Source organism: Variovorax sp. H27-G14 (assembly GCF_046156345.1).
GTDB lineage: Bacteria > Pseudomonadota > Gammaproteobacteria > Burkholderiales > Burkholderiaceae_C > Variovorax.
In genome coordinates this window covers 1-56,629 of the sequence record NZ_JAYLVN010000003.1, presented here as the reverse complement: position 1 = coordinate 56,629, position 56,629 = coordinate 1, and the positions used below count along the sequence as shown (strand labels likewise).

Genomic DNA, 56,629 nt, shown 5'->3' with positions numbered 1-56,629 from the left:
ACCGTTCCGCCTGGTGCGATCTGCAGAGCGTTCACGCCGTTGGCGCTCAGGTCCCAGCCCTTGTTGGCCGTAGCGCTCACCGTGTCGAGTTGATCGCGATTGACCGCATCGTTCGGTGCCTCGCCGGCTGCCACGTTGCCCAGCACTTGTGCGGCACCAGGCGCGGCGCCCGTGGCCCCCGGCGCCACCAGCGTCAACTGGCCCGCCTTGTTTGGCACGGCCTGCACCGGGCCCAACGTCGCATTGCGGATGCTATTGCCCAGGTTGGTGACGTTCTGGTTCGTCGTGTTGAGCTGGCCGCCGTTGACTGCATCCTTCGAGCCAGCAGCCACGTTGCCGTCCCTCACGTTGCCCAGCGTCACGCCGTCCGCGACCAGCGGCTTGCCGTCCTTGTCCAGGCCCCCAAGCGTTGCGCCGCTTGGCTGTGTCTCGCCCGTCTTCTTCGGGTCGTACTGCACCGCGTTGTTGGCCGCCTTGCCGACGTCGTTGAGCTGGCCGATGTTCGCCGCATCGGTGTCCTGCGTGCCCTTGCCCACGCGGGTGATGGTCTTAAGGCCACCGTCGATGCCTTGGGCCGTCACGCTCGGACCCGCCTTGCCGTTCAGGTCCTTGACCGTCAGGCCTGTGCCGTCCAGCGTCGTGCTGGGGCTGCCCGGCGCACCAGCGGCCCCTGGGGTGCCTGCGCTGGTGGTCACCGAGGTGAACACCGGTGTCGTCGACACGTCCACCTTGATCTGGCTGTTGCTGCGTGTGACGCTCGTGTTGCTGCCATTGATGAAGTCCACCTTGCCGCCCGGCGCGATGTTTTGCACAACCCCACCGTTGGCACTCAGGTCCCAGCCCTTGCTGGCCACCGCGTCCAACGCGCCCAGTGCACCGCCCACGTTGGCGAAAGAAGCGCCCCCAACCTTGTACGCCGGCGCCGAGACCACACCCGTCGCATTGCTGTACGTGCTGCCGCCGCCCAGGCCGGCAGCAGTCGAGGTGCCGAGCGCGTTGACGCCCGTGGCAACCGAGTTGAGCTGCGAGCCATTGATGGCGTCGGTGCTGGTCGGAGAGATGACGCCCGCCGCCACGTTCTGAATCTGCCTTTCGTTGCCCGCACTGCCGACCGACACCACGCCCGATGCCGCCTTGGCAATGCCCTGGGCCGTGCCGCCATAAAGAGCGGTGGTGCCGGTGTTGGGCGCCGCGGTTGCCGAGCGTGCGCCCAGTGCCACGTCGTTGGCATTGGACGCGGTGGCGCCGTCGCCCTGGGCGATACCGAACGCGCCATTCACCACGGCACCGCGGCCGATGGCAATGCCGGACGTCGCATCCGCGGCAACGATGGCCCGCCCCCCGATGGCGATCGCATTGGCCGACAGCCCCTCCGCCCCGGCACCGTCGTTGCCAATGGCCAGGGATGAAGACCCGGACGCAATCGCCGCGCGGCCGATGGCCACGGAAAAATCGCCACTTGCGTTGGCGCCCGAGCCAATGGCCACGCTGCGGTCTCCCTTGGCGTTCGAAACCGTGCCAAGGGCCAGGGCATTTATCCCTGACGCATTTGCGCTGTAGCCGAACGCTGCAGCGTTCCGGGCCGAAGCCTCCGCAGTCCCACCGATAGCAAGGGACGCGGGGGCCGTGGCCTTGGCGGCATTGCCGAATGCCGTCGAAGGCCCCGTCCCCTCCACACTGCCGACGGCCAGCGCGCCCGTGCCGAATGCCGCGTCGTTGGCGAAGGCCGCGTTGGCGTTGCTGCCGAACGCCAAGGCCCCCGGACCATTGGCGCGAGCGTTGGAGCCGATCGCCACGCTGTTGTCGCCGTCGACGCCGGCTTTGCTGCCGATGGCAATACCCGCAAATCCTGCGCCCTTGGCTGTTCCTGTGGCCTTGGCTGTTGCGCCGCTGCCGATGGCAATGGACGCAGGGGCCAGCGCGTTGGCATTGCTGCCCATCGCCACGGTGTCAAAGTCGGCCGCTCGGGCATTGATGCCAATGGCCGTGCTGCCCTCTCCCGACGCGCTGGTCGTGCTGTTGCCCACCTGGAAGCGATTGGCAAGAATTGTGGTGGTGGAGTTTTTGGCGAGCGCATCGCCCAGCGTGATGTTCGCGGCGTCGGCGATGTCGGCGTTGCCGACGAAATAGTTGCGAATCGGTTGGCCTGCGCCGCCGCCACGCAAGGTCAGGAATTCGCCGGCTCCGGCTCTTTCCGGATTGGCGATCAATGTCAGGCCAGCCTGGGTCGTGGGCTGGCAAGAGAACGCCGCGCCAACCGTCATGCAGCTCAAACTCTGCGCATGGGCGGCCGAGCCGAGCAAACCAAACGCACCGGCCAACGACGCTGAAAGCAAACTCCATTTCAGCAGCCGCCCGCCCGCGGCGCCCTTGCTTGCCTTGCCTTTGCTTTTTGCGAGTTCGCTGACTGCAACCCAGGCACCCAGGGCCTCGCTCCAGATGCTTCGATATGAGGTGTTCATTGCTTTCCTGTGCGGTTGAATTTTTAGATGAATGCGAGCAATTGCGAGCGCATGGAATGCACCGAATGCAGCTCACCGAACGATTCGTTCCAGATAAATCGATAACGTTTATTCATGAAACTTTGCTTTTTGCGAGAAGGCGCCTGCGCATGCTGGCGTCGACAAAGCTGGCGCCCCTTTGTCAATGCGCCGAGACTTCGGGCGGCGACAGCCGACGCACTTGCGCCCTGGCGAACTCGCGGTGCGCAAACGAGAGCGAGATGCCGATGAATTCCTCGTACACCGCCACGGCGGCGGCCGTCTTGCCCGCGTCCTCGAGCTCCAGTGCCTCGATCACGAATTGCGTCAAAACCTGGCAGGCATCGCATTCCGCGGACGACGCCTTCAGCGACTTTGGCCGCAGCTCCGGCTGCACTTCGTAGATCTGGAGCTGAACCTCGATGATCTCGAACAGCGCACGACCGATTTTTTCGATGAGCTCCGACACCGGCGCCAAGTCCGTATCACGGACATCGCTGGCCGCCTGATCAAGGAGGTGAGAGCTCACCCTGAGCAGTTGGTGAAGAGGTTTCAGGTTCATGGTGGTGCTCTTCGGCATAGAGGCGTGATGAAAGAACGCATCGAACGGTAGTTCTTTCACCCGCTCGGGGCATCCCCTCGTCTGCGGGGTTATGTCGCACTGGTATTCGTCCGCATACTGGCGACCCACGCTTGCGCCGGTCGCGTCCGTTTGCCCCACGAAAGGCCATACACATGACTTCTCTCCATCCGTTGGCCCCCCACTTGACCACCGGCCTGCTGAGCGACCTGCAGAGGGGGTTCGAGGACGCGCCGTTGCGGCTTACAGCGGCGGCATTGGCCGATGTAAGAATGCGGCCACAAACAATATTGACCAAGGGCAGGGAGAGTTACCAGATGAAGATTCTTGTCGTGGACGACCACGCACTTTTTCGCGCGGGTTTGCGGCTTCTGCTTGTGAGCATGGGCGGCAACGCTTCGATCTATGAAGCGGCCACGGCGGCCGAGGCGACCGCCGTTGTCGCCGCGCACCCCGACCTCGCGGTCTGCCTGCTGGATCTGTCGCTCGGCCCAGAACATGGGCTGGATTCGCTCAAGCGCTTCAAGGCCATTGCGCCGGATGTCGTCGTGGTGATCGTATCGGCCGCCAACGACATGGCCACCGTGCGCATGTGCATCGAGGCCGGCGCCATGAGCTTCGTGCCCAAGAGCATGCCGCCCGAGACCCTGCGGATGGCACTCGAAAAGGTGCTCACGGGCCAGATCTACTTGCCCGAGGAAGTCATGCACACCACCGCGACCGTCAACCGCCCGTCGCTCAGCCCACGGCAGATCGATGTACTGCGCGGCTTGGCCCGTGCCTTGCCCACCAAGTCGATCGCGCGCGAACTGTTTCTCTCCGAGTACACGGTGAAGGAATACATCAGCGGGCTGTTCGAGGCGCTGCAGGTGCACAACCGCACGGAGGCCGTGATCACCGCAAGCCGGCTCGGGTTGCTGAGCTTGTCGCAGTCGGTCTGAACACCCGGCCAGACCGTGAAGACCGCGCACGACCTGACCACCCAAGCCGTGTTGCGGCAGGAGATGCAGCGCGAGTTCATCGAATTGCACGCGCGCATCATGCTGCGAATGCCGTTCGCGCACTTGTTGCTGATCGGTGGCTCGGTGTTCGTGCTGCTGCCGCAGGTGCCGATGAAGATATTTCTGCTGTGGGCGGCCGCGGTCGTCTGCATCGAATTCGGGCGGGCCGCCCATGCTGTCTGGCTGCTGCGGCGGCTGACCCGCATCGATCCCTCCAAGGCACTGCTGCAGCAGTTGCTGCTGGCGATTCTGGCGGGCCTTGAAGCCGGCGTCATGGCGCCCTTGTTCACGCCTTACCTCGACGCGTTGAACCAGACCTTTCTGACATTCATGCTGGTGGCGTTTCCGGCCCTCGGGCTCGCCGTTTCGATTGCGCCGCGGTACATGGCGGGCCTCTACGGCGCGGCCATTCTCATTCCCACGAGCGCCACCTGGGTCGTGCTGCATCCACAGCATCTGCTGGCGTCGATAGTCACGACGATCGCCTACATACTGGCGCTGCTGTTCGCGACCAACGAGAGTGAAAAACTGCTGGCACGGTCGATCGCTATCCGGCGCGAGCGCGATCAGGTGGTGCGCGACCTGGAGCGCAGCAACGCGGAGGTCAACGCCGCGGCTGCGCGGGCCGAAGCCGCGGCGCTGGCCAGAACCCGCGTGCTTGCCGCAGCAAGCCACGACCTGCGCCAACCCCTGCACGCCCTGTCGATCTACAGCGCCATTCTGGTAGCCAACCCCACGCCCGCGACGCTGGGCGAGGTTGCCAACCACATCGACCAGATCGTGCGTTCGCTGGGAGCGCTGCTGCACGGGCTGCTCGACCTTTCGCAGCTCTCCTCAAGCCACTATGTGCCCAATCGGCAGCGCTTCGCGCTGGACGCGCTGCTTGCAGGCGTGTGCACCGAGTTCGAAAGCGCCGCGGCCGACAAGGGCCTGTTCCTTGTGCGCGACCTGCGCAGCACCACGCTCGACGGCGACCCGATGGCCCTGGTGCGCATTGCGCGCAACCTGATCGAAAACGCAATCAAGTACACCAGGCGGGGTGGATTGATCGTGCGCCTGCGGCACGATGGCCAGACCGCCACCCTGACGGTCGAGGACACCGGCGAGGGCATCGACGCCGAGGAGCACGAACGCATCTTCGAGGAGTTCTATCAGCTCGGAAACAAAGGGCGGGACCCCAGCCAGGGCGTTGGGCTCGGGCTGGCGATTGTCGAGCGGCTGGTGTCGTTGATCGGCGCGCGCATCTCGGTCGACTCCCGCCTGGGCGAGGGGAGCCGTTTCGAGGTGCGCGTGCCAGGTGTCAGCGCCACGCCGCCTTTGGCCGCCGCGACCGACGTGACCGACGCGCCTGCGGTGGCCTTTGCGCCCCTGGACAAGGTGGCCGCGCGGCAAAGGATCTACCTGGTCGACGACGAGTCCAGCATCGTGCGAAGCATGACCGTGCTGATGAACAGCTGGAACTTCGAGGTCCATTCCGCCGAAGACATCGCCGGCACGGCGGCGCTGTTCAGCGAGCTGGGGTGCCCGGACCTCTTGATTGCCGACCTGCGGCTTCGTGGCCACGAGCACGGCTTTGCATTGGTCGCGCGCATGCACGAGATCCACGGCAATTTTCCGGTGCTCTTCATTACCGGCGAGACTTCGTCCGATGCGCTGCACAGGGCGCGCGCCGCGGGTTGGCCGCTGCTTCACAAGCCCGTCGATGCCCAGACGCTGCATCGAACCATCCAGTCCCTGCTGACGGTGCCTGGCGCCGGGTAAGGCACACGTCCTCTCATCGTTCCGGGCTTTGCATGCGACTTGCCATTGCCCGGCCGTCAGTCCGCCTGCACCCCCGCGGCGCGAATCACCTTGCCCCACTTCTCCACCTCCGCCGCCAGGTGCGTGCGCAGGCTCTCCGGCGTCTGCTTGTCCAGCGGCACGATTTCGGAGCTGAGCTCGGCCAGGCGGGTCTTCACCATGTCGTCCTGCAGCGCCGCGCGCAGGGCCACGTTGAGCTTCTCGACCACGGCGGGCGGCGTGCCCTTGGGCGCATACACGCCGTGCCACACGCGCACGTCGAAGCCTTTCAGGCCCTGCTCGTCCAGCGTGGGAATGTTGGGCATGCTGGCCAGCCGCCTGGGCGTGGTCACGCCGAACACCTTCACGCGGTTGCCGTCCTTGATGACGGGCGCGGTCTGCGTGGTCTGGTCGCACAGCAGGTCGACCTGCCCGCCCATGAGGTCGTTCAGCGCCGGGCCCGCGCCCTTGTACGGCACGGTCGTGAGCTGCACGCCGACCTGGTTCATGAACAAGAGGCCGCACAGCTGCGACACCGCGCCCACGCCCGCATTGGCCAGCGTCACTTTGTCCTTGTTGGCCTTCACGTAGGCCAGCAGTTCCGGGTAGTTGTTGGCGGGAAAGTCCTTGCGCGACAGCAGCGTCATCGGCACGTCCAGCACCTGGCCGATGTACTCGAAGTCTTTCAGCGGGTCGTAGTTGAGCTTCTTGTAGAGCGCGGGCGCTGTGGCCATGCCCATGTGGTGAATGAGGATGGTGTAGCCGTTGGGCGCCGCGCGGGCCACGCGCGCCGGCGCAATGGTGCCGCCCGCGCCCACGGTGTTCTCCACGATCACCGTCTGCCCCAGCGACTTGCCCATGGGAATGGCCAGCATGCGCGCCACCACGTCGGTCGGGCCGCCGGCGGAATACGGCACGACCATGACGATGGGCTTGTCGGGCCACGCAGCCTGTGCGGCGGCCGGCGATTGAAAGGCGAGCAGGCAGGCGGCCGCCGAGGCCGCGAGCAAGGCCTTGAATTTCCACGATTCACGGGGCTGGGTTGAGGTCACTTCGTTGTCTCCTTTGGGGTTGTTTTTTGGGTTGGCTCAAGCGTGCGCGAGCAGGCGTTCGGCCAGCCGAACCACGGGCGCGTCGACCATGCGGCCGTCGAGGCTGACGACACCGCCGCCCGCGGCCTGCACGGCATCGACCACGCGGCGCGCCCACGTCAGCTCTTGCGCGGTGGGGCCGAGCCCGGTCTGCACCGGCGCCACCTGGTCGGGGTGGATGCACAGCTTGGCGCCGAAGCCGCCGCGCCGCGCGCGCGCCGTGTCGGCAGCCAGGCGAGCGGCGTTGCGCCAGTCGGGCGTCACACCGTCGATGGGTGCGGGCAGGCCCGCGCGGCGCGAGGCCAGCAGCAGCGCGAGCCGCACCGGCACCAGCTCGGCCTCGTCGGCGTCGCAGGCCAGGCCCAGGTCGGCCTGAAAGTCGAGGTTGCCGAACGCCAGCCGAAGCACCTGCGGCGCAGCCGCCAACTCGTTGACCGCCGCAAGGCCCGCGGCCGATTCGATCAGCGGCACCAGCACGCCTTGCGGGCCGATGGCTTGCGCGAGCCCCGACAAGTCGGCCGCGCGCTCGGCCTTGGGCAGCACCACGCCGGCGATCAGGCCCTGCGCCACCAAAGCGCCGACCTGTGCGCAATCGTCGTCATGCCACGGCGTGCCCGCGGCATTGACGCGCACCAGCAGCCGTGCCCGTTGCGCGGGCTGCAGCGCGGCGAACGAGGCCGCGAGCTGCTCGCGCGCCGCGGCCTTGCGCTCGGGCGCGACGGCGTCTTCGAGGTCGACGATCACGCCGCCCGCGCCAGTGGCCAGCGCACGCGCATGGCGCTCTGGCCGGTCGCCGGGCACGAACAGAAAGGCGCGAGCCAATGACAGGGGGACCAGCGGCGCGCCGCTCATACCGCCTTCGCCTCGCGCAGCACCGCAATGTCGGCGTCGTTGCGGCCCAGGCTGCGCAGGATGGCGTCGGTGTGCTCGCCCACCGCCGGCACCGGGTCCATGCGGTAGTCGAAGGCGCTCTGCCGACCGGCCGGCAGCAAGGCCGGAATGTCGCCGGCCGGCGAGCCCACCTGCCGCCATCGGTCGCGCGCCTGCAGTTGCGGGTGCGCCCACAGGCCGGCCATGTCGTTCATGCGGGCGTTGGCAATCTGCGCCGTGTCGAGCCGCTCAAGCACCTGGGCCGTGCTCAGCGCGCCGAAGGTCTCCACGATGAGCGCGCGCAGCGCCTCGCGGTTGTCGTTGCGCCGCGCGTTGCTGTCGAAGCGCGCGTCGCTCGCAAGCCCCGGCTGCAGCAGCACCTTGTCGCAGAACGCGCGCCATTCGCGCTCGTTCTGCAGGCCGAGCATCACCGTGCCGCCGTCGCCCGCGGGGAACGGGCCGTAGGGGTAGATGGTGGCGTGCGAGGCGGCGCTGCGCGGCGGCGGCGGCGCGCCTTCGTAGGCGTAGTACATCGGGTAGCCCATCCACTCGGCGAGCGACTCGAGCATGGACACGTCGATGTGCGAGCCCTTGCCCGTCTTGCCGCGCTGCAGCAGCGCGGCCAGGATGCCGGTGTACGCGTACATGCCGGCCGCAATGTCGGCGATGGAGTTGCCCGACTTGCATGGGTCGCTTGGCGTGCCCGTGACCGACAGAAAGCCCGCCTCGCTCTGTATCAACAGGTCGTAGGCCTTCTTGTCGCGGTAGGGGCCGTCGTCGCCGTAGCCCGAGATGTCGCACACGATGAGCCGCGGGTGCTTCGCCTGCAGCACCTCGGCGCCCAGGCCCATGCGCGCGGCGGCGCCGGGTGCGAGGTTCTGCACCAGCACGTCGGCATCGGCCAGCAGCTCTTGCAGCACGGCCAGCGCGGCGGGTTGCTTCAGGTCGAGCGTGAGGCTTTCCTTGGAGCGGTTGACCCACACGAAGTGCGAGGCCTCGCCGCCCACGCGGGCGTCATAGGCGCGCGCAAAGTCGCCCACGTCGGGGCGCTCCACCTTGATGACGCGCGCGCCCAGGTCGGCGAGCTGGCGGGTGCAGAACGGCGCGGCAATGGCGTGTTCGAGCGATATGACGGTGATGCCGTCCAGGGGTCTTGTCATGGGGGTGGTCTCCGCAATCAGGCGAGCACGGCCGTGGCCTGCATCGTGAGCCAGCCGTCGGCGTCTTCGGCCCACAGGCTGAAGGTTTTGCTGCCACCGGCGCTGCTTTCAGTCGGCTTGCCGTGCACTCGGAACGGGGCCGTGTCGAAGGTCGGGCGCACAGCGCGGAACTCGAAGCGCGCCAGCTGCGCACCGGGCACCTGTCGGCGCAGCAAATCGACCAGCAGCGTCGCGATGAGCGGGCCGTGCACGATCAAGCCTGGATAGCCCTCGACCTGCGTCACATAGCGGCGGTCGTAGTGGATGCGGTGGCCGTTGAAGGTGAGCGCGGAGTAGCGAAACAGCAGCACGTCGTCGGGTGCGACGTCGCGGCTGAAGGCGGCGTCACCAGGCATCGCAGCAGGCGCGGGGGTGGGTGGCGGTGCCTTCTCTTCGGGTGCGGCGGCAGCGCGGTAAACGATGTCGTGCTCCTCGGTCAGCGCCAGGCCGTGTTGGTTGCGCACCTCGTGCCGCACCAGCACGAACACCAGCTCGCCGGTGCGCCCGGCCTTGTGCGTCACCGACACGATGGTCGACGTGCGCGCCACCGTGTCGCCCACCCGCAGCGGGTTGCCCGCCTCCCAAGCGAGCCGCCCGCCAGCCCACATGCGGCGCGGCAACGGCACGGGTGGCAGGAAGCCGCCGCGCCTGGCGTGGCCGTCTTCGCCGATGTCCGACTGCCGGTGGTGCGGCAAAAAGTACAGCCAGTGCCACAGCGCGGGCAGGTGCGTGCCGGCCTGCGGCAGCGGGTCGTCGCGGTCGAGCGTGGCGGAGAGCGCGCGCACGGGCGCGGCGGTGATGTCGTCGGCCAGCGTTTCGCTGCGGCCTTGCCAGGCCTGCAACTGCGCGAGCGCGTCGGCGTCGATCAGGGGAACGTGAGGGGGAGTCGTGGTCGTCTGCATGGCCGCATGGTCGGCGGCCCTTGGCGCGCGCGCAATCTGCCATTTCAAAAGCCAGCCTTCTGCAATTCCGAAGGCTGGTGCTTACCCCGGCCCTACCATCGCCCGATGCTTTTCGACCTGACCGACCTGCGGCTCTTCGTTGCCGCGGCCGAACTCGGCAACCTCACGCGGGCGGCCGAGCGCCAGCACTTGTCACTGGCAGCGGCCAGTGCGCGCATCAAGGCGCTGGAGGCGCAGGCCGGCCTGCAGCTGCTGCAGCGCGAGGCCCGCGGCGTGCGGCTGCTGCCGCCGGGCGAAGCCTTTTTGCACCACGCGCGCCTGGTGCTGCGCCAGACGGAGCAGCTGCGCGCCGACCTGCTGGAGTACGGCGGCGGCCTGCGCGGCCACCTGCGGGTGTTTGCCAACACCACGGCGGTGACCGACTTCTTGCCCGAAATACTTCCGGGCTTTTTGGCGCGCAACCCGCGCATCAACGTCGACCTTCAGGAAAAACCGAACGCTCAGATTCCACGTGGTGTGCGCGACGGGCGCGCCGACATCGGCATCGTCGCGGGCCAGGTCGACACGCTGGGGCTGGAGGCGATTCACTTCAGCACCGACCGGCTGGTGCTGGTCACGGCGCGCAAGCACCGCTTTGCCAGGCGCCGCACCATCTCATTCGCCGAGACGCTGGAGGAAGACGCCATCGGCATGCAGCAAGGCAGCACGCTGCAGGCCTTTCTGGCGCAGATCACCGACAACCTGGGCAAGCGGCAGAAGCTGCGCATTCAGCTCGGCAGCTTCGACGCCATGTGCCGAATGATCGGCAGCGGCGTGGGCATTGGCGTGGTGCCGGAGTCAGCGGCGCGGCGCAACCAGCAGAGCATGCAGCTCGCGCTGATCGCGCTCAGCGACGCCTGGTGCGTGCGCGAGCGCTATCTGCTGGTGCGCGACCGCGCGGCGTTGCCGATCTATGCGCAGGCGCTGGTCGACACCTTGTGCACGCACTACAGCCCGCAAAAGGCTTCGGACAGCCCAAATGTTGACAACCCGATGTAGTCCCCATTTTCTGTGCACAACTTTGGGGGCAACTTAGGCGGAGCCTTGTAAAACCAACGCAAGTGCTTGTTTTATAAAGGGATTCCACACATTGCCTCAAATTTGAGCAGTGAACAAGTTTCAAGGCCCTGGCGCGGGTCGAATCAGGTGAAACCCTAGGTTTGGGGTATTTTTTAGGGCTTGACCTGCCCATTCGGGCTTGACAGACCGGTTTTCACCAAGCCGTCCCCATTTTCTGTGCACAACTTTGGGGACAACTGATGTGCAGCCTTGTAAAACGATTGCAAGTCGTTGTTTTATATAGGCTTTCTACACATTGCTCAAATTTTGAGCGGTGAACAAGATGCGCGGAGGGCCGTTTGCGGGCCCCTGCCACGCAAACCAACGACCTACACCATGGGCCTAGTAAGGCGGTCCCTTGCGCGCCCGCTGGGCGCGTGCCGCCTCGGTCCACCAGGCCAGGTCGTCGGCGAAGCGGCCGAACGCGTGGTCGAGCGCTTCGCCCGCGCTGCCGGTCGGCTTGCCGTCGGCATCCAGCGTCTGCGAGATGGGGCCTACGGCCAGCGTGCTCGACACCACGACCATGCCCATCTCCGACAGGATCGAATGCCACACCGTGCCCGATCGCACACCCGAGAAGCGCCCCGCTGAATAGCTGGCCACCGCCGCGGGCCGCCAGAACCACTCTTCCAGAAAGTGGTCGGTGAGGTTCTTCAGGCCCGGCTGCGGGCCCCAGTTGTATTCGCCGGTGACGAAGATGAAGGCGTCCGCCGTGCGGATCTTCTCGGCCAGCGCCTCCATGGCGGGAGGCGCGCTGCCCTTGGGGTACTCCTTGTACATGCGGTCGAGCATCGGCAGGTCGACCGCCTTGGCATCGATGAACTCCGCCGTGGCGCCGCGCGCACCCAGGCCGGCCACGATGTAGTCCGCCAGGCGCACGCCCATGCGGTCGGAACGGTACGAGCCGTAGAAGACCAGGATCTTGTCGCTCATGGGTGTCTCCGGGTGGCGGTGTCGGGGTTTCAGGCTTGGGTGTCGAGCTTGTCTTGCGTGCGCGTGTCGAAGTCGCCAGCGTCGTGCCGCTCGGGCAACTGGCTGGCCGGCTGGCCCCAGGTGCGGTTGACCATGCGCCCGCGCTGCACCGCCGGGCGCTGGGCGATCTCGTCGGTCCAGCGCAGCACGTTCTTGTACTCGCCCACCGACAGGAACTCGCCCGCCTCGTACAGCTGCCCCTTGGCGAGCGTGCCGTACCAGGGCCACACGGCCATGTCGGCGATGGTGTATTCGTTCCCGCCCAGGTAGCGGCTTTCGGCCAGGCGGCGGTCGAGCACGTCGAGCTGGCGCTTGGCCTCCATCGCGAAGCGGTCGATGGCGTATTCGATCTTGGTGGGCGCGTAGGCATAGAAGTGGCCGAAGCCGCCGCCGAGATACGGGGCACTGCCCATCTGCCAGAACAGCCACGACAGGCACTCCGCACGCGCCGCGCGCTCGGTCGGCAGGAAGGCGCCGCCGAACTTCTCGGCCAGATACTGCAGGATGGCACCCGACTCGAACACGCGCACCGGCGTGGCCTCGCTGCGGTCGAGCAGCGCCGGAATCTTGGAATTGGGGTTCACCGCCACAAAGCCGCTGCCGAACTGGTCGCCCTCGTTGATGCGAATGAGCCAGGCGTCGTACTCGGCGCAGGTGTGGCCCAGCGCCAGCAATTCTTCGAGCATGACCGTCACTTTCACGCCATTGGGCGTGGCCAGCGAATAGAGTTGCAGCGGGTGCTTGCCCACCGGCAGGTCTTTCTCCTGGGTGGCACCCGCAATCGGGCGGTTGATGTTCGCGAAGCGCCCGCCGCTGTCCTTGTTCCAGGACCAGACGGTGGGCGGCGTGTAGCCGGTCGTGCCATTCATGCAATGTGTTCCAGGAGTTGAACAGACGATGATCATTCTCTACGACTGCGCCACCGCGCCAAGCCCGCGCCGTGCGCGCATCCTGCTTGCCGAGAAGGGCATTGCCCACGACACGGTGCAGGTCGACCTGGCCCGTGGTGAGCAACTGGGCGCCGCCTACCGCGACATCAACCCGCAATGCACGGTGCCCGCGCTGCGCACAGAAGAAGGCGCGCTGCTCGCCGACAACGCCGCCATTGCGGCCTACCTGGAGGCCCGCTACCCGGAGCCCGCGCTGATGGGCCGCACGCCGCACGAAAAGGCCGAGATTGCCAGCTGGAACTGGCGCATCGAATTCGAAGGACTGCTGGCCATTGCCGAGACGCTGCGCAACGGCTCGCCGGCCATGGCCGACCGGGCGCTGCCGGGGCCCGTGAATTACGCGCAGATTCCCGAGCTGGCACAGCGCGGCCAGGCACGCGTACAGCATTTCTTCGAGACCTTGAATGCGCGGCTGGCCGGCCGCGACTTCATTGCCGCCGACCAGTTCAGCCTGGCCGACATCACCGCCGTGGTGGCGGTGGACTTTGCCCGCGTGGTGCGGGTCAAGCCCGGGGAGCAGCACCCCGAGTTGCTGCGCTGGCGCGCGGCGATGGCGCTGCGCCCGTCGATGTCGCGCTGAGCGGCGACAACCCCGGGCGCGGGCGCCCTGCTATCAACGTTCGATGGTCAGCGCCACGCCCATGCCGCCGCCGATGCACAGCGAGGCAATGCCCTTCTTGGCGTTCTGGCGTTGCATTTCATGCAGCAGCGTCACCAGAATGCGGCAGCCCGACGCGCCGATCGGGTGGCCGATGGCAATGGCGCCGCCGTTCACGTTCACCTTGTTCACGTCCCAGCCCATTTCGCGGTTCACGGCGCAAGCCTGTGCCGCAAAGGCTTCGTTGATTTCCAGCAGATCGAGGTCGGCGGCCTTCCAGCCGGCGCGCTGCAGCGCCTTGGTCGACGCGGGCACCGGGCCCATGCCCATGATGGCCGGGTCCAGCCCGGCGGTGGCGTAGCTGGCAATGCGGCCCAGCGGCTTCAGGCCGAGCGCGGCGGCCTTCTTGGCCGTCATCACCATCACGGCGGCGGCGCCGTCGTTCAGGCCCGATGCATTGCCCGCGGTCACGCCGCCGGCCTTGTCGAAAGCGGGGCGCAGGCCGGCCAGCACTTCGGCGCTGGTCTTGCGGTTGATGAACTCGTCCTGGTCGAACACGAGCGCATCGCCTTTCTTCTGCGGGATGCTCACGCCGACGATTTCGTCCTTGAACTTGCCGGCGTCCTGCGCGGCGGCGGCCTTGGTCTGGCTGCCCAGCGCCAGCTCGTCCTGCGAGGCGCGGTCAATGCCGAACTTCTTGGCCACGTTCTCGGCGGTGATGCCCATGTGGTACTGGTTGTAGACGTCCCACAGGCCGTCCACGATCATGGTGTCGACCATTTTCCAGTCGCCCATGCGCTGGCCGTTGCGCGAGTTGGGCAGCACGTGCGGCGCCATGCTCATGTTCTCCTGCCCGCCGGCAATGACGATTTCGCTGTCACCGGTGGCCACGGCCTGCGCGGCCAGCATCACGGCCTTCAGGCCGGAGCCGCACACGGCGTTGATGGTGAGCGCCGGCGTTTCCTTGGCGCCGCCGCCCTTCAGCCATGCCTGGCGCGCGGGGTTCTGCCCGGCACCGGCCGCCAGCACCTGGCCCATGATGGCCTCGCCGATCTGGTCGGCCGTGAGGTTGGCACGCGCAATCACTTCCTTGATGACGATGGCGCCCAGCTCGGTGGCCGCAATGCCGGCGAGCGCGCCGCCAAACTTGCCGACCGCCGTGCGTGCTGCCGAAACGATGACGATGTCTTCCATGAGATTCTCCGTTGAAGTAATTTGAAATCGAGGTGTTCTGGATGTCAGGCGCTCAGGCGCTCAGGCGCGGGCCTTGACGTAGCGGCCCGGTGCAGGCTCGATGGCCTTGTAAGCCTTGCCGTTGCCGTAGTCCCTGGGCGCGGCAACCTGCTTGCCCGCGTGGCCCTTGAGCCACTGGGCCCAGTCGGTCCACCAGCTGCCCGGCTGCTCCTGCGCGCCACTCAGCCATTCGGGCTGCGTCTTCGGAAACTTGCCGTCGTCGCGCACCCAGTGGCTGCGCTTTTTCTTCACCGGCGGATTGATCACGCCGGCAATGTGGCCCGACGCGCCCATCACGAAGCGCTTCTTGCCCGGCAGCAATTGCGTGGACGCATACGCGCCGCCAATCGGCACGATGTGGTCTTCGCGCGAGCCGTAGATGTAGGCCGGAATGTCGATGCGGCCCAGGTCGACCTGCGCGCCGCACACGGTGAGCGCATTGGGCTGGGCCAGCTTGTTCTCGAAGTAGGTGTTGCGCAGGTACCAGGTGTAGAACGGGCCCGGCAGGTTGGTGGCGTCGCTGTTCCAGTACAGCAGGTCGAACGGCGGCGGTGTTTCGCCCTTCAGGTAGTTGCCCACCACGTAGTTCCACACCAGGTCGTTGGGCCGCAGCATGCTGAAGGTCGAGGCCAGGTCGCCGCCGGGCAACAGGCCGCCCTTGCCGAGCTGCATTTCGCGGTAGGCCACCATCGGCTCGTCGACAAAAATGTCCAGAATGCCGGTGTCGCTGAAGTCAAGAAAGGTGGTCAGCAGCGTGACCGATGCGGCCGGCTTTTCGCCGCGCGCCGCAAGCACGGCCAGCGCGGTGCTCAGGATGGTGCCGCCCACGCAAAAGCCCAGCGTGTTGATCTGCTTGCTACCCGTGACCTCTTGCACCGTGTGGATCGCCTTGATGGCGGCGTTCTCGATGTAGTCGTCCCAGGTGGCCTTTTCCATCGAGGCGTCGGGGTTGCGCCAGCTCACCACGAACACGCGGTGGCCCTGCTCGTTCGCATAGCGAATGAGCGAGTTCTCGGGCTGCAGGTCGAGGATGTAGAACTTGTTGATGCACGGCGGCACCAGCAGGAACGGCCGCTCGTACACCTTGGCGGTGAGCGGCTTGTATTCGAGCAGCTGGAAGTAGTCGTTCTCGAACACCACGGCGCCTTCGGTGGTGGCCACGTTGCGGCCCACCTCGAACGCGCTTTCGTCGGTCATGCTGACGTGGCCCTGCTTCACGTCGTGCAGCAGGTTCTGGATGCCGCGCGCAATGCTCTCGCCCTGCGTGTCGATGGCCTTCTTCTGCGCATCGACATTGAGCGCGAGGGAGTTGCTGGGCGACGAGGCGGCCATCCATTGCTCCACCGCAAAGCGCAGCCGCGCGCGGGTCTTTTCGTCGCCGTCGACGGACTCGGCCATGCTGAGCAAGGTGCGCGCGTTCAGCAGGTAAACGGCGGCGGAAAAAGCGGATAGCGGGTTGCTGCCCCAGGCATCGCCGGCAAAGCGCTTGTCGCCTTCGGGCTTGGCGTTGAAGCCCTGGCGCCAGAGTTCGGTGGCGTTGGCCAGGTACTGCTGCTGAATGGCTTGCAGCTTCTCGGGTGCAATGGAGAACTTGGGCAGCTCGGGCATCTTCATGCCGTTGGCCATGTCAGGCATCTGCGGCATGTTCGGCATCTGTGGCATCTGCGGCATCTGCGGCATCTGCCAGAGCGGTGTGCCACCGGGACTGAAGGCCGAAGCCCCCTGCGCGGCCGACTGCTGGAACGACGCCACCGCCTTGCTCCATCCCTCGGTCAGTGCCTGCTGGAAGGGCGCGAACGCATCGGCCCCCGTGGGTTGCTTCATCATGTCTCCTGGTCCTCACCTGAATCGATACGGATGGCTGGCGTCTTTTGAGTATCCTGCATTCACAGGGCCCTCACAACGCCTTGCCCCCACCGCCCCGCCCTTTCACTTACCAACTGAAACTTCTCGTGTTTGTCCATCTCATCGTCATCGGTTGGCTGTATGTGGTCGTGATGATGGCCGTGGCCGAAGCCACCAACACCACGGGCACGGTGCTGGGCGCCATCTTCACATTTCTTTTGTACGGATTGGTGCCGATGGCACTGGTGGTTTACCTGATGGGTACCCCCGGCCGGCGCCGCGCGCTCAAGCAGCGCGAGGCCGAAGCACAAGAGGCCGCACGGCAAGCCGCCGCGCAGAAAGCGGCAGCCACGGCGCCCACATCAACTGCGGTGCCCCCTGCCTCAGACCTTCCAGATCAGCGAAGCGAAGCGCCCGCTGACGCCGTCGCGCCGGTGCGAAAAGAACCGTGACGGGTTGGCAACGGTGCACCACCCGTCGCTGCCGTCGTTGCCGTAGACCGCCCCGATGCCAGCCGCGCGCAAACGCTGGCGTGCCAGCGCGGGCAGGTCGGCCAGCCACTTGCCGGGCGCCGCCGCGGGCCGGAAGCACGCGGCAGCCTCGGCCGCATGCGCTTCGAACGCGGCCTTGACCTCGGGGCCGACCTCGAAGGCCCCGGGGCCGATGCACGGCCCTACCCACGCCATCACCTTCGCCGCGCCGCGCGCATCGAAGGCCTTGGCGGTCTGCTCCAGCACTCCGCCCGCCAGCCCCCGCCAGCCCGCATGCGCGGCGGCCACGCGGTGGCCGGCTTCGTCGGTGAAGAGCACCGGCAGGCAATCGGCCACCATGATCGTGCAGGCCAGGCCCACGGTGGTGGCGGTGCAGGCATCGGCCGCGGTGCCGTCGCGCACCGGGTCTTTCGCGTCATCGAGCACCACCACGCCGGTGCCATGCACCTGCTGCAGAAACACCGGCTGCGCGCCGATGGCCGCGTGCAAGCGCTTGCGGTTTTCGGCGACATGCGCGGGCTCGTCGCCCACATGGTCGCCGAGGTTCAGGCTTTCATAGCGCGCCAGCGACACGCCGCCGTCGCGCGTGGTGCACACGGCCCGCACGTTGGACGGCGCGGGCCAGTCGGGCACAAGCCAGCGCGCGTTCATTGCGCTCACGCTCGATCAGGCCTCGGCGTCGGGCGACTGCGAGGGCTGCGCGCGCTGGAAGGCGTCGAGCTCCATGCAGGCCTCGAAGGCGGCCATGCTGCGCGGCAGGTCGCTGAAGTCGCAGTCGAAGCGGCGGCCGTTGAAAATTTGCGGCACCAGGCAGCAGTCGGCCAGCGTGGGCGTGTCGCCATAGCAGAACCTGCCCGCGGGGTGCTGCGCCAGTTGGCGCTCGAAGGCCAGCATGCCGTCGCGCACCCAGTGGCGGTACCACGCGTTCTTGGCCTCGTCGTCGAGCTTCAACTCTTTCACCAGGTACTTGAGCACGCGCAGGTTGTTCAGCGGATGGATCTCGCAGGCAATGGACTCGGCCAGCGCGCGCACATGGGCGCGGCCCACGGGGTTGCTCGGCAGCAGCGCCGGCTCGGGGTGCGTCTCGTCGAGGTATTCCATGATGGCCAGCGACTGCGAGAAGCGCTCGCCCTCGTCTTCGAGCAGCGGCACCAGCATGTCGGCGGAGATGGCCGAGTAAGGGCCGGTGCGGTGTTCGCCGCGCGCAATGTGCACGGGGATGTACTCGTAGTCGAGGCCCTTCAGGTTCAGGGCAATGCGCACGCGGAACGAGGAGGAGGAGCGAAAGTAGTTATGCAGCTTCATGATTTTCCAAGGATAGCGCCGCCGTGCTTGCGCCGCGGCCGCGGGGGTCGGAGCGGGTTCAGCAACGGGGGGCCGCCTGCAGCACGCAGCGCAGGTCGTGCAGCGAGGCCTTCGGGGACACGTCGGCGCGCCACTCGTCGAGCACGCGCTGCACCATCGCCTCGTCGCGCGACGCGATGCCCAGGCGCCACGGGCCCAGCGCGGCGGGCGCTTCGTCGGGGCCGTGGTGGTGGCCGCCCTCGGCATGCGGGCGGCCTTCGGAGCAGGCGCGGCACAGCACCTCCATGCTGGCGGTCCAGTTCTCGGCGACGGCGTCGGCGGCCTTGAAGCGCTCGATGAGCGTGTCGATCTGCGCCTGCGTGGCGTTGTCGACCGACACCTCGTAAGTGGCGTAGTCGGAGGGCGCAATCAGCTCCAGCGCGTCGAACACGGCCACCTCGCGCTCACCGCGCAGCCGGTAGCCATTGGGTGCGCCATCGTGCAGCACGAGGTCACCGTAGCGGTGGCCGCACGCCGGTGTCGGCACGTTGCGCAAAATGGCGCGCGCGGGGTCGATGCGGTCGGCCCACACCACCTCCGTGCCCTCGTCGCCGTGCACGCGAATGGGCGTGAGGCCCACGAAGTAGTCGACCGGCCCTTCGCCGTGCGGCAAGTCGATGCCGTACTGCCGCCATGCGCGCCGCGCCGTGACCCAGTCGCCCAGCGCGGTGGCCGCAATGCCCAGGTTCCAGATGGCGCCCCGGTTGCCCGGGTCGCACGCCACGGCGCGGTCATTGGCCTGAAGCGAGGCGGCCCATTCGCCGCGGTACTTGTGAATGAGGCCGGCGTTGTACCAGGGCGAGGCCCAGTGCGGGTGCACGGCGCTGGCCTGGGCGTAGGCCACCAGGGCGCCGTCCTGGTCGCCGTCGTCGTCGCGCTGGCGGCCAAGTTCGTTGAGGGCGTTGGCTTTGCCGGCTTTGCTGATTCGGAGGGGCATGTTGGGAAACGTTGAGAGCGCGCGAGGCATCAATTCTTAACCAATGGCTCTGGCACACTGAGCGTGGCCCCCTCCCCTCAGATTTCGCTCGAAAAAGTTCACGCCCCCATGGCTTCCGCATTTGTCTTCGCCCCGCCCGCCCTCGTTTCGGTTCCCTTGACCGGCAACGTCGAGCCGATCGACGCACGGCCCGGCCGAAAAGAGCGACAGATGAACCCGGACACCGACCATCCCCGGCGCCGCTCAGGCGTGTCGAGCGTGCTGCAGCTTCTGGCGCTCGTTGCCTTGGGCGCGGCTGCCGCGCCGGCCTCCGCCGGCGGCGACTGCACCTTCTCCGGCCCGGCTCTCACGGCGGGGGTGAACTTTGGAATCGTCAACATCGCGCGCGACAAGGCTGTCCCCTCCTCCATCAGTCAGGTCTCTGCTCTCTTGAACGTCAGCTGCCCGCCTGCGAGTTCCACCACCAACGCCAACGGGCATGCCTACGAAATACATTCCTATTCCGCTCCAGGCTTGCAGGCAGATTCCAGCAGCAATCAGTACTGGGCAACGCCCATTCCGGGCGTCGCACTCTACGTTACGGTGCAAAACGTCGATGGCAGCGAGACAGGAGTATTGAGCACCCCAAATAATACCGGTTACACCATCTTACACTTCCCCACGAGCAGCGCGACCACCATGAAGACGCTGACCTTGAAATACCAGTTGATGAAGACCGCGGTGACCACAGGCAGCGGCTCGTTGACGATGGGCCCGTTGTTGAGACTCGCAAGTCATGACTTTACGGACAACGGCACTTTAGGCCCTCAGAGCATGATCGCCTCGCTCACCGCCACGATGGTCGTGCCGACCTGCTCAACCCAGAACGTCAGCGTCGACCTGAAGCCCATCTCGCCCAGTGCGCTGCCGGCGGTGGGGTCGGTGGCCGGCTCGACGCCTTTCAACATCGTTCTGCAGTGTCCGGCGGGCCCACCGGTCAACGTCGGGACCACCTTGACGGACGCGACAACGCCGGGCAACCGAACGTCGACCCTCTCGCTGGCCAACAGTTCGTCTGCCACCGGCGTGGCCGTACAAATAAGCAACACAAAAGGTCTGGTGCTTTATGGCCCCGACAGCCCGGTCGCCCGCAACCCCAACCAGTTCAAGGTGGGCACGTTGAGCGCGCAGGGTGGCGCAATCAATATTCCCCTCACGGCAGAATATGTAAGGACCGGCACGGTGACACCTGGCACGGTCGTGGCCTTGGCGACCTTCACCATGACCTATCAGTAACGGGCAATAGCTCAAAATCAGGGCGAGGCCGCAGGCCCGCCCCAACCGGCCGTCAAGGTCATCTGAAACAGGCAGTCGGCTCCATGCTTTTGCGCGTACCTATCAAGCACTGCAAGAACTGCGGCACCGCGGTGGTCTACCGCGTGCCGGACGACGGCGACACCAAGCAGCGCGCCGTCTGCCCGGCCTGCCACACCATCCACTACGAGAACCCGCTGAACGTGGTGGGCACCATTCCGGTTCTGGGCGACAAGGTGTTGCTGTGCAAGCGCAACATCGAGCCGCGCTGGGGCAAGTGGACGCTGCCGGCCGGCTTCATGGAGCTGGAAGAAAGCACCGCCCAGGGCGCGGCCCGCGAGACCGACGAGGAGGCCGGCGCCAACTACGTGATGGAGGGCCTGTTCTCCATCATCAGCGTGGTGCGCGTGGGCCAGGTGCACCTGTTCTACCGCGCCCGGCTGCTGAATGACACCTTCAACCCCGGCCACGAGACCATCGAGGCCAGGCTCTTCACAGAGGAAGAAATTCCCTGGGACGAGATTGCTTTCAGAACGGTGCGCGAAACGCTCGAGCACTATTTCGACGACCGGCGCCGCGGCAGTTTCGACCGCGTGCACACCATCGACATCGTTTGATTTCCCAGCTTCTCATGACACACCGCTCCGCCCTGCCCTGCGCCCTCCTCGGTTTCGGCCTCAGCCTTGCCATTGCCGCCTCAGCGCACGCCGAGGTGGTGGGCGACGTGGACACCGCCTTCAAGCTCATCGGCCCCGACCACAAGATCGTGGTGGAGGCCTACGACGACCCCAAGGTCACCGGCGTGACCTGCTACGTGTCGCGCGCCAAGACTGGCGGCATCAAGGGCGCGGTGGGCTTGGCCGAGGACAAGGCCGAGGCCTCCATCGCCTGCCGCCAGGTCGGCCCGGTGACGGTGACGCAGCCGCTGCCCAAGCGCGAAGAGGTGTACAGCGAGCGGCTGTCCATTCTTTTCAAGCGCCTGCGCGTGGTGCGCATGGTCGACCCCAAGCGCAACACGCTGGTGTACCTGACCTACTCCGACCTGCTGATCGACGGCTCGCCCAAGAACAGCATCACCGCGGTGGCCATCGACCGCGGCACGCCGATTCCGCTGAAGTAGGGGGCGCCCCCGGGGCCGTCGCTGCGCGAATGCCCCCTTCACAGCCGGTTGCTCTTTTGCGCGGCTTCGGCGCGGCAGTTTGCTAGCATCGCCCGCTCGGCCTCCCGGGCGAGCCACGGCCGGCCAGGGTCAGCCCCGGCTCGCCAGACAGCAGGAACCCTCCGCAACGAACCCGTTCCAACACAGCGCCATGCACCTTCAGAATCTTGTTTCCCGTAGCGCCGCCCTGGCGCTGGTTCTCGCGGGCCTCGCGGCCTGCACGACCACCGACCTCAACACGCCACGCACCGCCCCCGCAGTTGCACCCCAGGTGCAGCGACCGGCGGCGATGTTCGTGCGCCCCGCCAGCGGGGCCACCATTGCGCGCTTCGACGGCGTGCGCATCAAGGGCATCGACATTGCCGGCAACCTGGGCGACCCGGTCGTGTCGTCGGCCGACGGGCGCATCGTGTACGTGGGCGGCGAACTGCCGGCCTACGGCAACATGATCATCGTGAAGCACAACGAGACCTATCTCACCGCTTACGCGCACCTGCAGACCATTAGCGTGAAAGAAAACCAGGTAGTGCGCCAGGGCGAGAAGATCGGCGAAATGGGCAAGAGCAACACCGACCGCGTGAAGCTGCGCTTCGAGATCCGCAAGAACGGCAACGCCGTGAACCCGGAGCCCTACCTCAACGGGCTGCTGCAGCAGTAGGCCTGGCCCCCCAAGCCATTCGGTGCCCTGCGGCGCCATGCAAAAAGCCCCCTTTCGGGGGCTTTTGTTCGTGGGCTTGCACGAAGCGGTCAGGTCCGACCGCCCAGTTCCAGCCGCTCAGTTCTGATCGTGCAGCGTCAGCGCGCGCCAGTTGGCGTCGCGCGTGGCAACGAACAGGTACTTCGCATTCGTCGGGCCCTGCGAAGGCAGGTTGAAGGTCTTCGACGCGGCGCCCGCGGCCGACGGTGCCACGTCGGCCTGGTCGTTCGTGGTGGCCGAGGGGCTGGCCGTCAGCTGCAGGAAGAACTCCGCCGAAAAGCCGGGGTTCAGACCCGTGGCGCTGACGGCAAAGTCTGCATTGCCTGCGTAGTCGGCCAGCGCCGGCGTCGTGGTGAAGCTCGGGTAGCTGGCCGCCACCGCCTCGGCCAGCGTCATCGGCCGGGCGTGGAAGCTGTGCTTGTAGACGATGTCGAAGCCGCTGAACTTGGCCACCGTGGTGCCGTCGGCCTGGTACGCCGTGAAGGTGTACTCGGGCTTGGCGGGAAGCGCCGCGATGGCGGTGTCGCTCAGGCCGGCGTTGGGCAGTCCGACGCAGTTGGAGGCCAGGTAGTAGAAGTTGTTGCCCGGCGTGGATTCCAGCGACCAGATGCCGCCGCCCGAAGGACGCAGATGGCGAATGCCAGCGGTCGGCAGGCCCGGACCCGTGACCACGACCGACGCCGCGTTGCTGCTGTTGGTGGTGTTCAGGTCTTGGATGGTGAACTGCAGCGCGGTGCTCACGCAGCCCGAGTTCTTGTCCTTGCTCGCCTGGATCTGCGGGTTCAGGTCGAACACGCGCCCATCGCCGCGCAGGCGCCACACGCCGTCGGTGCCCTTCACGATCTGCATGCTCTGGTTGTTGCTGAACGCCACGCCGTTCTTGTCGCGGTGGGTGAACTCCACATAGGCGCGCGGGCTCGTGTTGTTCGCGTCGATGGTGTAGTTGATGCGGTTGATCACCACGTCGCTGAAGCTCGCGCCCACCAGGTTGGGATCGCTCGCTGCTTCGCCGGCGAACTGCGCGGCGTTGAGGTCGGACGACCTGAAACCGTAGGTTCCGGTGACAGCGTTGCCGCCGTCCGTCATCAGCGGCAGCAGTTCGCCCGACGCCGGCAGGCCGTTGGCGAACTTGCCCACGAAGTCGCTCAGCACCTTGCGGATCAGCGTGATGTCGTCCGCGGCGGTGGCCAGGCCGTCGCCGCTCAGCGGCGTGGTGCCGGCGTCTTGCGCGGCCTTCACGGCCAGGTCGTCGGTGATCTGCTGCTGCGTGACGATGTTGGTGATGGTCGCCACGTTGGTGGCCGGGTCCACGCTCACGCGCAGCACGTCGAGCGCCTTGTCCAGCGCGCTGGAAAGCGGCGTGAATGCGGTGCGCAGCAGGTCGATGCTGCTGTCCACGCCCAGCGCCAGCAGCACGGGCAGCAGCTTGGCCTTCAGCGCGTCGGACTCGGCCTTCAGGTCGTCGGGCGTGAGCGAGGCGAACTCGCCGCCGTCGAAGTACTGCGCGGCCAGCCGGCCCGCAATGTTGGCCACCACCAGGTCGGTCAGCGGCGTGATGTTGATGGTGCCGTTGGCATCGGCGGCGGTTGCGGCCGAGTGAATCACCACATGCTCCCCGCCCACGTTGCCTTCGGCGCGGAAGACGAAAGGCGCGGTCATGCCGGTCACGTCGACCGTGTAGTTGCCGCCGTTCAGCGGCACGGTCTTGGTCGCGCCCTTGGCGTCTTTCACTGTGACGCTGCCCGACAGCGGCAGGCCGGCGGCGGCCGTGCCGGAGAACGTCATCGACACCACCGGGGGTGCCGGGTCGACGGCCGGCGGCGGGGTGGTACCCCCACCCGCGGCCGGGAAGCCGGCAAACCCGCCACCTCCGCCGCCCCCACCGCCTCCGCACGCGGCCAGCGAGACCAGGAGCGCCGCGGCAAAGGCGCACCGCGTCGTCTTGAAGAACGGATGAAGAACAGCCGGGGTTGCGGAAGGTGTGGTGATGGAGGTCTGGAATTGAAGTGTCAGCAAATGAATCAACTCGTTACACGAGCGTTGCGATTCTTCTGCTTACGCCTTCGCCTCGCCATCCTCTGTTTTGAGGATGCGTGCCGCCCGCGCTTATGCCTTTGTGCTTACAGGCAGCGTGTGGTGCGGCGTGGCGCGGGGCTGTGTCAGAGCAGGCTTTCAGGCACCAGCGGCGCCAGCAGGTTCAGCCGCCAGCGCGCCCAGAAGCCGGTTTCGGGCTCCTGGTGAAGCAGGGTGTCGGCGCCGTCGCCCGCGGCCGGGCTGACCCATTCGATGGCGCCGCCCGCCCCCAGCTGCAGCTGGTAGGCACCGTCCAGCCGAATGAAGCCGATCAGGCTGGTGAGCTGCTGCGCAATCTGCGGGCTGAAGATGAAGATGCCGATCTCGGTGTTGTGCAGCATGGAGCGCGGGTCGAAGTTCATCGAGCCGATGAACACGATGCGCCGGTCTATCACCGCCGACTTGCCATGCAGCCGCCCGCTGGCCGAGCCGTACATGCCGAAGCGCTGGGTCTGCTCCACCCGCTTAGGGCTCAGCTCGTACAGCTCTATGCCCAGGCGCAGCATCTCCGCGCGGTAGCGGCGGTAGCCGATGTGCACCAGCGACTCGTCGGTGGCCGCCAGCGAGTTGGTGACGATGCTGTAACTCACGCCGTTGCCGCGCACCAGGCGAATGGTCTCCATGCCGCCGCGCCCCGGAATCAGATACGGCGTGGTCTGCAGGATCTCGTTCTCGGCGCCGCGCAGGTAGCGGCGCACGTTGTAGAGCACGCTGTCTGTGGCCTCGTCGGCCGGCGGGCCGCGCGCCGCGTCATTGGCGCCCAGGGCCTTGGCCGGTGCATCCGCATAGGCCTCCGCACGCGCCCAGGCCAGGGTCAGCACGCCCGCGTCCAGGTCCTTGGCCAGCGGGTTGTTGCCCAGCAGGTCGGTGGAATCCAGCGCCTCGGGGTGCAACTGATCGGGCCCCGTGGTCAGGCGGTCGAAACGCGCGCGCAGCTGCTGCGGGCTTTCTCCGGTGGCGGGCACCAGCGCGCCGATGGGGTACACATACGGGCTGTTCCAGTACATGTCGAACAGCGACGACAGCCGGGGCACCACCGCCCCGGCCACCAGCGTGTCGATGTCGATGAAGTTGGAGCCGCCGTCGCGCAGAAAGTACTCGTTGGCGATGTTGCGCCCGCCCATCACCGCAATGCTGTCGTCCACCACGTAGAGCTTGTTGTGCATGCGGCGGTGCACGCGGTCGAAGTCCAGAATCGACCAGGCCCAGCGCGTGCCCAGTCGGTCGCGCCCGGCCGGAAACGGGTTGAACAGCCGCACCTCCACGTTGGGGTGCGCGGCAAAGCTGGTGAACAGCGGGTCGGCGCCGGCCGTGTACAGGTCGTCCACCAGCAGCCGCACGCGCACGCCGCGGTCGGCCGCGTCGCGCAGGGCGCGCAGCAGGTAGCGGCCGGTTTCGTCGTTCTGCACCAGGTAGTACTGCACGTCGATGGAGCGCTGCGCGCGGCGCGCGAGCTCTATGCGCGCATGCAGCGAGAACTGCGGCATGGGCAGCAGCCTGAAGCCGCTGAGGGGTTCGCCGGGCGGGGCCGCGGCCTTCACGAGACGGCCCAGCGGGGTGTCCGCGCCGTTCGTGATGGCGACCGAGGGCGTGCGTTGCACGTCGGTCGGCAGGCCCGCGCAACCTGCCACGCACAAGGCAGCGATGCCGAGCAGCAGCCACGCCAGCCAGCGGGCGGGCGGTTGGTCGGTGGCCCGGTGGCGGGAATGCGGCATGGAACAGGGCGGAGGTCGGAACGTGGGGTTGGCGAACGGGGCGCGAGGCTCGCGGTTTCTACCACGGGCTTGCGTGGGCCATCTCGCAGCGTTGCCGCTTTGCCGCGTTACCGCTGTGCCGCGTTACCGCACCGGCTTCAGTGCGGCCGCGCCGGCCCCCATTGCCGCACGAAGTGGTCGGCCCGCAGCGTGGCGCGTTCCACCGCGGCGTCCCATGAAAGCTGCTGGGTGATCACCAGGGCGCAGCGCGGAATGCCGCGCAGGCTCAACTCGCAAATGCCGGCGTAGGTGCCGCTGGGCGTGCGCAACAGCTCGATCCACCCCGTCCAGCCTTCTGGAACGCTGAGGGGGAGCCGGGTGCTGTCCATGGTGAATACACCATAACCCTTTTGTTCCGCAGCTCCAAGAATCTAAACCCTAAGCACTACTCTCGACCGCGTCAGGCGAAGGCTTTCAACCAGCGGAAAAAGCCCGCATGCGAGGCTGGTCACAATGTTCCGCATGACCCTTGCCCTGTTCGACGACCCGCCCCCAGAGCCGCGCAAGGCCCGCGAAGCGCTCGGCCCCGGTGCCTGCATGCTGCCGGGTTTCGCCCTGCCCTTTGTTGACGAACTGCTGCCGGCCATCGAGGCACTGACCGCGCGCGCGCCGTTCCGCCACCTCGTCACCCCGGGCGGCTTCACCATGTCCGTGGCGCTCACCAACTGCGGCGCGCTGGGCTGGACCAGCGACCGCCACGGCTACCGCTACAGCGCCACCGACCCCGCGAGCGGCCTGCCCTGGCCGCCCATGCCGGACCCGTTCATGCGACTGGCGCGCGAGGCCGCGGCGGCGGCCGGCTTCAGCGGGGTCAGCGGCTTCGCGCCCGACGCCTGCCTGGTCAACCGCTACGCGCCCGGCGCGCGGCTGTCGTTGCACCAGGACAAGGACGAGCGCGACCACGGCGCGCCCATCGTGTCGGTGTCGCTCGGCATGCCGGCCACGTTCTTGTTCGGCGGCTTGGCGCGCACCGACAAGCCCGCGCGCGTGCCGCTGGTGCATGGCGACGTGGTCGTGTGGGGCGGGCCGGACCGGTTGCGCTTTCACGGCGTGCTGCCGCTGAAAGACCAGCCGCATCCGCTTGCCTCGCAACTGGGCGCGACGCGCATCAACCTCACCTTCCGCAAAGCGGGCTGACACACGCATGCAGACCAACCCCCCACAGACAAGCCCGACAAAGCCCTCAAACCGCTCACTCCCGGCAACGCCATTCGCCAGCTCTACGTGGCGCTGTGGCACTTCGCCGAAGGCGCGCGCGGCCAGTTGCTGGGCGCGACCGCGCTGCTGGCTTCGTCGCAGCTCATTCGCCTGGTGCTGCCCTACCTGGCCGGCCAGGCCATCAACTCGCTGCAGCGCAGCGACCTGGCCGGCGCCGGCCGCTGGATTGCAACGCTGGCCGGCGTGTACGTGGGCGCCTGGGTGCTGCACGGGCCGGGCCGCATTCTGGAGCGCAACGTGGGCATGAAGGTGCGCGAGCGGCTGGCCGACGAGCTGTACGCGCGCATCGCTTCCGCCCCGCTGGCCTGGCACGACGGCCACCACTCGGGCGAGCTGCAGCACCGGGTGCACCAGGCCAGCCGCGCGCTGTCCGACTTTGCGCAGAACCAGTTCATCTGGCTCACCAACGCTGTCAACTTCGTCGGGCCGCTGGTGGCACTGGCGCTGCTGTCGCGCACCAGCGGCGTGACCGCGCTGGCGGGCTATGTGCTGATTGGCCTGGTCATCGTGCGCATCGACCGCGCGCTGATGAAGCTGGCGCGCGCCGAGAACGACGCCGACCGCCGCTACGTGGCCGCGCTGCTCGACTTTCTGGGCAATGCGTCGACCGTGATCGGCCTGCGCCTGCAGGGCGCGTCGCGGCTGTTGCTGCGCCGTCGCATGGCGGCCATTTCCTTGCCGCTGAAGCGCACCGTGGTGCTGAACGAAGGCAAGTGGTTCGCGGTCGACCTGATGGGGCTGGCGCTGACCTGGGGCCTGGTGGTGGTCTATGTGTGGCAGGCGCGCGCGCCGGGCCAGGCGGTGATGCTGGGCGCGGTGTTCATGATTTATCAATACGCGCAGCAGGCCGCGGGCGTCGTCACTTCGGTGGCGGCCAACTTCAGTTTTTTTGCGCGCATGCACACCGACTACAGCAGCGCCGAGCCCATCTGGCAGGCGCCCTCCGGCGACGTGCTGGCCACGCCGCCCGAGCAGGTGCCCGAGCGCGAGCGCATCGTGGCCGATGCCGAGTGGCAGCAGCTTGAAATTCAGGGCCTGCAATGGCGCTATGCGGCGCGCGGCGCGGTGCCTGAAGTCGGTGCGACCGAGCCGGTGCGCAGCGGCCTGCACGACGTGGCGCTCACGCTGCGCCGCGGCATGCGCGTGGCGCTGGTCGGCCCGAGCGGTGGCGGCAAGAGCACGCTGCTGCGCGTGCTGGCGGGGCTGTATCCGCCGACCGGCGGCACCCTGCTGTTCGACGGTCAGCCGATGGACTGGACCCAACTGCGCCGCCTGGCCACGCTGATCCCGCAGGAGACCGAACTCTTCGAGGCCAGCATCCGCGAGAACCTCGCCTTCGGCCAGCCGCGCGACGACGCCCTGCTGCTGGCGGCGCTGCGCACCAGCACCTTCGACGAGGTGCTGAAAGCCAACCATGGCGACCTGGACACCGCGGTGACGGAGCGCGGCTTCAATTTGTCCGGCGGCCAGCGCCAGCGGCTGTGCCTGGCGCGCGGCGTGCTGGCGGCGCAGGGCAGCTCCTTGCTGCTGCTCGACGAGCCCACGAGTGCGCTGGACGCGGGGACGGAGGCGCGTGTGCTGGCGCGCATTGCGGAGGCTTTTCCGGACGCCTGCGTGATCGCATCGATCCACCGGCTCAGCCTGCTGGAGCGCTTCGACACCGTGGTGCTGATGGAAGCCGGCCGCGTGCTGGACCATGGGCCGCGCGATGCGGTGTTGGCGCGGCAGCCGTTGCTGCAGCGGATGACGATGCCGGGGTAGGCGGTCAGTCGGGCTGGTGAGGTGGTGGTGAGGTGGAAGCCGATGCCCTCACCCCAGCCCTCTCCCCAGGGGGAGAGGGAGCAAGACAGCGGAGCCCGTGGACATCCCGTGTTGTCCCCTCTCCCGCTTGCGGGAGAGGGCCAGGGTGAGGGCAGCGGCGTTCGCATCTCCGCGCTCATTGCCATTGCCGACACCCTCACCCCAGCCCTCTCCCCAGGGGGAGAGGGAGCAAGACCGAAACGCCGACGCGTTTGTCTTGCTCCTTCCCCTCCCGGGGGAAGGTTGGGATGGGGGCAGGTCTTCGATCAGGCGCTGCGCTTTTTCAGAGGCCGATGCCCCCACCCCAGCCCTCCCCCGGGAGGGGAGGGAGCAAGAAAAAAAACCTAAGGCAAGTTCTCCCGAAAAATCACCTGACTCCGCGTCGTCTCCACCCCACTCAACACCTCCCGCTTGTCCCGCAGATTTGTGAAGATCCGCACGCAACTCATCAGCGTCGTATGCGGGCTTTGCGTAATCACCGCGTCCATGCTCCCGTCGATCAGCAGCGCGCGCGTGTCCGGCGTCAGGCCATGCCCGATGAACACCACCTTCTGCTCGCGCCCCGCCTCCTTCAACGCACGCGCCACGCCGTCCGACGCACCGCCAATGTTGTAGATGCCGCCCAGCGCCGGGTACTGCTCCAGCAGCGCGCGCGTCTGCCGGTGGTTCTTGCCCGCGTCGTCCTGCCCTTCGCGCAGGCCCACCACTTCGAGCCGCGGAAACATCTCCTCGATGACATGCAGAAACCCCGCCTCGCGCTCCTCGTGCGCCTTGTAGCTCAGGCTCCCCGCAATCAACGCCACCTTGGCGGCACGCGCCCCAATGAAGCGCCCGATCAGGTAACCCGCCGTGCGCCCCGCCGCGCGGTTGTCCAGCCCCACGAAGGCCGCGCGCTCCGAGTTCGACAGATCGGAAATCAGCGTCACCACCGGCAGCCCACGTGCCGCCAACGCGGCCACCGCCTCGCGCACCGCGGGATGCTCCAGCGCCATCATCGCGATGCCGTCGCAGCGCTGGCCGTGGCGGCGCAACGCGTCGGCCAGCTCCTGCGGATTGAAGCTCTCGATGAACACCGTGCGGCACTGCACATTGAACGGCGCCCAGTGCTCCTGCGCGTAACCCACCATGTCGCCCAGCATGCGAATGAAGCGGTTGGTGCCGGCCGGCAACAGGAACACCAGCCGCAACGGCGGCGGCGTGAGCGCCGCATACAGCTCCGGCCCCGGCAGGTAGTCGAGCTCGCTTGCGGCCTTGAGCACGCGCTGCACCGTGGCGTCGCGCACGCCGGGGCGGCGGTTGAGCACGCGGTCGACCGTGGCGGTGGACACCTGCGCGGCGCGCGCGATGTCGACCACGCGGGCACGCCGCAAATCAGGTGCGTCGGCACGCGCCCCGGAAGGCCCCGCGACGGGCGAAGAAAGCAGTGAAGGGTTTTCCCGCATACATCAAAAACCATCAGCCAGAAGTTTGACCCGGATCATGCAGGCTTTTATCTTCGCTTTGAGTCGAATGGAATGGTGCATCAGATTGCATCATTCACATCGCCAAGTTCACAAGACGCACGGAGACAACACACACATGACCTCGCTGACCCGCCGCAGTGCCCTGCGCACGCTTTCCGCCCTCCCCGCCGCCGGCATTGTGTCGGCCGTGCCGCGCATCGCGCGCGCGGCCGAGTTCTCGTACAAGTACGGCAACAACCTGCCGCTGAGCCATCCGCTGAACGTGCGCGCGCAGGAGGCGGCCGACCGCATCGCCAAGGAATCCAAGGGCCGGGTCGAAATCAAGATCTTCCCCAACAACCAGCTCGGCGGCGACACCGACATGCTCGCGCAGGTGCGCTCCGGCGGCATCGAGTTCTTCACGCCCTCCGCGCTGGTCATTGCCACGCTGGTGCCGGTGGCCGCCATCAATGCCGTGGGCTTTGCGTTCAACGACTACGCCCAGGTGTGGGCCGCCATGGACGGCAAGGTGGGCGCGCATGTGCGCGGTGCCATTGCCAAGTCGCGCCTGTACGCCTTCGAGAAGATGTGGGACAACGGCTTTCGCCAGACCACCAGCAGCAAGGCCGCCGTGGCCAACGCCAAGGACATGGACGGCCTGAAGATCCGCGTGCCCGTGAGCCCGCTGTCGATCTCCATGTTCAAGGGCCTGGGCGCCGCGCCCGCCAGCCTGCAGTTCAGCGAGGTGTACTCCGCGCTGCAAACCAAAATTGTCGACGCGCAGGAAAACCCGCTCCCCATCATCCAGGTGGCCAAGCTGTTCGAGGTGCAGAAGTTCTGCTCGCTCACCAACCACATCTGGGACGGCTACTGGTTCGTGGCCAACGGCCGCGCGTGGGACGCATTGCCCGACGACCTGAAGACCATCGTGGCGCGTGCCATCAACGAGGCCGGCATGCAGCAGCGCGAAGACATCAAGAAGCTCAACGACTCCGTGGTGGGCGACCTGCAGGCCAAGGGCCTCACCATCAACCGCCCCACGGCCGACAGCTTCCGGGCCAAGCTGCGCGAGTCGGGCTTCTATGGCGAATGGAAGGGCCGCTTCGGCCCCGAGGCCTGGGCGCTGCTCGAAGGCGCGGTCGGCAAGCTGGCCTGATCACCCATGGCGCATGAATCCACTTTCGAGGCGGCGGGCTTCGCGGGGGCTGGAACCGGCCCCGCGGCCAACCCGCTGAGCGCACTGGCTGGGCGCGCGGACCGCCTCATCGGCGGCGCCGTGGAGGCCGTGGCCGCGCTGCTGGTGCTGGCGGAAATCTGCGTGCTGTTCGCGGGCGTGGTGTCGCGCTATGTGTTCCATGCGCCGCTGGTGTGGTCGGACGAACTCGCGTCCATTCTCTTTCTGTGGCTGTCGATGCTGGGCGCCGTGGTGGCGCTGCGCCGCGGCGAGCACATGCGCATGACCGCGCTGCTGCAGAAGGTGCAGCCCCACACCCGCGCGCTGCTCGACGCCTTTGCCATTGCCGCGTCCATCGCGTTTCTGGTGCTGATCGTGTGGCCGTCCATCGACTACGCGCATGAAGAATCCTTCATCGTCACGCCCGCGCTGGAAATCAGCAACGCATGGCGCGCCGCGGCCATTCCGGCGGGCATCGGCATCATGCTGGCGATGGCCCTGCTGCGGCTGCTGCGCGTGTGCAGCGGCCGGCAGATTGCCATTGCGGTGCTGGGCATGGCCGCGCTGGTCGGCGCCTTCTGGCTTGCGGCGCCGCTCTTTGCCACGCTGGGCAAGTTCAACCTGGTGATCTTCTTCGTGGTGGTGGTGGCGGCCACGGTGCTGTCGGGCGTGCCCATTGCGTTCTCGTTTGCGCTGGCCACCTTCGGCTACCTGGCGCTCACCACGCGCACGCCCATGCTGGTGATGGTCGGGCGGCTCGACGAAGGCATGTCGCACCTGATTCTGCTGGCGGTGCCGCTGTTCATCTTTCTGGGCGCGCTCATCGAAATGACCGGCATGGCGCGCGCCATGATCCAGTTTCTGGCCAGCCTCTTGGGCCACGTGCGCGGCGGGCTGTCGTATGTGCTCATCGGCGCCATGTACCTGGTGTCGGGCATCTCGGGCTCCAAGATTGCCGACATGGCGGCCATTGCGCCCGTGCTGTTTCCCGAGATGGTGAAGCGCGGCGCCAAGCCCGGCGACCTGGTCGCGCTGCTGTCGGCCACCGGCGCGCAGACCGAGACCATTCCGCCGTCGATCGTGCTCATCACCATCGGCTCGGTCACCGGCATTTCGATTGCCGCGCTGTTCACCGGCGGCCTGCTGCCCGCCGTGGTGCTGGGCGCCGCGCTGTGCGTGGTGGTGTGGTGGCGCTACCGCCGCGAAGACCTGAGCGGCGTGCAGCGCTACAGCAAGCGAGAAATCGGCAAGCTGCTGATGGTCGCGCTGCCCGCGGTGCTGCTGCCCTTCGTCATTCGCGCCGCGGTGGTCGAAGGCGTGGCCACGGCCACCGAGGTGTCGACCATCGGCATCGTGTACTCGGCCATCGTGGGCCTGGTGGTGTACCGGCAGTTCGACTGGAAGCGGCTCAAGCCGATGCTGATCGACACCGCTTCGCTGTCGGGCGCCATCATCTTCATCGTGGGCTGCGCCACGGCCATGGCCTGGGGGCTCACGCAGTCGGGCTTCTCTCAAGACCTGGCGCGCGCAATGGGCTCGCTGCCCGGCGGGGCCTACGGTTTTCTGGCGGTGTCGGTCGTGGCCTTCATCGTGCTGGGCAGCGTGCTGGAGGGCATTCCGGCCATCGTGCTGTTCGGGCCGCTGCTGTTTCCCATTGCCAAGGCCGCGGGCGTGCACGAGGTGCACTACGCCATCGTCGTCATCTTTTCGATGGGCATCGGCCTGTTCGCGCCGCCCTTTGGCGTGGGCTACTACGGCGCGTGCGCGGTGAGCAAGGTCAACCCCGACGAAGGCATCAAGCACATCTGGGGCTACATCGGCGCGATGCTGGTGGGCCTGGTGATCGTGGCCGCGTTTCCGTGGTTCTCGACCGGCTTCCTGAAATTCTGAACACAACAACACACTCACATCCACGGAGCCAACAGCAATGAGTCGATTCCTCGGCGAGATCCGCCAACTGGGCTATGTCGTGCACGACATCGAAGCCGCCATGGACTACTGGAGCACCAAGCTGGGCGTGGGCCCCTGGTTCTACAACCCCAAGGTGCCCATCAAGAACTACCGCTACAACGGCCAGGCGCACGAGCCGCACAACTCAGTGGCGCTGGCCAACTCGGGCTACGTGCAGGTCGAGCTCATTCAGACCCGCAACGACGTGCCCTCCATGTACCGCGACTTTCTGCAGGCCGGGCGCACCGGGCTGCAGCACGTGGCTTACTGGACCGCCGACTACGACGCCGACCTGGCACGCCTCACCAGGCAGGGCTTCAAGCCCGTGATGAGCGGCGAAGTGGGCGAGCGCGGGCGCTTCATCTACTTCGACACCGAGTACCACCCCGGCACCGTCATCGAGCTGTCCGAAGTGGCCGGCCCCAAGGGCAAGATGTTCGACCTGATTCGCAGCGCCTCCGAAGGCTGGGACGGCAGCGAGCCGGTGCGGCCCTTCCCAGACCTGAGCAAGCTGTGAGCAGCATGGCGCCCGAGCGCATTCGCGCGCGCTACCTCATCGAGACGCCGCACGACCTGGCCGCCGTGGCGGAGGTGATGGCGGGCGAACAATCGTGCGGCACCTTCACGCGCGTGGAAGGCGAAACCGATGCGCTGCGCGCACGGGCGCGCGCCACCGTGGAGGCGATCACCGAGCTGGCCCCGGCCAGCACGCCGTCGCTGCCCAATGCGCTGCTGGAGCGCAAAGGAACGCAAGGGCCATGGCGCCGCGCGCATGTAGACATCGCGTTTCCTGTAGCGAACATCGGCGCGAACCTGCCGACGCTGGCAGCCACCGTGTCGGGCAACCTGTACGACCTGGGCGAGGTGACCGGCCTGCGGCTCGAATCGCTGCACGTGCCTGCCGCTTACCGCGCGCAGTTCGAGCTGCCGCGCGTGGGCATCGAAGGCACGCGCCGCGCGACCGGCGTGGCCAGCGGCGCGCTGGTCGGCACCATCATCAAACCGAACGTCGGCCTCTCGGCGGCAGAGACCGCCGAACTGGTGGCGCGCCTGTGCGCCGCGGGCGTCGACTTCATCAAGGACGACGAGGTGTGCGCCGACCCCGCGCACGCCCCGCTGGCCGAACGCGTGCCGGCCGTGATGGCGGTCGTGCGCGCCCACCAGCAGCGCACCGGCAAGCACGTGATGGTGGCGTTCAACATCACCGACGAAACCGACGCCATGAAGCGGCACGCCGACCTGGTCGAGCGCGAAGGCGGCTCCTGCGTGATGGCCAGCCTGAACTGGTGCGGCCACTCCGGCATGCAGACGCTGCGCCGGCACACCGGGCTGGCGCTGCACGGGCACCGCAACGGCTACGGCGCGCTGTCGCGCCACCCGCTGCTGGGCATCTCGTTCCAGGCCTACCAAACGCTGTGGCGCCTTGCGGGTGTGGACCACATGCATGTGCACGGACTGCAGGGCAAGTTCTCGCAGCCCGACAGCGAAGTGATCGAGTCCGCACAAGACTGCTACACGCCGCTGACGGATGCCGTGGACGACCGCGTGATGCCGGCGTTTTCTTCAGGCCAGTGGGCCGGCACCGTGCCCGCGACATGGAAGGCCATCGGCAGCGACGACCTGCTCTTCATGGCGGGCGGCGGCATCCTCGCGCACCCCGACGGCGCGGCGGCGGGCGTCACCAGCATCCGCCAGGCCTGGTCGGCCGCGCGCGCCGGCGTGCCGCTGGCAGAAGCCGCAAGGGACCAACCCGCGCTGGCCCGCGCCCTCGCCTTCTTCGGCAAGCCATGAGCCCGCGCCCGGCGGTCGTCTACTACGGCGACGATTTCACCGGCGCCACCGACACCCTGGGCACGGCAGCACGCGCCGGCTTGCGCGCGCTGCTGTTCCTGAAAACGCCCGATGCCGCACGGCTCGAGCATGCGTGCGCCCTGGACGTGCTCGGCATCGCAGGCGCCGCGCGCGCCATGACGCCCGAGCAAATGCAGGCCGAGCTGCGCCCGGTGGCCACTCTCTTCCGTTCGCTGGGTGCGCGCGTGCTGCACTACAAGACCTGCTCCACCTTCGACAGCGCGCCGCACATCGGCTCCATCGGCGCGGCCGTGCGCGTGCTGCGCGCGGCGGTCGAGCAACCGTGGACCGCCATCGTCGGCGGCCAACCCAACCTGGGCCGCTACTGCCTGTTCGGCAACCTGTTCGCGGCGGCCGGCAGCGGCGGCGAGGTGTTTCGCATCGACCGCCACCCGACCATGAGCCGCCACCCCGTCACGCCGATGGACGAGGCCGACCTGCGGCTGCACCTGTCCAAACAGGGCCTGAAGGACGTGTGCGCCGTGCCCTTCACCGCGGCGGCCCGCGGCAGCGACGCGCTCGACACCGCGCTGCGCCAGGCCCTGAACACGCCGCCGGCGGACGCGGTGCTGTTCGACGTGGCGGACGCAGCACAGCTTGCGGCCATCGGCCATGTGCTGTGGGCGCGCGCGCGCAACGCGACCTTGCTGGCGGTGGGGCCCAGCAGCGTGGTCGATGCGCTGGCGATGGCGATGCCTGCACAGCGCGAGGAACGCGGGGGTGCCCCCACCGCACGCACCATGGCGCAGGCACGCGTCACGCCTGCGCAAGGCCCTGTGCTGGTGCTGGCAGGCAGCCTGTCACCCGTGACCGCGCGGCAGGTGGCTGCGTCGCCGTCGTTCGACATCGTGTGGCTCGACGCCGACAAACTCGCGCAGCGCGACGCGGCGGCATTGGCGAGCCACGCCGATGCGATCTCGCACAGCCTGCAACGCGGGCACAACGTGCTGGCTTGCACGCGTGAGCCGCATGTTTCGCATTCAGCCGTGCCTTCAGCTTCGCTTTCAGCCACACCCTCACCCCGCGGGCTCGATGCGCAAGCGCTGGCACGTGCGGGCGGCGATCTGCTGGCGAAGGTGCTGGCCACCACGCCGCTGAAACGCGTCGGCATCGCGGGCGGAGACACATCGAGCCACGCCGTGCAGGCGCTCGATGCGTGGGGGCTGTCCTATGTGGCCGACATGGGCGCCGGCGCGTCGCTGTGCCGCGTGCACAGCGACAACGCGACGCTCGATGGCATGGAGATCATGCTGAAGGGGGGGCAGATGGGGACGGTGGATGTATTCGAGAGGCTGGTGCATGGGGACATCGCATGAACCCGTCCCCACCCCCGTCAACAGCCGCTGGTTGCTGACGCCTTCAGCGCGCGGACAGTTCCTGCCGTGCGGCCATGTGAGCCGGAAAAACCGATGCGGCGCGCAGACGCTCGCACATTTCGGCGTCTGGAAATTGCTTGACGAGGTAGCGCGGCGGGTACGTGTCCACCTTGGCCATCAGCGTCCCGACGATGGCCTGCGCGACCTCCCATGGCACCACGGCCAGCGGCGACTGCATCAACGCGCCGCGGGCGTCGCATTCGAAGAAGAACAACTTGTCCACCTCAGGCAGCAGTGCCTCGCCGGCAGCCTGGCAATACCGGCACGCGCTGAACACGTCACCTTGCGCCGTTTCACTTGCAAGAAAAGGCTCTGTCCAGACGGGGTTGGCTTGCGTGCGCGCATGAACGCGGTCCAAGGCTTTCTTCTGGCTGTCGTACTCGCGATGAAGCACGACGTTGCGCAGGTTGACTTCGGCTTGGCGCACCGCTGAATCGGCCGACCGGAACGCCGTCCAGGCGGTGCCCTGGTGCAGCACGAGAAGGCTTCCCGCGGTCCAGCGGTTGTTCTCCTCCAGGCGAGCCCGCGCATGCTGAAGCATGGCGCGCTGAGCCACCGGGTTGTGCTCATCGGCCACGAACAGATCTTCGCGTGCAGATGCGACCGCCACCGGCCGCCCCGCAAGCCCCAGGTCCGCGAACATCTCAGGCAGCAGAAGCCGAGAGCAACCATAGGAATCTTGCCACGCTGCGCGGAAGAACCCGCCTTCCATCGGCTCCCAAGCCGGCAGGCTTGCAACGCGCAGGTTTGCCACAGCATCGGACAGCGCTCGATCGAAATCGACGCCCCACGCCTGGAGCGAACCGACACCCACGTGGGACAGCGTTTCTTCGCGGTCGAAGGCAAGGTAGATGCCTCGGTCATCGCCCAGTGGCCTGAAAGGCAAGTCGAGAACCGAAGCGGCTGCATCGCGTTCTTGCGTGCCATCGTCAGGTGCGTCATTTGGCAAGAAGGCCGCGTAGGCCCGGCTGCGAATGATCGGTCTCAGATACGGGCGGATGTTCGTCTCGTAGCCTTCCGACGGCAGCGGCGCGGCGGGCGCTACGCTCACCGTCGCCTGCCGGCGCAAGACAGCCTCCCTGTCTTCTTGCGAGGCGTGCAGGTAGTCCTTGCACAAGCTGTCGAGATACAGCGTGCCCGGCGCGTTGCCACCGATCCTGAGTGCGAAGCTTGCTGCGTCGTGATGAACGAGCAGCGTGCCATCCAGCGCGCGGATGCGCTGCATCAGTCGATCGGCAAAGTCCGCCTTGGAGATCGACTCGCCTTTGAAGAAAAATTTGAACAGGGCGTGAGGCCCGATGCATTGTTTGGAGCGCCAGAGCGCTTTCCGCGGTTCTTGAGGTTGCGCTCGATCTGGATCAGCACGGTACCAAGGCTTCAGGTGCTCGCCGCAGAACGCGATCGGCCACGGCCCACTGGAAGGACTCAGATTGTTCGCCGACCAGCAGCACCCTGTCGGTGCGAAAGCATGGCGACTCGGATTCAGGGATGCGCTGGACCGGCGCTGGTGGCGCCGCCTGCGGGCGCTGGTCAACAGTGCGTTCGTTCTGCTCGCGCAGCGCGCGTTCGCGCTCCTGCTGGCGCTGCTGCTCGATGATGGGCGACCGCCAGCAGCGGAGAGACGACAAGGGCTGCGGCCACGACCAAGCGCGTGCGCCGAGGCACGCCGATAGGACGGATCATGGTCAGCGCCTGAACTCGACCGTACGGATCGCCGACGGCTTACCGGAAAAGCCGCTCACGGTGCCGTCGGCGCCGAAGAGGATGTCTACCGGTTCGTCTTCCTGGGTCGTCCAGTACCGCCACGTGTTGGCGTTCAGGTCCTTGGTGTCGTTGCGCGACGGATAGCTGAGCGACATCAGCACTTGGGGCCGGGTCATGCCGACCGCGGCCTTGGCAGCGTACACAGCCTTCTGCACCTCGGGACCCCAGGTTGCAAGCGTCAGCCTTGGGTCCGTTGGAACAACGATCTGCCGCGTCCAGCGCAGCATGTCTTCCTTGCTCCGGGCGGTGTCGTCGCGCAGCGAAACGTAGTCACCGCCAATGGTCCCGTAGGCGTAGCGGTCGCGCTTCATGGTGTCGAGCACCACGGGCTCGCCGACAGGCACGATGGGGCCTCCCAGCAAGTTGGCGCTGGAGACCCAACCGTAGTCGGGGCGCAGGTTGCAGCAGGTGTAGCCGGTGATGGGCTGAGATAGCTTGGTGGCGCAACCAGACAGGAACACGCTGGCGATCACCGCGAGGGCAGCGGCGGTTCGTGGGAAAGGGTGTGACAGTTTCATTCTCATTTTTTCTATCGAACGTCGTGGCTTTCAGAATCGGCCACTGTCCTTGGGGTTGTGAACGATCTGGATCAGCACATCAGGCTTGTAGGCCTTGGTCCGGGATATCTCTGCCATCTCTGCGTCTGCCGCCCCGCGAAGTCCAACACGCCGCGCCCCTTGTAAGCAGGGTAGCGGGGCGAGCGCCCGGTGCTGACGTTCACGTTGACTGCGTCGCTGAATCGTAGTTCTCAAGACAAAACCTATATGACTAATTCACGTTTCGTGGCCCAGTTCAAGAATTCTCGCTACCTAACCGGCATTGCTGGTGCTGTAATTGGCCACGAGTTGTTCCAAGAACACACTACCCAGCGCTCTATTGAGCGGCAAGTCAACATCTATCACCGCTGCTGTTGCATCAGAAATAGAAAAAAACCAATTTCTATCCAATTGCCGAATAAATTTAAAAGCGTTTTTCTTTTTTAAATTCACCGCAAGAACTCCAAGTTCTACCGGACTGAATTGGACGGCAATCCATGACAAATTCTCGTCTGCCAAGATTACTCCTCCGTGGAGATTGCCTGCTTCCATTGCAGATCTCATCTTTCCAATGCCAGGCGCCCACGATGCTTGTCTTTCAATATTTGCTAAAGATGCAAAATTGGAGGCGTACAAGAAAATAACACCAGCGTCAATTTCCTGAAATGCCAATTTATAGGCACGTTCAATTTCCTCAAGAAATTCGCAATCCGAGGAGAGATCCGCGTCAAAAAAAAGAAAATCATCAAATCCATCTTCAAATATCTTGCTTGGCAAAACGAGAGAAGCGATCACTGATTTGGCGATGCGGATTTCTATTTCTCTGATGTTCAAAATTCACCTACTAATAAGCGAAGTTTGCTTAGGATGCTCTGCGCAACGCAATCCCAAGCGCTGTGCGCTCGTGAACTGACTGCGATACGAAATGACGAATGCGCTCACGGTTTTTTTGCGTTGACGCCCAGTCTGCTGCGGCCATTTACTGGCCGTTTCGGGCCATTGGCCGTGCTGCGGACGCCCCGATCATATCGGTCACCACCAATCCGGCCTGGTTCGCGCAAAGTCTTGGATTCGCACTGCAGGCCGCAATCGACATTTATGCAGCAGCAGCGATAGCAGGCCGACTACTCAACAAGTAAGCGCCCGCAGGACCGCCCACCAATGCCAGCCCAAGCCCGGCAGGAATCTTGGCGGATTCGATGTCGCATTGCTTCTGGTCCAACTGGCACATCGATGAAGCTCATCGTTATATTTCAGTTGTGACGATCTCAATATTTTTTGCGCCGGGGAAATTTTCCTGTCGATCTCAATTCATTGAGTGGGAGTTTTGCTTGCTGGCACACCAAGCTGCAAAGTCTTTGAACCAATCATTGGGTTTTAAGCTGTAACTTCGGCCTGCCGTCATTTAAAAATCCGTTTATTTGATTGCCGTATTATTTGAAGCCCACTAGGATTTCATCGGTAATCTTGTGCTGATCGACTCATGTCGAACACATATTCAGTCGCACCATTTAATACTACTTACAATATGTTGTTGTAACCATACAAATAATTCACCATCTCATTTTCAGTCCACGCGTGGCCGTTTAGCCTATCAATAACAAGGACCCCGCCCCCTTCCCCGCCAAGGTGATATTTCTCATCGTCGGTCATTAAGTCGATCACCATCGGATGAAACGTAGCTTTCGCTCTTTCCAGCACCCAAATCGAACTTTCTTGCGAAATATAGCTTTGAGCTTTTTTTAAAATTTCCTCTTCAGTCAATAATTTTCCATCCCTATATTCAACAGGAACATTAAAAGATGAAACCCCGCTCCTCCTTAGCTCTACGACCAACGCCACACCTTGCAGTCTGGGTAGCCTAAGTCCCAAAAAACCAGAGTACTCTGCATCCTTGTTAATTCTCAATTTCTTTATATCTGGAGACATACTCAAAAGCAAGAGTGCGCCCTTAATCTGATCGGGTAAAAAAATATCGCAGTATTTATTCATCGAATATCTTGAACTCACTGTTCGGAAAATAAATACACAGCTCTGCTGGACATTCTTTTTTGCAAGTCCGCCACGGAAATTGTGTAACTAGACCCTCGTCCCACAGGGGAGGGGTCACGAATAAACGCGCGGCCACCAACGATCTTGTCGACAACGATTGCATGAGAATTATCGGAGCCTGTCCATACACTGACAATCGCAGAATTTCCGTTCTTCGTCGCCAAATCAATCGATTCGACGGTGGCACCTTGCGAAACGTACGTGGCCGACCCTTTGAATCCAAAATCCTTCAAGGTTTCCGGAATCGCAGCTATTGAGACGGGTGTGCCTTGGTTCGCAGCATTCTCGGCCATTTGTGAGCGAATGAATGACTCGGGCACGTTTAGTTTTCGGGCCATCTTGCATGCTGCAGACGCACACGATGCATTTGTAAATTGTCCTGAAACTGAATCGGCCAGGTAGGGTCGCTGATCCGCCGCTTCGAGATAAATACCCTGCGCACTCCCTTTTTGGGCCGAAATTTTTGCAGGATCAGAGCCGTTGCTCAATACGTGCCGTCCATTTTTTTCGGAGGGGTCAGGATTGCTCGCGAGGTCGAAATTGCTTTCTCCCGGAATTTTTCTTAACTACAGTGTCACGCAAAATTGCCCCATATGGGAAAACGCTAACGCCTCAAGTTGTCACAATAATTTAGCCAATCCGATGTCCATCTAGGACTGCAAACAGGATTTTCCTTGATAATTCCTTTGCTTATCGCCTCTCCTAGCAGGTGCACATCCAGCCATGGATCAACCGTCATTTTCGCGACTACTTCTTCATCAAATATTTCGGGCAAATATTTCTTGAGATGCGGATATCCCGCATCCTCATCAGTCATTGATAAAATAACGCATGGCTTTTCAGCAATTTTTCCCTTCCCCTCATTTTCTGGAAAATCGACAAGAGGATATTTTCTTTCGTACCAACTATTTTTTCCAATTTCGACCCCCAGCGGATTTGCCTCTGCAAATCGGGAATACAAGAGCTTTAGATGCTCAGAATACAGGTAGGAAATTTTAAATTTTTCACCTGGCCTCAAGAGATACAGCAAAATCACTGGCCCACCAAATTGCTCGACACTCCAATCCATCCAGTCAGCACCACGCCCCTGATCTAGATGAATTAATTCCGATGTATCTCGCCCGTACAAATAATAGTCACTCGACATTATTTTCCTTGATTGGAAATGGTTGCATTGGGATCAGAATTTTCCCATTTTTTTGACACCAAGCATTGACTTCCTCGCAGTTGCAGAGGTTGAGCTGGATTCGTTCCTTCTAGAACTTGCACTGCAATAACCGGACTAGATCTCCGCGACCGCGGGTCGCCCTTTACTGCTGCTTCGCAATTATCTGCATTTGAGGCATTTTTCAGTTTAGTCAAAGTGCCAACACTGCCTTCATAAATAAGAACAGAGCCGAGCCTGCGTTGGCCGACCTGGTGGCGCCGTACGCGCCCGAAGGCGAGAAGGGCCGCCCGCCCTTCGCGGTGGAGACCATGCTGCGCGTCCATTTCATGCAGCAATGGTTCACCCTGAGCGATCCGGCAATGGAAGAAGCCTTTCATGACGTGCCCTTGTTCGGCGAGTTCGTCAGTGTGAGCTGGGATGGCTTTAAAGCCTTTGGCTTGTGCGCTGAAAGTCGCGCCAGTCAAAATATCCCATCGCTACCCCAGCAGGAACTCCAATTAAGAATATTATTCTCAAACCCAAAGCCAAAGGTCGATCAAAAAAGATGGATATTGGGAAAATTATGATAGACATAAATAGCAGTGCGGCTGCGGTGTAGCACAGCAAGAAAAAATCCATCTGTACTGAAGAGCAACGTCTTCATTCCAAAGGTTTGGGCAAAGAAAAAGCGCAACTGCGTCGAAATTAAAAATAAATCCAGGCGGATTTCCGTTTGGTTTCATTTGGATTCTAATGGGGCTTTAAAGATTTGGTATCCATGGATTGGTCATCCCGGCCGCAGCGTTCGCACTGAATTTAACGGTTGCGCCAAATGCTCCTGAAATTCCACTGATGACGCAGGTCGTTGGCTACTCCATGCTCAGTGGGACAGTTTGAGCAGTCACCACCATGCCCGTTAAGGCAGGTGCCACAAAAGCAGTTGCAATCGGAGCGCCAACGATCAGCACCACAGCTCCGACTGCGCTGCGCCCTTGTTCACCCTGCGCCTGGTTAATCGGATTGTTGGGGTTCCAATTCGCACCGTAGACCAAGCAATTCGTGTTGGCGCAGGGAACATATTGGGGATTGTCGGAGCTATAGCGTAGTGGATAGGTCATCCCGTGGTATCGAACAAATGCTTGCCTTGGTATTGTTCACGTTCGAGCCACATGGCAGCAGTGACGGTTATCTTGAGTTTGAAAGTTTTCGCTTGAACTGCCACCACGAAAGCAGCCCCATTAACGCTCGGAAGCCAGCCCCTGAAAGGAGCGCTGTCGCAAAGATCATTGCCAATGGAATAGAAACAATCAGTCCAACTGGATCTATTACTAGCGAAAAGAAAAAGATTGTCGATACGCTATAAGAAAGAATGAACAGCGCGCCACGAAACGGGACTTTTTTTGTTTCGTCCCACAGACTCGGACACAGCCAAGTAGCTACGCCATCGAAGCTAAAAGGAGTTCCAGGAGGATCGGTGTTTGGTTTCATGGAAGAACTAGCTAGAGCTGATCGGACAGCTTGCTGCTGGCATAGCCGAAGGTGTTGCCTCCGTCACCCGAGGCCCGGTATTGCGTGCGGGCGACGCAGGCGCTCAACGCGGCGGCGGCAATCAGAATGATGCGTTTGGTCAAAACAGTTTTTTATTTTAGGACCTGAAACTGGCAAAGCAATTTTTCCGAGTCATTTTCTAAAGAGACAAATGCGAAAAGCCAGGGAAAAAGATAACCTCTCACCTCAATATCATGACGCACCGACTCGCAAACAGCATCCATTCTTTACGAATTCCAAGCCCTCGCCACTAAGGTGTAGCACTGCATAGCGGCCCGACGCAGCTGACAAGCAATCTACGTCAATGGCGCGCTCACCCATTTTCTCCTCCATTTTTTCCAATTTTAAATTCACTGGCCTTGCATTCAAAGGCGTGTAGTCGGGAGTTCCTCCGCCCATGATTTCCTCGTGTGTTTGCTGCTTTATTTCATAACAGATCGTAAACGTGTCTCCCACGCAGAGATCAGTGTCGCTGTAAAAAAGATGAATTCCTAAAATTTTCCCATCTATGATTCCGTACACATAAATGTCTGGATGTTTTTTCATTTCAACCTGCATTATTTCACTCGACTTAGAAATTCTGCAATTTGCTCTGGAGTCATGCGCGGGGCAGCCGCTAGAAAATAATTTCGATCCGCTCGAGTTGAAAGAGATACAGGAAGAGGCATTCCCATATCAGCGAGTGCCTTTCGGGCGACATCTACCGAAATGCTGTTTGGAGCTCTCGCTGCGAAATCGGCTGGAGAAATGTACATGCCCACTTGAAGCTCAAGCACTCTGTAGATATTCCCCTCAACAAAGGTGCCGATTTGAGAGCGTCCGCCGAATTGCAAAACTGCTTGCCCGCCGTCCACGCTGATGCCGGCCGGGTTGGCGATGATCACTTCGGCGCGCTGGCCGCCTACTTCGATGTACCCGCGCAGCTGGCTCGGGGAGCCGCCGTTCACCTCGTTCAGGATGATTCGCGCCGGCCCGCCCGCCAGGAACGGATTGCCCTGCACGAAGCCGCCCAGCTGCGTCTGCACGTTGGTGCGGCTGTTGTTCAGGATGGCGCCGTTGGCGCCCACATTGAGCTGGTTGTAGACGTTGCGCGAAACGCCCGCGGCAGAAGGCGTTTGAATGTTCACCAGCGGCACGCCATTGGGCACCACCAGCACGGTCGGGCGCAGGTTGCCGGGCACGTTCGGCGCACCCACGATCTGCGCCTGCGCCGCGGCGGCCAGCAGCAATCCTGCGACTGTCATTGCACTCACGGCAGTCGCCCTGCTCGCTCCCTTGCCGGTGCTGGCGGCGGTCTCCTGGACCACCATGCGCACGCCCCTGGCCGCGTTGAAGACCACGCGGTGCAAATGCCGATTCATTGCTCTCAAGCTCCCTGATAGTTGTCAACTCGCGGCACATTTGTGACAAAACGCAAACCGCGGGAGCGCGGATTATGAAAGAGATGGGGCTTATTTCAAGGAATTTATTCGCACTTATTTACGGTGAATTGGGTTTGATGCGATGGTATTAATCCAAATGGGTTAATTTCTTTGCAATCGGATCGGGGGCTGGCTCTTATTGGGGCTTTGAGGTTTGGCTTCCACGGGCTATGTAGTGACCGAAAACCTCAAAATTCTTCAAAGAATAATAGGCCACGCCGTCTGCCCAATGGTGTTTTTGAAGCGATAAGCGGCGCTTTTCCTGCGTCTCTGCCGAATACTATTTGCCGCACTTCAAGACACAATAATTCAAAAGTGCAAATCCAATCGGCCTCGGCAAGGCGTGACAGATACCCGATTTCTGGCGCATTTTTCCGGTCACGCCGGTCATTCCTGTCTCGCCGGGCTTCGAGTCGAATCCGATTGGCCCCGGCACACCGCCAAAGCGGCCTCACCGCCATTGAATTGCTGGTCACGCTCGCCGTGCTGGCCATCCTGGTCGGCATTGCCGCACCGTCGATGTCGACTTTCATGGCCCGCTGGCGCGTTTCCAATGCCGCCAATGCGCTGACCGGGTCGCTGCGCATCGCACGCACCGAGGCCATTGCCCGGGGGCGGCCGGCCGTCGTGTGCCCGGTGGCGTCAGCCACGTCCACCAGCTGCCTGCCCGCGGCAAACACCGGCGCGTTCGCCGGCGGGTGGATCGTGTTCGTCAACAACGACCGCGACGCGGACTTCAGCTACGACGCGGCCGAAGACGAGCTGCTGCTGCGCCAGCAAGCACCCCCCGGCATCGCAAGCATCCGCCTGAGCAGCGCGGCGCGCTTCGCGATGCTCCCCAGCGGCCTGCTGAACGCCACGGCCACCGCCGTCGACATCGACGCCACGGGCTTTTCCAGCGCCAGCGCCACGCCGTGGGCGCGCAAGGCGCTGTGCATCACCAAGCCCGGGCGCGTGCGCGCCGTGGCGGATGCAACCGCGTGCGTCGACGGCGAGAAATGACATCGCCATGAAACTTCAACACACACAGCGCGGCGCCACCCTGATAGAGGTGATGGTGGCCATCGTCGTATTGGCCGTCGGGCTGTTCGGCATGGCGGCGCTGACCTCCTCGGCCGCGCGCTACAACCAGTTTTCTCGCATGCGGGCCGCCGGCCTGAGCCTGGTGGGCGACTACGCGGAGCGCGCGCGCGCCAACACCGCGGGGTTTGCGAGCTACGCCTACACCACGGCCTACGCGGCCAGTTCGCGTACCGCCGCCACCACGGACCCGACCACCGCGGTCGCAGATTGCGAGGTCAAACCACTGCCCAGCCGCGTCAACGACTGCGGCCCGGCCATCGCAAGCTACGACCAGTTGCAGTGGCTCACCAACGTGGCCAACCGGCTGCCGGGCGGCACGGCCTATGTCACCGCGGAGTCGATACCTGCGCCTGCGGACGTGCCCGGGCTGCCGGGCACGCGCGTGCTGAACATCTGGCTGATATGGAGCGCCATTCAGGAAGCCGATGGCTTTCAGCTGCAGAAACCCTGCCCCAAGGAAGCCAGCATTTCGACGGCTGACCTGGCCCTGGTGAACTGCATGTACTTCAGGGTCACGCTGTGAGGGCCGCACCGCGCGTGGCGCCGCGCCTGCACCGCCCGGTGCGCGGCTTCACCCTCATCGAGTTGATGATCTCCCTGGCCATAGGGCTGCTGATTCTGGCGGCCGGCATGGCCATGTATGCCGGGTCCAGCCGCGGCAGCCTGGCGTCGCAGCTGGAAACGCAGATGAACGAAGACGCCATCCTGGCCCTCAACCTGGTGCAGCAGCAGCTCAAGCAGGCGGGCTACTCGCGGCAGGTGGTTCCGGCCAACGGCGCCACGGTAATGAACAACTACGCCGGCCCCGCGGTGCGCGGTTGCGACGGCGGGTTTGTCGATGCCAGCCTTGCCTTCGACCGCCTCACGTGCACAAAAGGGGCAGGCAGCGACGCCATCGCCATCCGCTACGAGGCCACAGTGGACAACACCATGCCCACCGCAGGCACCACGCCCCTGCCGACCAACTGCGTGGGCAACGCCATCAGCCCCGTGAGCGACTCGCAAGCGTCGCCGCCGCCCACGGTGACGGCCCCGCGCTACGCACTGGCCGACAACCGCTATGCAATCACCGACGCCGGCACGCTGCCGATGCTGTCTTGCCGGGGGTCGGAGAAGAAAACCGCGGGCAACGCCATCGGTGATTCGCAGCCGCTGCTGTCCAACGTGGAGAGCATGCAGATCCTCTACGGCGTGGCCAGCCGCCCCAGCGCCGAACTGGCCGCCGCCTACGACCCGATGCGCCACCAAATCGTCAAGTACCTCACCGCCACCCAACTCGACGCGGAGCCCAGCACCGCCGTGTTGCCCGACCTCACCGAAGACCGCTGGGCGCGCGTGCTGAGCGTGCGCGTGTGCCTGGTGATGCGAAGCGACCAGCCCCTGAAAGACGCGCCCGCGGGCGGCGCTTTGTACAAAGACTGCAGCAACGTCGACCAGACCGGCACCGGCGGCTACCTGCGCCGCAGCTACGTCACCACCGTGCTGCTGAGAAACCGCGTGATCGTTCAATGAACACAGTGCCACGCGCCCTGCGCGCCCCCTTTCGCCACTCCTTGCGCCGCTCCATCCGGCAACGCGGCGTGGTGCTCCTCATCACCCTGGTGCTGATCGTGGTGATGTCGCTGCTGGGCACCTTCGCCATTCGCAATGCCACCCAGAGCGAGCGCAGCATCAACGGCGTGCGCTCGGCCGAAGTGGCACGTGAAGCGGCTGAGACCGCGCTGCGCTTCTGCGAGCAGGTCGCCATGTCCGACGCAGCCGACAAGGACTACACCGAGTTCAGCAGCACCGGCATGCGCGAAAGGATCATCGCGAGCCCCGCCGTCGCATCGGAAGCCGACACCAGCGCGGCCTGGCGCAGCGCTGGCAGCTGGAAGGGCACCAACGTCATCGAAGTGCCCGAAAGCTATTTCAGGAAAACCGGCATCAGCACGGGCGACCTCTCGCAGTTGAAGGAAGCGCCGCGCTGCCTGATCCAGAAGATCGCAAGCACCGCCATGCCGGCGCTGACCGGCTACCTGATCACCGCGCGCGGCTTTGCCAACGACGCCAATTTCAACGCCGACACCGGCAAGTCCACCCAGGGCGCGGAGGCATGGATGCAGTCCGTGCTGACGCCCGGCACCTGACCCACCCCCGCCGAATGCACACGCGAGCCACCGCCATGACACACCGCCCCTCCCATGCAGGCCACCCTGGCAGCGCAAGCCACACAAGCAGCCCCGGCCGCGGCTTCACGCTGATCGAAATGATGGTCGTCGTTGCGATCATCGCCATCCTCGCGGCGATCGCGCTGCCCAACTACCGGGAGCATGTGCGCCGCGCCAAGCGCGCCGAGGCCCAGGCCGTGCTGATGGAGGCCGCCCAGTTCATGCAGCGCTACTACTCGGCCAACGACCGCTACACCACCGCCGCGGGCACTGTGAGCGTCGAAGCCGAGCAAAAGACGAGTGGCGCCAACAGCGTGAGCATCCTGCCCGCCACGCTGCGCAAGTCGCCCAGCACGGGCACGGCCAGCAACTACACCGTGGCGGTCTTCGCGCGCGACAAGCCGCCCAGCTTCACACTGAAGGCCACGCCCGCCGGCAGCATGAGCGACGACAAGTGCGGCACGCTGGTGCTTAACAGCCTCGGCACCCGAAGCATCGCCAGCACGACCGTGGGCGTGACGGCCGCGGATTGCTGGAAGTAGCGGCAGCAGCCTGCGCAAACAGGCCCGACGAGAAGCACCGAGCCCCACACACACACCGCACCCCCAGGGAAGACCGCATGCAAGCCATCTCTCACCGTCTCGCGCTGCCCAAGCCGCGCGCGCGCGCCCACCTGCTGCACGCCTTTACCCGCCTGGCGCTGGCCTGGGGCGCCGCCCTGCTCTGCGCGGGCACCGTGCTCGCCGCCAGCACGCCCAGCCAGTCGCCGCTGTACAGCGCCGTGCCGGGCGCCAAGCCCAATTTGATGTTCGTGCTGGACAACTCGGGATCGATGGGCTTCGAATATCAGGAAGGCTATTCGGTTTCAGACAGTTGCCCGAACGGCGAATCTTGCGCAAACAACAATAAATACGGCTGGTATGCGATGCGCTCCAGCGCAATCAATACGCAGTACTACAACCCGTCGATGACCTATTTGCCAAGAATCGATGCCAATGGCAAGCCAAAAGAAAATCCGCTCACTTTTGTGGACAACCAGTCGTCGAAACCTTTTTACTATTCCGCGGACGGCACCGATTACAACATCCAAGAAGAACCCTACGCACCCAAATACACCGAGTACACAACAAACAGTGTGCCCGGCGATAAAAAATTCACCTACGTTCAATGCAAAAACAATGATTGTTCGACTTCGGCCAATAGAACAGTCGTCGATCTGAATTTTCCGGCGGGAAACGAAACAGTCGTCTTGCCTATAGGCCACACTCGCACCGATTGCGGCAAAAACGCGACGACCTGCACCAAAGCCCAGGAACTTAAAAATGTGCTGAACTGGTATGAGTGGTACCGCACTCGGGCGCGCGCCGTCGCCACCTCCGTGGGGCGTGCCATGCAGAATTACGACAACAAATTCCGGGTCGGCTATTCGCAATACAACCAAATCAAAAGCAAAGCAGACTATGGCGAGGCCAAATCGATCCAGCGCGGCGTTCGTTATTTCAGGGACGACGCCGGCGGCAACAATTGGAAAACCCAGTTCTACGACTGGCTCTACGGCGTCATTCCAATTGACGGCACACCCAGCCATTACGCACTGGCTCTGGTGGCCGACTATTACGCCGGCGCATCGACCTATGCGGACAGCCGCGCCGTCAGGGCGACCTACGGCAACCCCTGGAAAAACGACCCCACCAAAACCGACGCCGAAAACAGCGTTGACGATTTGAGCTGCAGGCGCTCGTACGCCATCGTGTTATCGGACGGTGCCTGGTCCGAAGCAAAAACAGGGGTCAGAAAATACGCGAGCCGCCAAGGCGACATCTTCGAAGGCAAGCCCGGCGGCAATGCGGCCAAACTGCGGTACGACCCCAACGGCGCAGCGGAATTCGACAGTGCAGCACTGGCCACCCGGTTGACCGCCCGCAATCTCTACATTCCCTACGGCGACGGGGGCATCAGCAGCAACGGGTTCGCCGATTTGACGGCCCATTTTTTCTGGCACAAGGACTTTTCCAGCCTGCCCAACAACGTGCCGCCCATCGGGGCTCAACACAACCCCACGTTCTGGCAGAACATGACGACGTTCGTCATTGGCTGGGGCCTGACGCCGTCGGGCGACCAAGGCGTTAACGGAGGGTTGAAGTGGGCTCAGATCAACAAATACAACAACGACTGGCTCGCGGGCGTCCCCACGTCGTCGCTCGTGAAACCCGCATGGGCGGGCAGAAGCACGAGCGTCGACCTGAACGTGAAGGATGGTGACCGCTCCCTGCGCGTGGATGACTTCATCCGTGCCGGCTTCACCGGCGGCGGCCGCGCCTACAGCGTGTATTCGGGCGACGACGTGCGCAAGGCGATGGACAACGCGCTCAGCAGCATGGTGGGCAGCGGCAACGACGCGGGCGTGGCGGTGTCGGGCAGCAGCAGCGAGTTTCAGACGCTCGACAACCAGTTCAAGTACACGACCGAATACCAGACCTCCGACAACAGCGGCGACATCAAGGCGTTTCAGTTGAACGCCAGCGGCGGCTACCTGCGCGTGGATGCCTCCGGCAAGCCGACCCCGGTGTGGTCGGCCAACGCCCGCATGCCGGCGGTGGCCGAGCGGCAGATCTTTGCGCTGTCGGGCTACGACGCCGACAAGCCCAGCGCCGCCCCGGCCCTGCGCAAGCGCCTGAGCTACAGCACCACGCTGGACAGCCTGCCGGAAGACCTGCAGAAACTGCTGAACGCCGACGCGCTGCAGCCGAAGGGCACCGAATTCGTTCGCTACCTGCTGGGCGAAGACCCGCAGACCGACAAGAACGGCACCACCTACCGCCTGCGCAAGCAGCCCGTGGGCGCCTCGGTGAACTCGTCGCCGGTGTTTGTGGGCGCGCGCGTCGACATGGGCTACGACGTGCTCGGCACGGTCGACGGGCGCACCAGCTACAAGGCCTACCGCACGGCCAAGCGGACGCTGCCGTCCACCATCTTTGCCGCCACCAACAACGGCAAGGTGCATGTGCTGAACGCGGCCAAGACCGACACGGTGCTGCCCGGGGTGGCCGCAGGCGAGGAGCTGGCCGCCTTCATGCCCAAGGGGGCCATGGCCGCGCAGATCGACATGGCGGCCTCGAGCTTTCACTTTCGCTACACGCTGGACGGGCCGCTGGTGACGCACGACGTGTACGACGCCAAGGGCCAGACGCCCGCGGGCGGCGAGGCGGCCTGGCGCCAACTGATGATGGGCACGGGCGGGCGCGGCGGTCGCTTCATGTACGGGCTGGAGTCGCCCCTGGGCACGGCCGACCGCATACCGACCAAGGACCACTTTCTCTGGGAGGTGGACACCAAGACCGCCGGCTACGCCGACATGGCCCACATCACCAACAACCCCGCGGCCGGTCAGCTGGACGACGGCACCTGGGTCATGCTGACGGGCAGCGGCCACTACGGCGGCGCGGGCAAGAAGGTGGGCCTGTACGTGGTGGAAGCGCTGACGGGCAAGCTCAAGGCGTTCATCGCGCTGCCGGAGGCGTACGGCAACGATGCCGCGGCACCCGTGGTGCCGGCGGACGGCTCAGCCACCTCGGCCACCCCCGTCGCCCCTGCCGCCGTGCCCAAGCGCAGCAACCGCGGCCTGGGCGGCGTGGTCGCGGTGCGCGACAGCACACTCAAGGTGGTGGCGGCCTATGCGGGCGATGCCAACGGCAACCTGTGGCGCTTCGACCTGCGCAGCGCGCGCCTGGCGGTGTCCTATGGCAGGCCGCTGTTCACCACCCAGGGCGGAAAGGCGCAGCCCATCTACGCCGCGCCCGCCTGGCAGGTTCACCCGGGCGACGCCAGCAGCTGCAACTACAGCACCACCTCGCAGTGCGGCGCCATGGTGGTGGTGGCCACCGGCATGCTGCTGGACGAAGACGACCTGGCCAAGCCCGCCACCGCCCAGGCCATCTACGGCATCTGGGACAAGACGCCCATCGGCGGCAACGACAAGGACGGCGCCGAGCAGGTCGGGCTGCAGGACCTGGTGGAGCAGACCATCGACCTGACGTCGAAAAAGGCGGGCAAGGGCGAAGAGGCCGGCAAACACTTCTATCAGGTCAGCTCGAATCCGGTGGACTGGAAGAAAAAGAAGGGCTGGCTGATGCAGCTGGGCACCATCGCGCAAGAGGGCGCCATGCCCCACGGCGAGCGGGTGGTGGGCGACCTGTCCAACATGGGCAGCAACGTGCAGGTGACCTCCTTTCTGCCGGAGGACAAGAACCTGAGCATCGAGTCCTGCACGCCCACGAGCAGCCTGCCCAACATCGTGTATGCGCTGGACGCGCTCACCGGAAAGAACAAGTACGCGTTCGACGTCGACGGCAACGGCACCGCCGACAGCTACTCGATCGTCGCCATTCCGTCCGGTGGCTTCACGCGCGGCAGCGTGAGCTCGCGCAACATGATCGGCCAGTCCAACGAAGGCCGGCCAGACCTGAAGCCCGAAACAGAGTGCACCGGACAGAGCGGCTTTTTGACCGGCGTGGGCGGCACGCAGAAGATAAGCGACGGCTGCGCGGCGCCCAAGGCATGGCGGCGCAGTTGGCGCCCGGTGGTGTTGCCGCCGTTCTAAGGCAGGGACGTTCCAGGCCGGTCCAGTTTCAGGTCGTTCTAGGAACCCGGGTGGTCGCGCATCCAGCGCATGGCCTGCTGCTGCGCATGGCGCAGAGCTTCGGCCTCGGTGGCGTAGGCGGCGGTTTCGGTGTCGATGGGCAACTGCACATCGGCCTGTTCCGCGGAGGCCGCGCGCAGGGTGACGACGGGGCGGTAGGTCTCGTCGTCGAGCCGCTCGGCGCGGCAGAGGAACTGGTGTCCGTCGTGGGTGAAGTCGACGGTGTGGGCGTCGAATGCGGGGGTGATAGGGGTGATAGGGGTGATGGGGGTGTTGGCTGGGGTCGTGGTTGGCATGGCGTCGGGTCCTTGGGGTGCTTGCATGGGTGCCAATGTGCGAGCGTCGACGGCCGCCGCGTGTGAGCGCAGGACGATGTTGCGCGTCGGCGATTGAGCAGGCGAACAGCGCAAGGCGTTGTGTGCGAGACGAACAGCGCGAGGCGCTGAATGCCAGCCGATCCCTGCAAGTCAATCGTCCCGAAGCTGCGGGCCGGCGTTCGACGCGCAGCGCGCTACCGGGTCACCGCCCCGCTGGTCCACCACATAGCGCAGCGCGGCCTGCAGCGCGGGCCAGCCCGCGAAGGCCAGTGCGTTGTTGAACGAATCCCACCGCGCGCCCAGCGCCCGCATGCGCTGCGACAGCTCCGGGTCGCAGCCCACCAGCGCGGGCCGCGCATGCCCGTGACGCGGCACGGCCTCCACCAGCGTGCAGCCCAGCTGGGTCGCCAGCTGGGCCGTGTCTTCGTTGCCTTGCCGGGGTCGGCGAATCATCGGGAGGCTCCTTTTGTTTTGTGCATGTGGCCTCAGGCTAGCGCGCGCGCAAGCGCAATGCGGTCGGCTTGCGGCACACGATGGCGTAGGAAAAAAGAAATGGACGCATCAGGAAGGAGGCAAGAAGGCAAGGAGGCAAGCCAGCACAGGCGATGCGCTCACGCCCGGTAACGTCTGCGCGCCCGCCATCGCCAATGGCCTATGGACAAGGCGCGCCGATGGGGCCAAGGTGCGGGCATGACCCACCCCATCGAACTGACCATTCAGGAGCCGCTGCCGGGTGCATACGTCTGGCAGCTGCTCGAAACCGACGACCAGGGTGCGCACCCGCGCGTGCTCGGCAAAGCCTACGACGCGGCGGACAGCTACGAGCTGGCGCTGTCCGCCGGGCAGCGCGCCCTGCAGAGCGCCATTCGCGACCGAGCGGCGCCCGGTCGCAAGTAAGCGAAGCGGCAAGCAAGAACCGGCGGCTGCATGGGCCGCATGGCCTTTGCTGCATGGGCTGGATTGGTCATTGCTGCGTGGGCAGCGTGGCCGTTCTTACCAGCGCACACGCACACCAGCGGTGCCCTGCACGCTGCTGCCGCCCTTCACTCGCTTGTCCGCACCCGAGGCCAGCAGCGTGCCCAGCTCGCCATAGAGGCTCGTGGTCGGGCTCAGTTGCAGCACGGCACCGACCGCGATCTCGGTCGCCGTGGCGCCGGTGCGCGTCACGATGTCGGTGGAGCCCGCCGCACTCACAAAGCGCGTCACGTCGCGGCCCTGCGGCGCGCGGTGCAGGTTGAGCCGCGCATACGGGCGCAGGCTGCCTGCGCCGGTGTCGATCTCGCCCTTCACCGTCAGCCCTGCACGCAGCCGCCAGCCGTTGTCGGTGGCCTGCTGCACCGTGGCGCCCGGAATCGTCGTTTCGCCCAGACGCTGGCTCTGGCGAACGAGCTGCAGTTGCGGCTCCAGCGTCCAGCCGCCCAACCCCAAGTCGACTGACTGCCCCACCTCCAGCGAGGCCAGCCAGCCATGGCCCTTGCCGGACAGCCCGGCGCACTGAAGGGGCGCCACCGTGTAGCTGTAACGACCCGTCTGCAGCACGGCATCGGCGTAGAAGCCGGTGCTGTTCGCGTAGGTGGCGTACAGCCCCAGGTGCTGGCTTTTCAGGTCGTTGCCGCCCACATGCAGATCGGCCACGCCGCGGGCAAAACCACTGACCTTGGCGTCGCCTTGCAACTGGCCGACGTACACGCCCGCGCGCCATTGCGAAGCGCGCCACAGATCGGTGCCGGCCTGAAAGCCGCTGAGCTGCCCGCTGCTCGTCGGGCTGACGGTGCCTTCCTGGCCGATGCGCAGGCCGGTGCGAATGACCCGACCCCATGCGCTGCGCTCGCGGCCTTGCGCTGCGGCGGCAAGGCCGGAGCCATCGGCGTCGCCGCCCGTGCGCTGGTGCACGCTGCCCAGCATCGCAAGGTCGGCCTGACGCAACTGCGCGGGCAGTGCCGCGAACAGCGGCACTTCGGCACGGTAGGTGGGGATCTGGACGGGCGGGGGGATCTGCTGTGCTGGAGGTGCGGGAGGTTCGGCAGGCGTTGAAGGTGCGGGCGTGTCTGGTGCTGCGGCTGGCGCTGCCGGTGCTGCGGCTGCTGCCGGTGCTGCTGCTGCTGCCGGTGCTGCTGCGGCTGCCGGTGCTGCTGCTGCCGGTGCTGCTGCGGCTGGCGTTGCTGCTGCTACGGCTGGCGCTGGCGTTGCTACCACGGCCGGCACTGGTCTTGCTGCCGGCGTTGCCGGTGCTACGGCTGGCGCTGGCGTTGCTACTACGGCCGGCACTGGCGTTGCCGCCGGTGCTGCTGCTGGCGTTGCTGCTGCGGCTGGCGCTGGTGTTGCTGCTGCGACTGGCGCTGGCGTTGCTGCTGCGACTGGCACTGGCGTTGCTGCTGCGACTGGCACTGGTGTTGCTGCTGCGACTGGCGCTGGAGTTGCTGCTGCGACTGCCACTGGTGTTGCTGCTGCGACTGGCGCCGGCGTTGCTGCTGCGACTGGCGCTGGCGTTGCTGCTGCGACTGGCGCTGGCGTTGCTGCTGCGACTGGCGCTGGCGTTGCTGCTGCGACTGCCACTGGTGTTGCTGCTGCGACTGGCACTGGTGTCGCTGCTGCGACTGGCGCCGGCGTTGCTGCTGCGACTGGCGCTGGCGTTGCTGCTGCGACTGGCGCTGGCGTTGCTGCTGCGACTGGCGCTGGCGTTGCTGCTGCGACTGGCGCTGCTGCTGCGACTGGCGCTGGCGTTGCCGATGCTGCCGCTGGTGTTGCTGGCACCGGCGCCGGTGTTGCTGCTGCGACTGGCGCTGGTGTTGCTGCTGGCGTTGCCGGTGCTGCT

The 56,629-nt window shown here is 65.1% G+C and carries 52 protein-coding genes and 4 pseudogenes (1 of these 56 cut by a window edge); 25 read left to right on the top strand and 31 right to left on the bottom strand.

Going from position 1 to position 56,629, the window contains the following annotated elements; translation table 11 throughout:
* Together VLK31_RS09260 and VLK31_RS09255 are read right to left on the bottom strand one after the other, a co-directional pair.
* The coding region annotated (locus VLK31_RS09260; protein ID WP_409168101.1) for an ESPR-type extended signal peptide-containing protein crosses the window boundary (this coding region is incomplete at its 3' end): on the bottom strand, positions 1–2,462 show 2,462 of its 3,456 nt. 994 nt of the annotated region lie to the left of the window's left edge.
* Positions 2,463–2,643: 181 nt separating this feature from the next.
* The gene (locus VLK31_RS09255; RefSeq protein WP_409168100.1) at positions 2,644–3,042 is read right to left on the bottom strand and encodes a hypothetical protein; all 399 of its coding nucleotides are present in this window, start codon (positions 3,040–3,042) and stop codon (positions 2,644–2,646) included.
* 335 nt (positions 3,043–3,377) lie between these two features.
* On the opposite strand from VLK31_RS09255, the gene VLK31_RS09250 reads away from it, so the two are divergent.
* Positions 3,378–4,001, top strand: coding sequence for a response regulator (locus VLK31_RS09250; RefSeq protein WP_409168099.1), 624 nt, complete (start codon positions 3,378–3,380; stop codon positions 3,999–4,001).
* A gap of 144 nt (positions 4,002–4,145) precedes the next feature.
* The gene (locus VLK31_RS09245; protein WP_409168098.1) at positions 4,146–5,822 is read left to right on the top strand and encodes a hybrid sensor histidine kinase/response regulator; all 1,677 of its coding nucleotides are present in this window, start codon (positions 4,146–4,148) and stop codon (positions 5,820–5,822) included.
* A 56-nt stretch (positions 5,823–5,878) separates the two neighbouring features.
* On the opposite strand, the gene VLK31_RS09240 is transcribed toward VLK31_RS09245, so the two are convergent.
* The 4 genes from VLK31_RS09240 to VLK31_RS09225 are packed head-to-tail and all read right to left on the bottom strand — an operon-like array spanning position 5,879 to position 9,902.
* Positions 5,879–6,892, bottom strand: coding sequence for a tripartite tricarboxylate transporter substrate-binding protein (locus VLK31_RS09240; RefSeq protein ID WP_409168097.1), 1,014 nt, complete (start codon positions 6,890–6,892; stop codon positions 5,879–5,881).
* Between the two features lie 36 nt (positions 6,893–6,928).
* Positions 6,929–7,783, bottom strand: a complete 855-nt coding sequence (locus VLK31_RS09235) for an HpcH/HpaI aldolase/citrate lyase family protein (RefSeq protein ID WP_409168096.1) — start codon at positions 7,781–7,783, stop codon at positions 6,929–6,931.
* Positions 7,780–8,961: a CaiB/BaiF CoA transferase family protein gene (locus VLK31_RS09230; protein WP_409168095.1), complete on the bottom strand. Its 1,182-nt coding sequence runs from the start codon at positions 8,959–8,961 to the stop codon at positions 7,780–7,782. The genes VLK31_RS09235 and VLK31_RS09230 overlap by 4 nt, the downstream gene beginning before the upstream one ends.
* Positions 8,962–8,978: 17 nt before the next feature.
* Positions 8,979–9,902 (bottom strand): MaoC family dehydratase N-terminal domain-containing protein, encoded by a 924-nt coding sequence (locus VLK31_RS09225; RefSeq protein ID WP_409168717.1) that lies wholly within the window; start codon positions 9,900–9,902, stop codon positions 8,979–8,981.
* Between the two features lie 105 nt (positions 9,903–10,007).
* Between VLK31_RS09225 and VLK31_RS09220 the strand changes: the two genes are divergently transcribed.
* Positions 10,008–10,940 carry a LysR family transcriptional regulator gene (locus tag VLK31_RS09220; RefSeq protein ID WP_409168094.1) on the top strand — a complete coding sequence of 311 codons (933 nt, stop codon included), beginning with the start codon at positions 10,008–10,010 and terminating at the stop codon, positions 10,938–10,940.
* A 402-nt stretch (positions 10,941–11,342) separates the two neighbouring features.
* Here the strand turns inward: VLK31_RS09220 and VLK31_RS09215 are convergent, their stop codons facing one another.
* Both VLK31_RS09215 and yghU read right to left on the bottom strand, forming a co-directional pair.
* Complete coding sequence (locus tag VLK31_RS09215; RefSeq protein WP_409168093.1) at positions 11,343–11,933, bottom strand: NADPH-dependent FMN reductase; 591 nt, start codon at positions 11,931–11,933, stop codon at positions 11,343–11,345.
* Between the two features lie 29 nt (positions 11,934–11,962).
* A complete protein-coding gene (gene yghU, locus VLK31_RS09210) occupies positions 11,963–12,841 on the bottom strand; it encodes a glutathione-dependent disulfide-bond oxidoreductase (protein WP_409168092.1) in 879 nt (292 codons plus the stop codon).
* Between the two features lie 28 nt (positions 12,842–12,869).
* On the opposite strand from yghU, the gene VLK31_RS09205 reads away from it, so the two are divergent.
* Positions 12,870–13,502, top strand: coding sequence for a glutathione S-transferase family protein (locus VLK31_RS09205; protein ID WP_409168091.1), 633 nt, complete (start codon positions 12,870–12,872; stop codon positions 13,500–13,502).
* Between the two features lie 33 nt (positions 13,503–13,535).
* Here VLK31_RS09205 and VLK31_RS09200 read toward each other — a convergent pair whose 3' ends face one another.
* Both VLK31_RS09200 and phaC read right to left on the bottom strand, forming a co-directional pair.
* Positions 13,536–14,714, bottom strand: a complete 1,179-nt coding sequence (locus tag VLK31_RS09200) for an acetyl-CoA C-acetyltransferase (protein WP_409168090.1) — start codon at positions 14,712–14,714, stop codon at positions 13,536–13,538.
* 60 nt (positions 14,715–14,774) lie between these two features.
* Positions 14,775–16,580: a class I poly(R)-hydroxyalkanoic acid synthase gene (gene phaC / locus VLK31_RS09195; RefSeq protein ID WP_409168089.1), complete on the bottom strand. Its 1,806-nt coding sequence runs from the start codon at positions 16,578–16,580 to the stop codon at positions 14,775–14,777.
* Positions 16,581–16,705: 125 nt separating this feature from the next.
* Between phaC and VLK31_RS09190 the strand changes: the two genes are divergently transcribed.
* A complete protein-coding gene (locus tag VLK31_RS09190; RefSeq protein ID WP_409168716.1) occupies positions 16,706–17,050 on the top strand; it encodes a hypothetical protein in 345 nt (114 codons plus the stop codon).
* Here VLK31_RS09190 and pgeF read toward each other — a convergent pair.
* From pgeF to VLK31_RS09175, 3 genes are read right to left on the bottom strand one after another with little or no spacing between them, the layout of a single operon-like run.
* On the bottom strand, positions 16,982–17,740 hold the full coding sequence (gene pgeF / locus VLK31_RS09185) for a peptidoglycan editing factor PgeF (protein ID WP_409168715.1): 759 nt from the start codon (positions 17,738–17,740) through the stop codon (positions 16,982–16,984). The two genes, VLK31_RS09190 and pgeF, sit on opposite strands and share 69 nt — an antisense overlap.
* Positions 17,741–17,755: 15 nt before the next feature.
* Positions 17,756–18,394: a maleylacetoacetate isomerase gene (gene maiA, locus VLK31_RS09180; RefSeq protein WP_409168088.1), complete on the bottom strand. Its 639-nt coding sequence runs from the start codon at positions 18,392–18,394 to the stop codon at positions 17,756–17,758.
* Positions 18,395–18,452: 58 nt separating this feature from the next.
* The gene (locus VLK31_RS09175) at positions 18,453–19,370 is read right to left on the bottom strand and encodes a tetratricopeptide repeat protein (RefSeq protein ID WP_409168087.1); all 918 of its coding nucleotides are present in this window, start codon (positions 19,368–19,370) and stop codon (positions 18,453–18,455) included.
* A gap of 108 nt (positions 19,371–19,478) precedes the next feature.
* On the opposite strand from VLK31_RS09175, the gene VLK31_RS09170 reads away from it, so the two are divergent.
* The 4 genes from VLK31_RS09170 (at position 19,479) to VLK31_RS09155 (ending at position 22,480) form a co-directional block, all read left to right on the top strand.
* On the top strand, positions 19,479–20,645 hold the full coding sequence (locus VLK31_RS09170; RefSeq protein ID WP_409168086.1) for a fimbrial protein: 1,167 nt from the start codon (positions 19,479–19,481) through the stop codon (positions 20,643–20,645).
* 83 nt (positions 20,646–20,728) lie between these two features.
* The gene (locus VLK31_RS09165) at positions 20,729–21,280 is read left to right on the top strand and encodes an NUDIX hydrolase (RefSeq protein ID WP_409168085.1); all 552 of its coding nucleotides are present in this window, start codon (positions 20,729–20,731) and stop codon (positions 21,278–21,280) included.
* A gap of 14 nt (positions 21,281–21,294) precedes the next feature.
* Positions 21,295–21,783, top strand: a complete 489-nt coding sequence (locus tag VLK31_RS09160; protein ID WP_409168084.1) for a CreA family protein — start codon at positions 21,295–21,297, stop codon at positions 21,781–21,783.
* Positions 21,784–21,973: 190 nt separating this feature from the next.
* Entirely contained in the window at positions 21,974–22,480 is a 507-nt protein-coding gene (locus VLK31_RS09155; protein ID WP_409168083.1) for a murein hydrolase activator EnvC family protein, read from the top strand.
* Between the two features lie 117 nt (positions 22,481–22,597).
* On the opposite strand, the gene VLK31_RS09150 is transcribed toward VLK31_RS09155, so the two are convergent.
* The 3 genes from VLK31_RS09150 to VLK31_RS09140 form a co-directional block, all read right to left on the bottom strand.
* Positions 22,598–24,535, bottom strand: coding sequence for a hypothetical protein (locus VLK31_RS09150; RefSeq protein WP_409168082.1), 1,938 nt, complete (start codon positions 24,533–24,535; stop codon positions 22,598–22,600).
* Between the two features lie 143 nt (positions 24,536–24,678).
* Entirely contained in the window at positions 24,679–26,307 is a 1,629-nt protein-coding gene (locus VLK31_RS09145) for a phospholipase D family protein (RefSeq protein WP_409168081.1), read from the bottom strand.
* A 137-nt stretch (positions 26,308–26,444) separates the two neighbouring features.
* Positions 26,445–26,675: a hypothetical protein gene (locus VLK31_RS09140; protein WP_409168080.1), complete on the bottom strand. Its 231-nt coding sequence runs from the start codon at positions 26,673–26,675 to the stop codon at positions 26,445–26,447.
* A gap of 133 nt (positions 26,676–26,808) precedes the next feature.
* On the opposite strand from VLK31_RS09140, the gene alkB reads away from it, so the two are divergent.
* Positions 26,809–27,483 carry a DNA oxidative demethylase AlkB gene (gene alkB, locus VLK31_RS09135; RefSeq protein WP_409168079.1) on the top strand — a complete coding sequence of 225 codons (675 nt, stop codon included), beginning with the start codon at positions 26,809–26,811 and terminating at the stop codon, positions 27,481–27,483.
* Between the two features lie 87 nt (positions 27,484–27,570).
* On the top strand, positions 27,571–29,325 hold the full coding sequence (locus tag VLK31_RS09130; protein WP_409168078.1) for an ABC transporter ATP-binding protein: 1,755 nt from the start codon (positions 27,571–27,573) through the stop codon (positions 29,323–29,325).
* Between the two features lie 383 nt (positions 29,326–29,708).
* On the opposite strand, the gene VLK31_RS09125 is transcribed toward VLK31_RS09130, so the two are convergent.
* Positions 29,709–30,806, bottom strand: a complete 1,098-nt coding sequence (locus tag VLK31_RS09125) for a LacI family DNA-binding transcriptional regulator (protein ID WP_409168077.1) — start codon at positions 30,804–30,806, stop codon at positions 29,709–29,711.
* 136 nt (positions 30,807–30,942) lie between these two features.
* Between VLK31_RS09125 and VLK31_RS09120 the strand changes: the two genes are divergently transcribed.
* The 5 genes from VLK31_RS09120 to VLK31_RS09100 are packed head-to-tail and all read left to right on the top strand — an operon-like array spanning position 30,943 to position 37,097.
* Positions 30,943–31,962 (top strand): TRAP transporter substrate-binding protein, encoded by a 1,020-nt coding sequence (locus VLK31_RS09120; protein ID WP_409168076.1) that lies wholly within the window; start codon positions 30,943–30,945, stop codon positions 31,960–31,962.
* 6 nt (positions 31,963–31,968) lie between these two features.
* Positions 31,969–33,870, top strand: coding sequence for a TRAP transporter large permease subunit (locus tag VLK31_RS09115; protein ID WP_409168075.1), 1,902 nt, complete (start codon positions 31,969–31,971; stop codon positions 33,868–33,870).
* 37 nt (positions 33,871–33,907) lie between these two features.
* Positions 33,908–34,447, top strand: a complete 540-nt coding sequence (locus tag VLK31_RS09110) for a VOC family protein (RefSeq protein ID WP_409168074.1) — start codon at positions 33,908–33,910, stop codon at positions 34,445–34,447.
* 5 nt (positions 34,448–34,452) lie between these two features.
* Positions 34,453–35,721, top strand: a complete 1,269-nt coding sequence (locus tag VLK31_RS09105) for a ribulose-bisphosphate carboxylase large subunit family protein (protein WP_409168714.1) — start codon at positions 34,453–34,455, stop codon at positions 35,719–35,721.
* Positions 35,718–37,097 (top strand): four-carbon acid sugar kinase family protein, encoded by a 1,380-nt coding sequence (locus VLK31_RS09100; protein WP_409168073.1) that lies wholly within the window; start codon positions 35,718–35,720, stop codon positions 37,095–37,097. The genes VLK31_RS09105 and VLK31_RS09100 overlap by 4 nt, the downstream gene beginning before the upstream one ends.
* 43 nt (positions 37,098–37,140) lie before the next feature.
* Here the strand turns inward: VLK31_RS09100 and VLK31_RS09095 are convergent, their stop codons facing one another.
* The 7 genes and pseudogenes from VLK31_RS09095 to VLK31_RS09065 all read right to left on the bottom strand — a co-directional run bounded on the left by VLK31_RS09095 (position 37,141) and on the right by VLK31_RS09065 (position 42,656).
* Positions 37,141–38,382, bottom strand: coding sequence for a hypothetical protein (locus tag VLK31_RS09095; protein WP_409168072.1), 1,242 nt, complete (start codon positions 38,380–38,382; stop codon positions 37,141–37,143).
* A gap of 175 nt (positions 38,383–38,557) precedes the next feature.
* A pseudogene (locus VLK31_RS09090) lies at positions 38,558–38,785 on the bottom strand (hypothetical protein); the annotation flags it as partial.
* Positions 38,786–38,842: 57 nt separating this feature from the next.
* Positions 38,843–39,439, bottom strand: a complete 597-nt coding sequence (locus VLK31_RS09085; RefSeq protein WP_409168071.1) for a hypothetical protein — start codon at positions 39,437–39,439, stop codon at positions 38,843–38,845.
* 291 nt (positions 39,440–39,730) lie between these two features.
* Positions 39,731–40,291, bottom strand: coding sequence for a hypothetical protein (locus VLK31_RS09080; RefSeq protein WP_409168070.1), 561 nt, complete (start codon positions 40,289–40,291; stop codon positions 39,731–39,733).
* 687 nt (positions 40,292–40,978) lie between these two features.
* Entirely contained in the window at positions 40,979–41,449 is a 471-nt protein-coding gene (locus tag VLK31_RS09075) for a hypothetical protein (protein WP_409168069.1), read from the bottom strand.
* 14 nt (positions 41,450–41,463) lie between these two features.
* Positions 41,464–41,997 (bottom strand): hypothetical protein, encoded by a 534-nt coding sequence (locus VLK31_RS09070; RefSeq protein ID WP_409168068.1) that lies wholly within the window; start codon positions 41,995–41,997, stop codon positions 41,464–41,466.
* Positions 41,998–42,113: 116 nt separating this feature from the next.
* Positions 42,114–42,656 (bottom strand): hypothetical protein, encoded by a 543-nt coding sequence (locus tag VLK31_RS09065; protein ID WP_409168067.1) that lies wholly within the window; start codon positions 42,654–42,656, stop codon positions 42,114–42,116.
* Positions 42,657–42,916: 260 nt separating this feature from the next.
* Between VLK31_RS09065 and VLK31_RS09060 the strand changes: the two are divergent.
* Positions 42,917–43,096: pseudogene (locus VLK31_RS09060) on the top strand (transposase); the annotation flags it as partial.
* A 745-nt stretch (positions 43,097–43,841) separates the two neighbouring features.
* On the opposite strand, the gene VLK31_RS09055 reads toward VLK31_RS09060, so the two are convergent.
* The 4 genes and pseudogenes from VLK31_RS09055 to VLK31_RS09040 all read right to left on the bottom strand — a co-directional run.
* Positions 43,842–44,144, bottom strand: a complete 303-nt coding sequence (locus tag VLK31_RS09055) for a hypothetical protein (RefSeq protein WP_409168066.1) — start codon at positions 44,142–44,144, stop codon at positions 43,842–43,844.
* An 11-nt stretch (positions 44,145–44,155) separates the two neighbouring features.
* Positions 44,156–44,287 carry a hypothetical protein gene (locus VLK31_RS09050; protein ID WP_409168065.1) on the bottom strand — a complete coding sequence of 44 codons (132 nt, stop codon included), beginning with the start codon at positions 44,285–44,287 and terminating at the stop codon, positions 44,156–44,158.
* Positions 44,288–44,396: 109 nt separating this feature from the next.
* On the bottom strand, positions 44,397–44,750 hold the full coding sequence (locus VLK31_RS09045) for a hypothetical protein (protein ID WP_409168064.1): 354 nt from the start codon (positions 44,748–44,750) through the stop codon (positions 44,397–44,399).
* Positions 44,751–45,046: 296 nt separating this feature from the next.
* Positions 45,047–45,565, bottom strand: a pseudogene (locus VLK31_RS09040) (filamentous hemagglutinin N-terminal domain-containing protein); the annotation flags it as partial.
* Between the two features lie 483 nt (positions 45,566–46,048).
* Between VLK31_RS09040 and VLK31_RS09035 the strand changes: the two are divergent.
* From VLK31_RS09035 to VLK31_RS09010, 6 genes are all read left to right on the top strand, one after another.
* Positions 46,049–46,627 (top strand): GspH/FimT family pseudopilin, encoded by a 579-nt coding sequence (locus tag VLK31_RS09035; RefSeq protein ID WP_409168063.1) that lies wholly within the window; start codon positions 46,049–46,051, stop codon positions 46,625–46,627.
* Positions 46,628–46,634: 7 nt separating this feature from the next.
* A complete protein-coding gene (gene pilV / locus VLK31_RS09030) occupies positions 46,635–47,231 on the top strand; it encodes a type IV pilus modification protein PilV (protein ID WP_409168062.1) in 597 nt (198 codons plus the stop codon).
* Positions 47,228–48,220 (top strand): PilW family protein, encoded by a 993-nt coding sequence (locus VLK31_RS09025; RefSeq protein ID WP_409168061.1) that lies wholly within the window; start codon positions 47,228–47,230, stop codon positions 48,218–48,220. Before pilV ends, VLK31_RS09025 begins: the two co-directional genes overlap by 4 nt.
* Positions 48,217–48,837 carry a PilX N-terminal domain-containing pilus assembly protein gene (locus VLK31_RS09020; RefSeq protein ID WP_409168060.1) on the top strand — a complete coding sequence of 207 codons (621 nt, stop codon included), beginning with the start codon at positions 48,217–48,219 and terminating at the stop codon, positions 48,835–48,837. Before VLK31_RS09025 ends, VLK31_RS09020 begins: the two co-directional genes overlap by 4 nt.
* A 35-nt stretch (positions 48,838–48,872) precedes the next feature.
* Positions 48,873–49,400, top strand: coding sequence for a type IV pilin protein (locus VLK31_RS09015; RefSeq protein ID WP_409168059.1), 528 nt, complete (start codon positions 48,873–48,875; stop codon positions 49,398–49,400).
* Positions 49,401–49,477: 77 nt separating this feature from the next.
* Entirely contained in the window at positions 49,478–53,458 is a 3,981-nt protein-coding gene (locus VLK31_RS09010) for a pilus assembly protein (protein WP_409168058.1), read from the top strand.
* A 38-nt stretch (positions 53,459–53,496) separates the two neighbouring features.
* On the opposite strand, the gene VLK31_RS09005 is transcribed toward VLK31_RS09010, so the two are convergent.
* Together VLK31_RS09005 and VLK31_RS09000 are read right to left on the bottom strand one after the other, a co-directional pair.
* Positions 53,497–53,793, bottom strand: a complete 297-nt coding sequence (locus tag VLK31_RS09005) for a hypothetical protein (protein WP_409168057.1) — start codon at positions 53,791–53,793, stop codon at positions 53,497–53,499.
* A 171-nt stretch (positions 53,794–53,964) separates the two neighbouring features.
* A complete protein-coding gene (locus tag VLK31_RS09000; protein WP_409168056.1) occupies positions 53,965–54,267 on the bottom strand; it encodes a hypothetical protein in 303 nt (100 codons plus the stop codon).
* A 237-nt stretch (positions 54,268–54,504) separates the two neighbouring features.
* On the opposite strand from VLK31_RS09000, the gene VLK31_RS08995 reads away from it, so the two are divergent.
* Positions 54,505–54,711 carry a hypothetical protein gene (locus VLK31_RS08995; protein ID WP_409168055.1) on the top strand — a complete coding sequence of 69 codons (207 nt, stop codon included), beginning with the start codon at positions 54,505–54,507 and terminating at the stop codon, positions 54,709–54,711.
* 96 nt (positions 54,712–54,807) lie between these two features.
* On the opposite strand, the pseudogene VLK31_RS08990 reads toward VLK31_RS08995, so the two are convergent.
* A pseudogene (locus VLK31_RS08990) lies at positions 54,808–55,836 on the bottom strand (autotransporter outer membrane beta-barrel domain-containing protein); the annotation flags it as partial.
* Between the two features lie 14 nt (positions 55,837–55,850).
* On the opposite strand from VLK31_RS08990, the gene VLK31_RS08985 reads away from it, so the two are divergent.
* The coding region (locus VLK31_RS08985) for a hypothetical protein (protein ID WP_409168734.1) at positions 55,851–56,629 on the top strand (779 nt) is incomplete at its 3' end.

Coding starts and splice junctions, on each gene's coding strand:
- VLK31_RS09255 (WP_409168100.1), bottom strand. CDS start 3,042: ATGAACCTGAAACCTCTTCACCAACTGCTCAGGGTGAGCTCTCACCTC.
- VLK31_RS09250 (WP_409168099.1), top strand. CDS start 3,378: ATGAAGATTCTTGTCGTGGACGACCACGCACTTTTTCGCGCGGGTTTG.
- VLK31_RS09235 (WP_409168096.1), bottom strand. CDS start 7,783: ATGAGCGGCGCGCCGCTGGTCCCCCTGTCATTGGCTCGCGCCTTTCTG.
- VLK31_RS09230 (WP_409168095.1), bottom strand. CDS start 8,961: ATGACAAGACCCCTGGACGGCATCACCGTCATATCGCTCGAACACGCC.
- VLK31_RS09225 (WP_409168717.1), bottom strand. CDS start 9,902: ATGCAGACGACCACGACTCCCCCTCACGTTCCCCTGATCGACGCCGAC.
- VLK31_RS09220 (WP_409168094.1), top strand. CDS start 10,008: ATGCTTTTCGACCTGACCGACCTGCGGCTCTTCGTTGCCGCGGCCGAA.
- VLK31_RS09215 (WP_409168093.1), bottom strand. CDS start 11,933: ATGAGCGACAAGATCCTGGTCTTCTACGGCTCGTACCGTTCCGACCGC.
- yghU (WP_409168092.1), bottom strand. CDS start 12,841: ATGAATGGCACGACCGGCTACACGCCGCCCACCGTCTGGTCCTGGAAC.
- VLK31_RS09205 (WP_409168091.1), top strand. CDS start 12,870: ATGATCATTCTCTACGACTGCGCCACCGCGCCAAGCCCGCGCCGTGCG.
- VLK31_RS09200 (WP_409168090.1), bottom strand. CDS start 14,714: ATGGAAGACATCGTCATCGTTTCGGCAGCACGCACGGCGGTCGGCAAG.
- phaC (WP_409168089.1), bottom strand. CDS start 16,580: ATGATGAAGCAACCCACGGGGGCCGATGCGTTCGCGCCCTTCCAGCAG.
- pgeF (WP_409168715.1), bottom strand. CDS start 17,740: ATGAACGCGCGCTGGCTTGTGCCCGACTGGCCCGCGCCGTCCAACGTG.
- maiA (WP_409168088.1), bottom strand. CDS start 18,394: ATGAAGCTGCATAACTACTTTCGCTCCTCCTCCTCGTTCCGCGTGCGC.
- VLK31_RS09175 (WP_409168087.1), bottom strand. CDS start 19,370: ATGCCCCTCCGAATCAGCAAAGCCGGCAAAGCCAACGCCCTCAACGAA.
- VLK31_RS09170 (WP_409168086.1), top strand. CDS start 19,479: ATGGCTTCCGCATTTGTCTTCGCCCCGCCCGCCCTCGTTTCGGTTCCC.
- VLK31_RS09165 (WP_409168085.1), top strand. CDS start 20,729: ATGCTTTTGCGCGTACCTATCAAGCACTGCAAGAACTGCGGCACCGCG.
- VLK31_RS09160 (WP_409168084.1), top strand. CDS start 21,295: ATGACACACCGCTCCGCCCTGCCCTGCGCCCTCCTCGGTTTCGGCCTC.
- VLK31_RS09155 (WP_409168083.1), top strand. CDS start 21,974: ATGCACCTTCAGAATCTTGTTTCCCGTAGCGCCGCCCTGGCGCTGGTT.
- VLK31_RS09145 (WP_409168081.1), bottom strand. CDS start 26,307: ATGCCGCATTCCCGCCACCGGGCCACCGACCAACCGCCCGCCCGCTGG.
- VLK31_RS09140 (WP_409168080.1), bottom strand. CDS start 26,675: ATGGACAGCACCCGGCTCCCCCTCAGCGTTCCAGAAGGCTGGACGGGG.
- alkB (WP_409168079.1), top strand. CDS start 26,809: ATGACCCTTGCCCTGTTCGACGACCCGCCCCCAGAGCCGCGCAAGGCC.
- VLK31_RS09125 (WP_409168077.1), bottom strand. CDS start 30,806: ATGCGGGAAAACCCTTCACTGCTTTCTTCGCCCGTCGCGGGGCCTTCC.
- VLK31_RS09120 (WP_409168076.1), top strand. CDS start 30,943: ATGACCTCGCTGACCCGCCGCAGTGCCCTGCGCACGCTTTCCGCCCTC.
- VLK31_RS09115 (WP_409168075.1), top strand. CDS start 31,969: ATGGCGCATGAATCCACTTTCGAGGCGGCGGGCTTCGCGGGGGCTGGA.
- VLK31_RS09110 (WP_409168074.1), top strand. CDS start 33,908: ATGAGTCGATTCCTCGGCGAGATCCGCCAACTGGGCTATGTCGTGCAC.
- VLK31_RS09105 (WP_409168714.1), top strand. CDS start 34,453: ATGGCGCCCGAGCGCATTCGCGCGCGCTACCTCATCGAGACGCCGCAC.
- VLK31_RS09100 (WP_409168073.1), top strand. CDS start 35,718: ATGAGCCCGCGCCCGGCGGTCGTCTACTACGGCGACGATTTCACCGGC.
- VLK31_RS09095 (WP_409168072.1), bottom strand. CDS start 38,382: ATGCAGCGCATCCGCGCGCTGGATGGCACGCTGCTCGTTCATCACGAC.
- VLK31_RS09085 (WP_409168071.1), bottom strand. CDS start 39,439: ATGAAACTGTCACACCCTTTCCCACGAACCGCCGCTGCCCTCGCGGTG.
- VLK31_RS09075 (WP_409168069.1), bottom strand. CDS start 41,449: ATGAATAAATACTGCGATATTTTTTTACCCGATCAGATTAAGGGCGCA.
- VLK31_RS09065 (WP_409168067.1), bottom strand. CDS start 42,656: ATGTCGAGTGACTATTATTTGTACGGGCGAGATACATCGGAATTAATT.
- VLK31_RS09055 (WP_409168066.1), bottom strand. CDS start 44,144: ATGAAACCAAACACCGATCCTCCTGGAACTCCTTTTAGCTTCGATGGC.
- VLK31_RS09045 (WP_409168064.1), bottom strand. CDS start 44,750: ATGAAAAAACATCCAGACATTTATGTGTACGGAATCATAGATGGGAAA.
- pilV (WP_409168062.1), top strand. CDS start 46,635: ATGAAACTTCAACACACACAGCGCGGCGCCACCCTGATAGAGGTGATG.
- VLK31_RS09020 (WP_409168060.1), top strand. CDS start 48,217: ATGAACACAGTGCCACGCGCCCTGCGCGCCCCCTTTCGCCACTCCTTG.
- VLK31_RS09015 (WP_409168059.1), top strand. CDS start 48,873: ATGACACACCGCCCCTCCCATGCAGGCCACCCTGGCAGCGCAAGCCAC.
- VLK31_RS09010 (WP_409168058.1), top strand. CDS start 49,478: ATGCAAGCCATCTCTCACCGTCTCGCGCTGCCCAAGCCGCGCGCGCGC.
- VLK31_RS09005 (WP_409168057.1), bottom strand. CDS start 53,793: ATGCCAACCACGACCCCAGCCAACACCCCCATCACCCCTATCACCCCT.
- VLK31_RS09000 (WP_409168056.1), bottom strand. CDS start 54,267: ATGATTCGCCGACCCCGGCAAGGCAACGAAGACACGGCCCAGCTGGCG.
- VLK31_RS08995 (WP_409168055.1), top strand. CDS start 54,505: ATGACCCACCCCATCGAACTGACCATTCAGGAGCCGCTGCCGGGTGCA.